This window comes from Streptomyces sp. NPDC002125, from assembly GCF_053593715.1.
Genome location: NZ_JBSFDD010000004.1, coordinates 54049 through 111719, shown reverse-complemented (window position 1 = coordinate 111719; position 57671 = coordinate 54049). Strand labels below are relative to the sequence as shown.

Annotated in this window: 46 protein-coding genes and 1 pseudogene (2 of these 47 only partly in view); 21 read left to right on the top strand and 26 right to left on the bottom strand. The window is 71.7% G+C overall.

Features of this window, described 5'->3' with window-relative positions:
• From ACWCQM_RS08815 to ACWCQM_RS08800, 4 genes are all read left to right on the top strand, one after another.
• Positions 1 to 1006, top strand: the 3' portion of a protein-coding gene (locus ACWCQM_RS08815; protein WP_450914586.1) for an iron-siderophore ABC transporter substrate-binding protein. Its footprint begins 53 nt before the window's first position; 1006 of the gene's 1059 nt are visible here — the last part of the coding sequence; its start codon lies beyond the left edge, outside the window; the stop codon is at positions 1004 to 1006.
• Between the two features lie 43 nt (positions 1007 to 1049).
• The gene (locus ACWCQM_RS08810; protein ID WP_450914585.1) at positions 1050 to 2837 is read left to right on the top strand and encodes an ABC transporter ATP-binding protein; all 1788 of its coding nucleotides are present in this window, start codon (positions 1050 to 1052) and stop codon (positions 2835 to 2837) included.
• A gap of 134 nt (positions 2838 to 2971) precedes the next feature.
• Positions 2972 to 13870, top strand: a complete 10899-nt coding sequence (locus tag ACWCQM_RS08805) for an amino acid adenylation domain-containing protein (RefSeq protein WP_450914584.1) — start codon at positions 2972 to 2974, stop codon at positions 13868 to 13870.
• Entirely contained in the window at positions 13857 to 15557 is a 1701-nt protein-coding gene (locus ACWCQM_RS08800) for an ABC transporter ATP-binding protein (protein WP_450914583.1), read from the top strand. Before ACWCQM_RS08805 ends, ACWCQM_RS08800 begins: the two co-directional genes overlap by 14 nt.
• A 1-nt stretch (position 15558) precedes the next feature.
• Here ACWCQM_RS08800 and ACWCQM_RS08795 read toward each other — a convergent pair whose 3' ends face one another.
• Entirely contained in the window at positions 15559 to 16674 is a 1116-nt protein-coding gene (locus ACWCQM_RS08795) for an alpha/beta hydrolase-fold protein (RefSeq protein WP_450914582.1), read from the bottom strand.
• Between the two features lie 255 nt (positions 16675 to 16929).
• Between ACWCQM_RS08795 and ACWCQM_RS08790 the strand changes: the two genes are divergently transcribed.
• Together ACWCQM_RS08790 and ACWCQM_RS08785 are read left to right on the top strand one after the other, a co-directional pair.
• Complete coding sequence (locus ACWCQM_RS08790; RefSeq protein WP_450914581.1) at positions 16930 to 17142, top strand: MbtH family protein; 213 nt, start codon at positions 16930 to 16932, stop codon at positions 17140 to 17142.
• A 48-nt stretch (positions 17143 to 17190) separates the two neighbouring features.
• Positions 17191 to 17712 (top strand): GNAT family N-acetyltransferase, encoded by a 522-nt coding sequence (locus ACWCQM_RS08785; protein ID WP_450914580.1) that lies wholly within the window; start codon positions 17191 to 17193, stop codon positions 17710 to 17712.
• Positions 17713 to 17813: 101 nt separating this feature from the next.
• Here the strand turns inward: ACWCQM_RS08785 and argB are convergent, their stop codons facing one another.
• The 10 genes from argB to ACWCQM_RS08735 all read right to left on the bottom strand — a co-directional run bounded on the left by argB (position 17814) and on the right by ACWCQM_RS08735 (position 28225).
• A complete protein-coding gene (gene argB, locus ACWCQM_RS08780; RefSeq protein WP_450914579.1) occupies positions 17814 to 18743 on the bottom strand; it encodes an acetylglutamate kinase in 930 nt (309 codons plus the stop codon).
• A 64-nt stretch (positions 18744 to 18807) separates the two neighbouring features.
• Entirely contained in the window at positions 18808 to 19461 is a 654-nt protein-coding gene (locus tag ACWCQM_RS08775; RefSeq protein ID WP_450914578.1) for an isochorismatase family protein, read from the bottom strand.
• A 206-nt stretch (positions 19462 to 19667) separates the two neighbouring features.
• Positions 19668 to 21134 carry a hypothetical protein gene (locus ACWCQM_RS08770; protein WP_450914577.1) on the bottom strand — a complete coding sequence of 489 codons (1467 nt, stop codon included), beginning with the start codon at positions 21132 to 21134 and terminating at the stop codon, positions 19668 to 19670.
• Positions 21135 to 21371: 237 nt separating this feature from the next.
• The gene (locus tag ACWCQM_RS08765; RefSeq protein ID WP_443333127.1) at positions 21372 to 21455 is read right to left on the bottom strand and encodes a putative leader peptide; all 84 of its coding nucleotides are present in this window, start codon (positions 21453 to 21455) and stop codon (positions 21372 to 21374) included.
• Positions 21456 to 21617: 162 nt separating this feature from the next.
• Entirely contained in the window at positions 21618 to 22475 is an 858-nt protein-coding gene (locus ACWCQM_RS08760; RefSeq protein WP_450914576.1) for a triphosphoribosyl-dephospho-CoA synthase, read from the bottom strand.
• A 266-nt stretch (positions 22476 to 22741) separates the two neighbouring features.
• Positions 22742 to 24481, bottom strand: a complete 1740-nt coding sequence (locus ACWCQM_RS08755) for an FAD-dependent oxidoreductase (RefSeq protein WP_450914575.1) — start codon at positions 24479 to 24481, stop codon at positions 22742 to 22744.
• Between the two features lie 26 nt (positions 24482 to 24507).
• Positions 24508 to 25278 (bottom strand): SDR family NAD(P)-dependent oxidoreductase, encoded by a 771-nt coding sequence (locus tag ACWCQM_RS08750; protein WP_450914574.1) that lies wholly within the window; start codon positions 25276 to 25278, stop codon positions 24508 to 24510.
• Between the two features lie 323 nt (positions 25279 to 25601).
• Complete coding sequence (locus tag ACWCQM_RS08745) at positions 25602 to 26426, bottom strand: IclR family transcriptional regulator (protein ID WP_450914573.1); 825 nt, start codon at positions 26424 to 26426, stop codon at positions 25602 to 25604.
• Between the two features lie 108 nt (positions 26427 to 26534).
• Positions 26535 to 26828: a YciI family protein gene (locus ACWCQM_RS08740; protein WP_450914572.1), complete on the bottom strand. Its 294-nt coding sequence runs from the start codon at positions 26826 to 26828 to the stop codon at positions 26535 to 26537.
• Between the two features lie 41 nt (positions 26829 to 26869).
• Positions 26870 to 28225, bottom strand: coding sequence for an MFS transporter (locus tag ACWCQM_RS08735; protein ID WP_450914571.1), 1356 nt, complete (start codon positions 28223 to 28225; stop codon positions 26870 to 26872).
• A 352-nt stretch (positions 28226 to 28577) separates the two neighbouring features.
• On the opposite strand from ACWCQM_RS08735, the gene ACWCQM_RS08730 reads away from it, so the two are divergent.
• The 8 genes and pseudogenes from ACWCQM_RS08730 (at position 28578) to ACWCQM_RS08695 (ending at position 36573) form a co-directional block, all read left to right on the top strand.
• On the top strand, positions 28578 to 29270 hold the full coding sequence (locus tag ACWCQM_RS08730; protein ID WP_450914570.1) for an SDR family NAD(P)-dependent oxidoreductase: 693 nt from the start codon (positions 28578 to 28580) through the stop codon (positions 29268 to 29270).
• Between the two features lie 122 nt (positions 29271 to 29392).
• Complete coding sequence (locus ACWCQM_RS08725; RefSeq protein WP_450914569.1) at positions 29393 to 30172, top strand: IclR family transcriptional regulator; 780 nt, start codon at positions 29393 to 29395, stop codon at positions 30170 to 30172.
• Between the two features lie 44 nt (positions 30173 to 30216).
• A complete protein-coding gene (locus ACWCQM_RS08720; RefSeq protein WP_450914568.1) occupies positions 30217 to 30354 on the top strand; it encodes a hypothetical protein in 138 nt (45 codons plus the stop codon).
• Positions 30355 to 30370: 16 nt separating this feature from the next.
• Positions 30371 to 31543, top strand: a complete 1173-nt coding sequence (locus tag ACWCQM_RS08715; RefSeq protein WP_450914567.1) for an FUSC family protein — start codon at positions 30371 to 30373, stop codon at positions 31541 to 31543.
• A gap of 130 nt (positions 31544 to 31673) precedes the next feature.
• Entirely contained in the window at positions 31674 to 32600 is a 927-nt protein-coding gene (locus ACWCQM_RS08710; protein WP_450914566.1) for an adenosine kinase, read from the top strand.
• Positions 32601 to 32679: 79 nt separating this feature from the next.
• Positions 32680 to 33317 (top strand): annotated as a pseudogene (locus ACWCQM_RS08705) (glycoside hydrolase family 11 protein).
• 205 nt (positions 33318 to 33522) lie between these two features.
• Entirely contained in the window at positions 33523 to 34413 is an 891-nt protein-coding gene (locus ACWCQM_RS08700) for an endo alpha-1,4 polygalactosaminidase (RefSeq protein ID WP_450914565.1), read from the top strand.
• Positions 34414 to 34941: 528 nt separating this feature from the next.
• Positions 34942 to 36573, top strand: coding sequence for an MFS transporter (locus ACWCQM_RS08695; RefSeq protein WP_450914564.1), 1632 nt, complete (start codon positions 34942 to 34944; stop codon positions 36571 to 36573).
• A gap of 164 nt (positions 36574 to 36737) precedes the next feature.
• Here the strand turns inward: ACWCQM_RS08695 and ACWCQM_RS08690 are convergent, their stop codons facing one another.
• The 3 genes from ACWCQM_RS08690 to ACWCQM_RS08680 all read right to left on the bottom strand — a co-directional run bounded on the left by ACWCQM_RS08690 (position 36738) and on the right by ACWCQM_RS08680 (position 41691).
• Positions 36738 to 38003, bottom strand: a complete 1266-nt coding sequence (locus ACWCQM_RS08690) for an arginine deiminase (protein WP_450914563.1) — start codon at positions 38001 to 38003, stop codon at positions 36738 to 36740.
• Between the two features lie 47 nt (positions 38004 to 38050).
• Positions 38051 to 39505 carry a basic amino acid/polyamine antiporter gene (locus tag ACWCQM_RS08685; RefSeq protein ID WP_450914562.1) on the bottom strand — a complete coding sequence of 485 codons (1455 nt, stop codon included), beginning with the start codon at positions 39503 to 39505 and terminating at the stop codon, positions 38051 to 38053.
• Between the two features lie 137 nt (positions 39506 to 39642).
• A complete protein-coding gene (locus tag ACWCQM_RS08680) occupies positions 39643 to 41691 on the bottom strand; it encodes a heavy metal translocating P-type ATPase (protein ID WP_450914561.1) in 2049 nt (682 codons plus the stop codon).
• A 97-nt stretch (positions 41692 to 41788) separates the two neighbouring features.
• Here ACWCQM_RS08680 and ACWCQM_RS08675 point away from each other — a divergent pair, with 97 nt between their 5' ends.
• The gene (locus ACWCQM_RS08675; protein ID WP_450914560.1) at positions 41789 to 42175 is read left to right on the top strand and encodes an ArsR/SmtB family transcription factor; all 387 of its coding nucleotides are present in this window, start codon (positions 41789 to 41791) and stop codon (positions 42173 to 42175) included.
• 143 nt (positions 42176 to 42318) lie between these two features.
• The gene (locus ACWCQM_RS08670) at positions 42319 to 43341 is read left to right on the top strand and encodes an MsnO8 family LLM class oxidoreductase (RefSeq protein ID WP_450914559.1); all 1023 of its coding nucleotides are present in this window, start codon (positions 42319 to 42321) and stop codon (positions 43339 to 43341) included.
• 56 nt (positions 43342 to 43397) lie between these two features.
• Here the strand turns inward: ACWCQM_RS08670 and ACWCQM_RS08665 are convergent, their stop codons facing one another.
• The 7 genes from ACWCQM_RS08665 to ACWCQM_RS08635 form a co-directional block, all read right to left on the bottom strand.
• Positions 43398 to 43787 carry a DUF2267 domain-containing protein gene (locus tag ACWCQM_RS08665; RefSeq protein WP_450914840.1) on the bottom strand — a complete coding sequence of 130 codons (390 nt, stop codon included), beginning with the start codon at positions 43785 to 43787 and terminating at the stop codon, positions 43398 to 43400.
• Between the two features lie 183 nt (positions 43788 to 43970).
• On the bottom strand, positions 43971 to 44162 hold the full coding sequence (locus ACWCQM_RS08660) for a DUF6381 family protein (RefSeq protein ID WP_073752906.1): 192 nt from the start codon (positions 44160 to 44162) through the stop codon (positions 43971 to 43973).
• 119 nt (positions 44163 to 44281) lie between these two features.
• Positions 44282 to 44902 carry an L-threonylcarbamoyladenylate synthase gene (locus tag ACWCQM_RS08655; RefSeq protein WP_267079261.1) on the bottom strand — a complete coding sequence of 207 codons (621 nt, stop codon included), beginning with the start codon at positions 44900 to 44902 and terminating at the stop codon, positions 44282 to 44284.
• A 63-nt stretch (positions 44903 to 44965) separates the two neighbouring features.
• A complete protein-coding gene (locus tag ACWCQM_RS08650) occupies positions 44966 to 45757 on the bottom strand; it encodes a MerR family transcriptional regulator (protein ID WP_450914558.1) in 792 nt (263 codons plus the stop codon).
• A gap of 15 nt (positions 45758 to 45772) precedes the next feature.
• Entirely contained in the window at positions 45773 to 46534 is a 762-nt protein-coding gene (locus tag ACWCQM_RS08645; RefSeq protein ID WP_450914557.1) for an ABC transporter permease, read from the bottom strand.
• Complete coding sequence (locus ACWCQM_RS08640) at positions 46531 to 47340, bottom strand: ABC transporter ATP-binding protein (RefSeq protein ID WP_450914556.1); 810 nt, start codon at positions 47338 to 47340, stop codon at positions 46531 to 46533. Before ACWCQM_RS08640 ends, ACWCQM_RS08645 begins: the two co-directional genes overlap by 4 nt.
• 298 nt (positions 47341 to 47638) lie before the next feature.
• Complete coding sequence (locus ACWCQM_RS08635; RefSeq protein ID WP_073752366.1) at positions 47639 to 49000, bottom strand: FAD-dependent oxidoreductase; 1362 nt, start codon at positions 48998 to 49000, stop codon at positions 47639 to 47641.
• Positions 49001 to 49323: 323 nt separating this feature from the next.
• Here ACWCQM_RS08635 and ACWCQM_RS08630 point away from each other — a divergent pair, with 323 nt between their 5' ends.
• Entirely contained in the window at positions 49324 to 49761 is a 438-nt protein-coding gene (locus ACWCQM_RS08630; protein ID WP_450914555.1) for a nitroreductase family deazaflavin-dependent oxidoreductase, read from the top strand.
• A 69-nt stretch (positions 49762 to 49830) separates the two neighbouring features.
• Here the strand turns inward: ACWCQM_RS08630 and ACWCQM_RS08625 are convergent, their stop codons facing one another.
• From ACWCQM_RS08625 to ACWCQM_RS08615, 3 genes are all read right to left on the bottom strand, one after another.
• The gene (locus tag ACWCQM_RS08625) at positions 49831 to 50760 is read right to left on the bottom strand and encodes a DUF6807 domain-containing protein (protein WP_450914554.1); all 930 of its coding nucleotides are present in this window, start codon (positions 50758 to 50760) and stop codon (positions 49831 to 49833) included.
• Positions 50757 to 51920: a Gfo/Idh/MocA family protein gene (locus tag ACWCQM_RS08620; protein ID WP_450914553.1), complete on the bottom strand. Its 1164-nt coding sequence runs from the start codon at positions 51918 to 51920 to the stop codon at positions 50757 to 50759. The genes ACWCQM_RS08625 and ACWCQM_RS08620 overlap by 4 nt, the downstream gene beginning before the upstream one ends.
• A gap of 106 nt (positions 51921 to 52026) precedes the next feature.
• Complete coding sequence (locus ACWCQM_RS08615) at positions 52027 to 53001, bottom strand: acetylxylan esterase (RefSeq protein ID WP_450914552.1); 975 nt, start codon at positions 52999 to 53001, stop codon at positions 52027 to 52029.
• Between the two features lie 250 nt (positions 53002 to 53251).
• Between ACWCQM_RS08615 and ACWCQM_RS08610 the strand changes: the two genes are divergently transcribed.
• Complete coding sequence (locus ACWCQM_RS08610) at positions 53252 to 53575, top strand: DUF2087 domain-containing protein (RefSeq protein ID WP_450914551.1); 324 nt, start codon at positions 53252 to 53254, stop codon at positions 53573 to 53575.
• Positions 53576 to 53638: 63 nt separating this feature from the next.
• On the opposite strand, the gene ACWCQM_RS08605 is transcribed toward ACWCQM_RS08610, so the two are convergent.
• On the bottom strand, positions 53639 to 54463 hold the full coding sequence (locus ACWCQM_RS08605) for an aldo/keto reductase (RefSeq protein WP_450914550.1): 825 nt from the start codon (positions 54461 to 54463) through the stop codon (positions 53639 to 53641).
• Positions 54464 to 54670: 207 nt separating this feature from the next.
• Here ACWCQM_RS08605 and ACWCQM_RS08600 point away from each other — a divergent pair, with 207 nt between their 5' ends.
• Positions 54671 to 55972 (top strand): alpha/beta fold hydrolase, encoded by a 1302-nt coding sequence (locus tag ACWCQM_RS08600; RefSeq protein WP_450914549.1) that lies wholly within the window; start codon positions 54671 to 54673, stop codon positions 55970 to 55972.
• 12 nt (positions 55973 to 55984) lie between these two features.
• Here the strand turns inward: ACWCQM_RS08600 and ACWCQM_RS08595 are convergent, their stop codons facing one another.
• Positions 55985 to 56557 (bottom strand): rhodanese-like domain-containing protein, encoded by a 573-nt coding sequence (locus tag ACWCQM_RS08595; protein WP_450914548.1) that lies wholly within the window; start codon positions 56555 to 56557, stop codon positions 55985 to 55987.
• Between the two features lie 213 nt (positions 56558 to 56770).
• On the opposite strand from ACWCQM_RS08595, the gene ACWCQM_RS08590 reads away from it, so the two are divergent.
• Together ACWCQM_RS08590 and ACWCQM_RS08585 are read left to right on the top strand one after the other, a co-directional pair.
• Positions 56771 to 57493 carry a PIG-L deacetylase family protein gene (locus ACWCQM_RS08590; RefSeq protein WP_450914547.1) on the top strand — a complete coding sequence of 241 codons (723 nt, stop codon included), beginning with the start codon at positions 56771 to 56773 and terminating at the stop codon, positions 57491 to 57493.
• 85 nt (positions 57494 to 57578) lie between these two features.
• A protein-coding gene (locus ACWCQM_RS08585; RefSeq protein WP_450914546.1) for a helix-turn-helix domain-containing protein crosses the window boundary here: on the top strand, positions 57579 to 57671 show its 5' portion. The gene runs 507 nt beyond the window's last position; the window shows 93 of its 600 coding nt (coding positions 1-93); its start codon is at positions 57579 to 57581; the stop codon falls past the right edge of the window.

The following is a 57671-nucleotide window of genomic DNA, read 5'->3' as shown; positions in this document are numbered from 1 at the left end:
GGTGTCGGCCGTGACGCTCGGCGTCGGCCTCCTCGCGGGATGCGGGTCCGACACGGCGGACGGGACGAGCGACAAGGCGACGGCGGCGGCCGGGGACGCCGGCGCCTTCCCGGTCACCGTGGAGCACGCGTTCGGATCCACCGAGGTCACCAAGGCCCCCCAGCGGGTCGTCTCCGTCGGCTACACCGACGACCAGGCCATCCTGGCGCTGGGCATCAAGCCGGTCGGCATGGTCGACCAGTACCCGAACCCCGCGGGTACGTCCCCCGACATCAACACCCAGTGGCCCTGGGTGAAGGACAAGTGGGGTGACACCAAGCCCGAGGTCGTCATGAGCAACGGCGACTCCGGCCCCAACTTCGAGAAGATCGCCTCCCTGCGGCCCGACCTGATCATCGCGGTCTACTCCGAGATCGACAAGGCCGCCTACGACAAGCTGTCGAAGATCGCCCCGACGGTGGGCCGCACCAAGACCGAGAAGGAACTCTTCAGCGCCCCCTGGCAGGAGAACGCGGTACACATCGCCAAGGCGCTCGGCAAGGAGAAGGAGGGCACCGCGCTGGTCGCGGGCATCCAGGAGAAGCTGGACGCCGCCGCCGAGGCGCACCCGGAGTTCGCGGACCAGACCGCCGTCGCGCTGTCCTGGTACGAGGACAAGGTCGCCCCCTTCACCACCACCGATGTGCGCGGACGGCTGGTGACCGGCATCGGCTTCAAGGGCAACACGAAGATCGACGAGATCGCGGACGGCAAGTTCTACACCCAGCTCTCCCCCGAGCGCATGGACCTGATCGACGTCGACCGCATCTTCGTCATCAACGACAAGGCGGACCAGGAGGCGCTGAAGAAGTTCGAGCTCTTCGCCAACCTCCCCGCCGCCAAGGAGGGCAAGGTCTCCTACCTCCTGGACAGCGAGGGCCCTGCCGTCGGCGCGGCCATGTCCCAGGGCACCCTGCTCTCCCTGCCCTACGCCATCGACGAGCTCGTCAAGTCGGTCGACCAGTGACGCGGATCCCCCCGTCCCTTCGCAGGACCGGACCGGTACCTGAGTGAGCGGCACCGACACGCGCGTCGCCCCGGCCACCCTGCACACGGCGGCCGGAGGCGAGTCCACCCGATGGGTCGCGGCCCGCTGCCGCGAAGTGCCGTGGCTGACCGCGGCCACCGTGCTCAGCACGGTGGCCGGGGCGGGGCTCCAGGTGCTCCCGGTGCTGCTCCTCGGCCGGGTGGTCGACGGGGTGGTCGACGGCGAAGGGCGTTCGGTCCTGGTCACGATCGGGATCCTGATGGGGGCCGCCGCGCTGCTCGGCGCGGCGGTCACCGCGGTGTCGACGTATCTGATCGGACGGCTGGGCGCGGATCTGCTCGCACAGCTCCGTGAAGGCGCCGTCAGGGCGGTCCTGGGGATGCCGAGCGCACGGGTCGAACAGGTCGGCCGGGGCGATGTGCTCTCCCGGGTCGGCGACGACGTGGCCGTGCTGTCACGGGGCATCCGTACGGCGATCCCCACGGTGTTCTCGGCGGGCGTGCTCGTCGCCATTGCCACGATCGGGATGTTCGGACTGGACTGGCGGCTCGGTCTGGCAGGGGCCGGCGCGCTGCCCGCGTACGCCCTGGCGCTGCGCTGGTACCTGCCCCGGTCCGCCCCGCTCTACCAGAAGCAGCGGGCCGCGCAGGCCGAGCGGGCGCAGTCGCTGATCAGCGGTCTGAACGGTATAGAGACCGTCCGGGCCTACCGGCTGGAGGACGCGTTCCGGGAGAAGGTCACCGCCAAGTCGTGGCGGGTGCGCGAGCTCGGGATCGACGTCTTCCGGATCTTCGGCCGGTTCGTCGGCAGGGAGAACCGCGCCGAGTTCATCGGGCTGGTCCTGATCCTCGTCGTGGGGTACGCCCTGCTGGAGGCCGATGCCGCCACGCTCGGCGAGGTGTCGGCGGCCCCGCTCATGTTCCACCGGCTGTTCACCCCGCTCGGCGCCATCATGTTCACCTTCGACGAGGCGCAGAAGTCGGGCGCGAGCCTCACCCGGCTCGTCGGGGTGCTGGGGGAGGAGGCGGAGGACCGGCTCGTGGGAGACGCCTCCGTGGCGCGTGCCGACGCCGTGCCCCATCCGGTGGAGGTCGAAGGGCTGACCTTCACCTATCCGGGCTCCGACGAGCCGGTCCTGCGGGACGTCAGCCTGACGATCCCGGCCGGCGGTTCGCTCGCCCTCGTCGGGGCCACCGGCGCGGGCAAGTCGACCCTGGCCGCGCTGATCGCGGGCATCGGGACCCCTCAGACCGGCTCGGTGCGCATCGGGCCGCACGAACTCTCCGCACTGGACGAGGCCGGCGCCCGGGCCCTGGTGAGCATCCTGACGCAGGAGACGCACGTGTTCTCCGGTCCGCTCGCCGACGACCTGCGTCTGGCCGCCCCGGGAGCGACCGACGCCGAACTGGCCGACGCGCTCCGCACCGTCGGCGCCGACGGCTGGGTCGAGGCACTGCCCGACGGCCTCGGCACCCTGGTCGGTGAGGGCGGCGAACGCCTGGACGTCACGAAGGTGGCCCAGATCGCCCTGGCCCGGCTGGTGCTGACCCGGGCACCGGTGGTGGTGCTCGACGAGTCGACCGCGGAGGCGGGCAGCGAGGGCGCCGCCGAACTGGAGAAGTCCGTACTGGCCGCGTGTTCCGGCAGGACCACGCTGTTCGTGGCGCACCGCCTGACCCAGGCGATGGCCGCGGACCGGATCGCTGTGCTCGACGCGGGACGCGTGGTGGAACAGGGCACGCACGACGAGCTGGTGGCTCTGGGAGGCCGGTACGCCCGGCTGTGGCGGGCCTGGCGAGAGGGCAGCTGAGCGAGCCCGGGCCCGCGTCCGAGCCGGTTCAACGGTGAACCGGTTCGGTTCCGAGCCCGGATCAAGTCCGTTGGGGCCGGGCCCGATTGGGGTCGAGCCCAGCTTTTCTACGCTGGAAGGACGATGAGTCTTCGATGACGGATCCGATTGCCCGTCCGGTGCTGCTCTCTCCCGCACACCTGGCCGACGTACGCAGGCGTGCCGGCGACTATTCCGACAGGACCATCGCCCAGGCGTGCGCCGTCGGGCTGGCGTACTGGGCGACGGGCCGCAGTCCCGACGGCATGGAGCTCGCCCCCGGCACCCTGTTCACCGACGTGCTCGGCTGGGCCGACAACGGCGGCAGCGCGCCCGAGGGCTGGGAGGCAGCCGCCGACGGATCCGCGATCACCGTCCCCGAAGGCGTCGACCGGGACGAGGCGCAGACCGCGCTGGACGACCTCACCGACTTCCCGGACCGGCCGGTCGGCACCATCGCCCCGTCCGGCGCGGCGGCGAGGATCGAGGCACTCACCCGGTGGAACGACACCGGGGCCGATCGCGTCCGCCCGACCATCGTGGAGATGTTCCGCGAACAGGCGCGCCTGAGGCCGGACGCCGTCGCCGTCGTCGACGAGAACCGCTCACTGACGTACCGTCAGGCAGCCGAGCACTCCGCCCAGCTGGCGCACGAGCTGATCGACCGGGGGCTCACCGCCGAACAGGTCGTCGGCATCTCGCTGGGCCGCTCCGCGGACATGGTGATCGGACTCCTCGGCGTGCTCCAGGCCGGGTGCGCGTTCGTGCCCCTCGACCCGCAGTGGCCCGCGGCGCGCCGCGCCGTCGTCATCCAGGACGCCCGGGTCGTGCTCCAGCTCAACGACTCGGGTGAGCACGACCCCGCCGAGCCGGTGGCCGTGGCCGTGGGCCTCGGCGACTGGCGGTTCGGTGCCCGCCCCGTCGAGGCACCCGAGGTCGCCGTCCCCGGTGACGCCCTGGCCTATGTGATCTTCACCTCCGGCTCCACCGGACGGCCCAAGGGCGCGATGATCCGCCACGAGGCGATCAGCGAACGCCTGCTCTGGCAGGTCGACGAGATCCTGGGCTTCGGCCACGACGACGCGTCCCTCTTCAAGGCACCGCTGTCCTTCGACATCTCCATCAACGAGATCTTCCTGCCGCTGGTGTGCGGCGGCAGGCTGGTGGTCCTGAGGTCCGGCGGCGAACGCGACCCGCACCACCTGCTGAGCGTGATCGCCGAGCAGCGCGTGACCTTCACGTACCTGGTGTCGTCGATGCTCGACGTACTGCTGGAGATGGCGGGCGAATCCGGCCGGCTGGACAGCCTGCGGCACGTGTGGTGCGGCGGCGAGGTCCTGACGCCGGAACTGTACGAACGCTTCCGCACCCGGCTCGACATCCCCATGTACCACGGCTACGGCCCGGCCGAGACGACGATCGGCGTCTCGCACGTCATCTACCGGGGCGAGGCGGAACGCCTGTCGACGTCGATAGGCAGGGCCAACCCCAACACCCAGCTGTACGTGCTCGACGAGGAGCTGCGCCCGGTCCCGGTCGGGGTCGGCGGCGAGCTGTACGTCGGAGGGTTCCTCCTGGGGCGCGGATACGTCAACGCACCCGGCCTGACGGCGTCCCGGTTCGTCGCGAACCCCTTCGCGGACGACGGTTCCCGGCTGTACAGGACCGGTGACCTCGCACGGTTCGCCCCGGACGGCTCGCTGGACTTCCTCGGCCGCGCCGACAACCAGATCAAGATCCGCGGCATGCGGCTGGAGATCGAGGACGTCGAGATCGGTCTCGCCGAGCACCCCCGCGTCCGCCACACCTGCGTCGTCGCGAAGAAGAACTCGGCGGGCGGCACCTACCTGGTCGGATACGTGATCCCGGCGACCGCCGACGAGGAACTGCGGGCGGACGACGTCCGGGCGTGGGCCGCGGGGCACATGGTGGAGTACATGGTGCCCGCCCACATCGTCGTACTGAAGGAGTTCCCCCTCACCGCCAACGGCAAGCTCGACCGCGGCGCGCTGCCGGACCCCCACATCGGTACGGGCACCGTCGTCGCGCCCGTCACCGAGAACGAGCGCGTGGTGTGCGCGACGGTGGCGGCCGTGCTCCAGCTCGACGAGGTCGGAGCCGACCAGGACTTCTTCCGGCTCGGCGGGGACAGCATCCTGGCGATCTCCCTGCTGAGCGCACTGCGCGAGGCGGGACTCTTCGTCACGGCACGGCAGATCTTCACCCACAGTGTCGTGGGAGCGCTGGCGGCGGTGGCCGGCCGCGAGGACGTCTCCACCGCGGAGCACGACGACGTCCCGACCGGACCCGTCGTGGGATCGCCCATCGTGCAGTGGCTCGGGGAGACGACGGACGCGATCGACGGCTTCGTGCAGTCGGTCGTCCTGAACGTCCCGGCCGAGCTGACCGCCGAGACCCTGGACCGCGTCCTCACCGCGCTCGTGGAGCGGCACGGCATGCTGCGCGCGAAGCTGGTGCGCGGCGACCGCTGGAGCTTCGACATCCCGGAGGCCGACGGCGCCGTCGCGGGGTGGCAGGAGAGCGGTCTGCCGCTCGACGCCTGCGTGGAGCTCGCCACCGAGGGCCTCGACCCCGACAGCGGAGTGATGCTGCGCGCCGTCTGGCGCCGCGCGGAACGTCAGCTGGTCGTGGCCGTCCATCACGTGGTGATCGACGGTGTGTCCTGGCGTGTCCTCATGGAGGACCTGGCCACGGCATGGCAGCAGATCTCCTCGGGTCTGCCGGTCGAACTGCCCCCGGTCGGCACCTCCTTCCGGCGCTGGACGCAGCTTCTGGAACGTACGGACTTCGCGGCGGACCGCGCCCACTACCTGCGCCCCCTCCCGGGCCCCGACCACCCCGTGGGCCGGCGTGGGCCGTCCCCGGCCGACACCGTCGCCCGGGAGCGCGTCCTCACGGTCCAGGTCGGGCCCGAGGCCACCGCCGCGCTGCTGGGGGAGATACCCGCGAAGTTCCACGCGGGCGTCAACGACGTGCTCCTGACCGGGCTGGCCGTCGCCCTCGCCCGGTGGCGCCGTGACCTCGGGCAGGACCAGACGTTCGCGCACATCGAGCTGGAGGGCCACGGCCGCGAGGGGCGGTTCGTGGCGGGCGCCGCCGGCTTCGAGCCCGAACTGTCCCGCACCGTGGGCTGGTTCACCACGCTCTTCCCCGTGGTCGTGGACCCCGGTGCGACAGACGATCCCACCGCGCCCGCGTATCTGGCCGCCGCGCTCAAGGCGGTCAAGGACGATCTCGCCCGGGTCCCGGGCAACGGCCTGTCCTACGGAGCCCTGCGGTATCTGCACGGCACCGCGTTCGAGGCACCGGCCCCGCAGGTGCTGTTCAACTACCTGGGACGTTTCGGCTCCGGTACCTCGGGGGACTGGCAGTTCGCGGGCGCCGCGGGGCAGCTGGGCGAGAAGCGCGACCCGAGGATGCGACTGCCGCGCGCCCTGGAGTTCAACGCGATCGCCGAACCCGGTCCCACCGGCGCCCACGAGCTGGTCACCACCGTCTCCTGGCCCGAGGGGATGTTCACCGACGAGGACATCGCGACCGTCGGCGCCTATCTGAGGGAGGCGCTGACCGGGATCGCCGCGCTCGACCAGGGCGGCCACTCTCCGAGCGACTTCGCCCTCGTGCCGCTCACCCAGGCCGACGTGGACGCCCTGGACGGCCCCGCACTGCTCGACATCCTGCCGCTGACCCCGCTGCAGGAGGGCCTGTACTTCCACTCGGTCTTCGACGACGACTCGCCGGGCAGCTACGTCGAACAGCAGCTGCTGACCCTGGAGGGCGAGGTGGACCCCGCCCGCCTCGCGGCGGCGGCGAACCGGCTGCTCACGCTGTACCCGAACCTGGCCGCACGCTTCACCGCCCTCGCCGACGGCCGCGTGGTGTCCGTCCTGGAGAGCGGTGTCACCGCTCCCTTCACCACCCTGGACCGCCCCGGGATCACCGAGGCGGAGATCCGCGAGCACGCCGAGCACGACCGCCGCGCCGGGTTCGGCCTGGCCACGGCGCCCCTGATGCGGTACACGCTCATCCGCGCGGGCGGCGGGCGCAACGTACTGGTGCAGACCGTGCACCACATCATCGCCGACGGCTGGTCGGTGCCGCCCATGCTCCGCGCCCTGCTCGCCGAGTACCACGCGCCGGGCAGCCTCTATCCGGCCGGAGGCTTCCCCGAGTACGTGCGGTGGCTCTCCGGACTCGACGAGGACGAGAGCGACCGGGTGTGGCACGACCAGCTCGCCGGTCTGCCCGGACCCTCGCTGGTCGCCGAAGGACACACCCCCTCCGACCGGTTCACGGACACCGCGGTGGTGCCGGCGGACGACATCGACGACGGTGTCAGGTCCGCGGGCGTGCCCTTCAGCGTCGCCGTGCACAGCGCCTGGGCGGTCGCCCTCGGCGGCATCCTGCACGGCAGCGACGTGGTGTTCGGCTCCACGGTCTCCGGGCGCGACGCCGATGTGCCCGGCATCGGGGACATGGTGGGTCTCTTCATCAACACCATCCCCGTGCGGGCCCGCTGGGACGGGCACACCACGGCGCGTGAGCTCCTCGCCTCGGTGCGGGAACACCAGAGCGCGGTGCTGCCGCACCAGCACGTCTCACTGGCGAGGATCGCCCGCCGGACGGGCGGCGCCGGCTCCCTGTTCGACACGCTGGTGGTCTTCGACGTCGCCACCGACGTAGGGGAGCTGAGGGGCCCCGGCGACGAGCTGGTCATCACCGGCATCGTCAACGAGGGCGCCCCCCACTACCCGCTCACCCTGGTCGTGGAACGCGAGCCCGACGGCCGTCCGCGCTTCAACCTGATCTACGACGGCGAGCTGCTCGGGGAGGAGAGCGCCCGGGCGATCCTGGACACCTTCACCCGGACCCTCACCGGCCTGCTCACCCGGCCGGACGCCCTGGTCGCCGAACTCGCGCCGGACGAGTCCGGGCAGCCCGCCCGGATCACCCCGACGACCCTGGACCGGCTGTTCGACGCGGCGGCGCGGCGCGGCCCCGACTCCCCGGCCGTCACGCTGTGCGGTCTCGACGGCTCGGCCACCTCGCTGACCTACCGCGAACTGGCGGATGCCAAGGACGAGCTGGCGGCGTCCCTGCGCGCCGCCGGTGCCGGTCCGGGCACGCGCGTCGCCGTCGCCGTGCCCCGCTCCCTGGAGCAGGTGGTCGCCCTGATCGCCGTCGTCAGCGCGGGCGGCGCCTACGTGCCGCTGGACCTGGCCTACCCCGACGACCGGCTGGAGTACATCCTCACCGACGCCGCACCGCAGATCGTCCTCGTCGACCCCGCGGAGCGCGACCGGTTCACCGGACTGCTGGACCGGAGCGGTGTGCCGGCCCGCGTGCTCGTGACCGGCGAGGAGACACCGCGGCAGGACGGGGCGGACCCCGCCGCGACCGGGCACGGATGGCACGACCCCGCCTATGTCATCTACACCTCCGGATCGACCGGCAGGCCCAAGGGCGTCGTCGTCCCGCACTCCAGTGTGGTGGCCCTGCTCGCGAACACACGGCCCGCGATGGACTTCGGCCCGCACGACGTGTGGGTCCAGTTCCACTCCTTCTCCTTCGACTTCGCCGTCTGGGAGCTGTGGGGCGCGCTGACGCACGGCGGTGAACTCCTCGTGCCGGACTACGGGCTGACCCGCTCCCCGGTGGACTTCCACCGGCTGGTCCGCGAGCGCGGAGTGACCGTCCTCAACCAGACCCCGTCCGCCTTCTACCGCTTCATCGAGGCCGACCGGCACGCCGGTGAGCCCCTCCCCGCCCTGCGCCGGATCATCTTCGGCGGCGAGGCGCTGGACCCGGGACGCCTGCGCGGATGGGTCGAGCGCCACGGCACCGGGACGCCGGAGCTGGTCAACATGTACGGCATCACCGAGACCACCGTCCACGTCACCCACCGGGTGCTCACCGACGAGGACTTCGGCGCCGACGTCAGCCCGATCGGCGGACCGATCCCCGGCCTGACCACCTATCTGCTCGACGACCGACTCCGGCCGGTGCCGCCGGGCCGGGAGGGCGCCATCTACGTCGCGGGCGACCAGGTCTCCCTCGGCTACCTCGGCAGGCCCGGACTGACCGCCGGCCGCTTCGTGGCCAACCCGTTCGCGGACGACGGCTCCCGCATGTACCACACGGGCGACCTCGCCCGTCGCACGCTCGACGGCGAGCTGGAGTTCACCGGCCGCGCCGACGACCAGGTACAGCTCAAGGGCTTCCGCATCGAGCTGGGCGAGGTGGAGTCCGCGATCCGCGAGCTCGACGGCGTGGTCGACGTCGCCGTCACGGTGGCGGCCGACGGCGACCACCTGGTCGCCCACCTCGTGGGCCGGGTGCCCGGAGACCTGACCGCCCTCCTGTCCGCGAAGCTTCCCGCACACATGGTCCCCGGCCGCGTGCTCCCGGCCGGGGCCCTGCCGCTGACCGTCAACGGCAAGCTGGACCGGAAGGCGCTGGCCGAGCGAGCCGCACAGGACGACACCCCGGCCGCGGCCGGGAGCGATTCCGCGCTGGACGCGCTGACCGGCATCTTCGCCGAGACCCTGCCCGGTGCCGCCGCCGTGGACGGTGACACCGACTTCTTCATGGCCGGGGGCGACAGCATCGTCGCCATCACGGTGATCAACCGCGCCCGGGCACTCGGACTGCCGATCGCGCCCCGGGACGTGTTCCTCCTCAGGACACCGCGCGCGCTCGCCGGACACCTGGCGACGGACGCGCCCCCGGCCCCGGCACCCGGACCCGTCGTCTCCGAGGACGGCCCGCTGACACCGACACCGATCATCCTGCGCCAGCGCGAACTGGGCGCCTCTCTGGCCCGGTTCGCCCAGGCCAGGACAGTGGCGGCAGCCGAGGACACCGGGTTCGCCGACGCCGTGCGCGCCGCGAACGCCGTCGTGGCCGCGCATCCGGCACTCCGGCTGGAGCTGCGCGTCGAGCACGGGGTGTGGGCGCTGCGCACCGGGCCCGCCCGCGAGGTCACCGTGGTCAGGACGGACACGGCCGACGCGACGGCCGCCGCGAACGAAGCCGCCGGGCGCCTCGACCCGGAGACCGGGGACGTCATCGCGTTCACCTGGCTGGAGCCCAGCAGGACCCTGGTGGTGACCGTGCACCACCTCGCGGTCGACGCGGTCTCCTGGCTGATCCTGCTGGACGACCTCGCCGCCGCGATGCGCGGTGCGGCGCTGCCGGCGCCGACCACGTCCTACGCCGCGTACGCCGAGGCCCTGCGCTCCGGGGCCGCCCACGCCACCGCGAGCCTCGGGCACTGGATCACCACGCTTCAGGCGCCCCCGCTCCTGCCCTCGGCCGGGGGCGGCCTGCGCACGGTCACGTCCGTGCTCGCCCCCGAGGTGAGCGACCGGCTGACGCGCACCGCGCCCGCCGCGCTCGGGACCGGGCTGACCGAGCTCCTGTGCGGGGCGCTGCGCACCGCGCTGACGCACGTCCAGTCCTCGCCCACCGATCTGGCGGTCGAGCTGGAGCGGCACGGCCGTGTCCCGGTGCTGGAGGACCACGACTACACCCGCACCGTCGGCTGGTTCACCTCCATCGCCCCCGTGCGCCTCACCGCGCACACCGACCCGCTCGCGGCCGCACGCGAGGTCGCGGAGCGCCAGCCGGACGAGCGCGGGCACCTGGCCTACGGGCAGCTCAGATACCTCGACCCGCAGACCGCGCCGCTGCTGGGCACCCGCCCGCAGGTGCTGTTCAACTACCTCGGCCGGGGCGGCGAGTCCCAGGCGCCGCGCATCACGGGCGGCGACCAGCGCAGCCCGTACGCCGTCGAGGTCAACGCCTGGACCGACGGGGCCACCGGAAGCCTGCACGCGGAGTTCACCCTCGCCGACGGCATTCCCGACGAGGTGACGGAGCACTGGAGCGCCGCACTCGAACGCCTCGCGGAGGCCTCCACGACGGCCGAACGCACGGCGCCCGTCACCCCGCTCCAGCGAGGCCTGTTCTTCCAGGCGCAGATGGCCGGCTCGGCCGGACACTACGTCGCGCAGAGCTGGTTCGCCTTCGACCGGCGCCTGGACACCGACGCGCTGGCCGAGGCGATGGCGTACGTCATCGCACGGCACCCCGTCGTGGGCGCGGGCTTCACCACCGACGACCAGGGCAACCCCGTACAGGTCCTCAAGGCGGGCCGCCGGGTCGCCGTCCGTACGGTCGAGCTCCCGGCGGACGAGGCCGTGGACGCCCTGCGGGCCCGGGACCGCGACACCGGCTTCGACCCGGGCGAGCCGCCGCTGGTCCGGCTGACCGTCCTGCGGCTGCCCGGCGGGCGCGACGGCCTGCTGCTCAGCTACCACCTGCTGCTGTGGGACGGCTGGTCCCGCGAGATCCTGCTCCGGGACCTGTTCGACGCCTACGAGACGGTCCTCGCTGGCGGTGCACTCGACCCGTCCCCGGCGACGCCCGGCTTCGAGGAGTACGCCAGGGCGCTCGACGCCAGGGACGCCGCGGTCTCGGAGCGTTTCTGGGCGGAGCATCTGGCCGGCATCGAGGGTCCGACGCTGCTGGCCGGACCGCGGCCGTCCTTCCCGGACGAGCTGCCGCGCGCTCTCGTGCACCAGTTGTCCGCCGCGCAGTCGGAACTGCTGCGGGACGCGGCCAGGACGCACGGCGTCACACTGAACACGGTGCTGACCGGAGCCTTCGGCCTTCTGCTGGGCGCGCACACCGGCCGCTCCGACGCCGTCTTCGGCGTGACCGTCTCCGGCCGCGAGGGCGAGGGACTGTCCGACATCGTCGGAGTGCTGCTCAACACTGTGCCCATGTGGACGTCGGCCCGGCCCGGCGACACGGTCCGTGCCTACCTCTCGGCCGTCCAGTCGGCCAGGGTCGAGGCGATGGAGCACGAGCACCTGGGGCTCGGCGAGATCCAGCGGGCCGGCGGCCACGAGAGCCTCTTCGACAACCTGTTCGTCCTCCAGAACTTCCTGGACATGGACGCCTTCGCCGAGATGAACGCCAGGCACGGCATCACGGAGGTGAAGGCGGACGACTCGACGCACTATCCGTTCACCTGGGTCGTCACCCCCGGAGACCGGCTCACGGTCAAGCTGGAGTACCGCGACGGCGACGGCGGGAGGGCCCGCCGGCTCGTCGACGACTACGTGCGGGTGCTGGAGGACCTGGCCCGTTCGGCCGGGCCGGTCGGCGCCCTGCGCGGACTCGGGTCCGCACCCGAGCCGGCCGCCCGCACGGACATCGGCACGGACACGGTCGTCGACCGGTTCGACCTGGCGGCCGACCGCGACCCGGGGCGGACCGCCCTCGTCTCCCACGGCTCGGCCATGACCTTCGCCGAGCTCCGTGACCGGAGCAGGGCGGTGGCCGGGGTCCTCGCCCGGCGCGGCATCGGCCCCGAGCGGACCGTGGCCCTCGCGATCCCGCGCTCCCTCGACTCGATCGTGGCGCTCTTCGCCGTACTCCGCGTCGGCGCAGCCTATGTGCCGCTGGAGCTGGACCACCCGGACGAGCGGATCGCCTCGATCGTGGACAGCGCCCGTCCGGACGTGATCCTCACCGTGAGCGGGGTGTCGCACCGGCTGACCGGCGAGCTCATGGAGCTCGACCGCCCGCTGCCGGACGCCGAGCCCTTCGTGACGTTCGCCCCGGACGACCCGGACCGGCTGAGGCACCCCGCGTACACGATCTACACCTCCGGATCGACCGGGAAGCCCAAGGGTGTGGTCACCGAGTACGCCGGGCTCACCAACATGCTGATCAACCATCAGCGCCGCATCTTCGAACCGGTGCTGGCGGACCACGGACACCGCGTCTTCAGGATCGCGCACACCGTGTCGTTCGCGTTCGACATGTCGTGGGAGGAGCTGCTGTGGCTCGCCGACGGCCACGAGGTGCACATCTGCGACGAGGAACTGCGCCGCGACGCTCCCCGACTGGTCGACTACTGCGCCGAACACGGGATCGACGTCATCAATGTGACGCCGACCTACGCGCAGCAGCTGGTCGCCGAGGGGCTGCTCGACGACCCCGAACGGCGCCCCGCGCTCGTGCTGCTGGGCGGGGAGGCCGTCACCCCGCAGCTGTGGCAGCGGCTCGCCGAGACCCCGGGCACGGCCGGCTACAACCTGTACGGGCCCACCGAGTACACCATCAACACCCTCGGCGTCGGCACCTTCGAGTGCCAGGACCCGGTGGTGGGCGTGGCGATCGACAACACCGAGGTGTACGTGCTCGATCCGTGGCTCAGGCCCCTGCCGGACGGGGTTCCCGGTGAGCTCTACGTGTCGGGCGTCGGCATCGCACGCGGCTACCTCGGGCAGCCCGCCCAGACCGCGCACCGCTTCGTCGCGTGCCCGTTCGGCGAACCCGGCGAGCGGATGTACCGCACGGGGGACCTGGCGGTCCGGCGGCCCGACGGCAATATGATGTACCTCGGCCGTACCGATCAGCAGGTCAAGATCCGGGGCCACCGGGTCGAACCGGGCGAGGTCGAGGCAGTGTTCGCCGCCCACCCGGCCGTACGGTTCGCCGCCGCGGTCGCCCAGCCCGACCCGGGGGTCGACGGAGCGTACCGGCTGGCCGCCTACCTCGTGCTGGACGGCTCCGACCTCGCCACGGTCGCCGCGGAAGTGGGCGCGGGGCTGCCGGACTTCCTGCGCCCGACGCACTACGCCCAGGTCGACAGCATCCCGCTCACCGTCAACGGGAAGGCCGACACCAAGGCGCTGCCGGAGGCGAAGCCCCTCGGCGTGCTGACCATGGTGGAGGAGCGCGCCCCGGAGACCGAAACCGAGATCCTGGTCTGCGAGTTCTTCGCCGAGGCACTCGACCTGGACGACGACGAGGTGAGCGCGGTCAGCGACTTCGCCTCCCTCGGAGGACACTCCATGCTGGCGGTGCGCCTGATCGGGCTGCTCCGCCGGGAGTACGGTCCTGTGATCACGATCCGTGATCTGCTCACCCTTCGAACCCCGGAAGCGATTGCCCGCCATCTTGATGACAACTCCTGACCCCAAGGGCCCCCGGCAGGGGGCCGGCATCCTCCGGACCGCCCTGCGCCGCAACGCCGGCGCGGTGGTCCGGGGCACCGTCCTCATGGGCCTCTACCAGGCCGGCGAGACGGCCTTCCCGATCGCGCTGGGCCTGATCGTCGAGCACACGATGCAGGACCGCAGCCTCGGCTCGCTCGGGCTGTCGATCGGCGCGCTGGCGGTGATCATCACCACCGTGTCGCTGTCATGGCGGTTCGGGATGCGCGTCCTGCAGAAGGCCAACACGACCGAGGCGCACCGCTGGCGGGTGAAGGTTGCCGCCTGCGGACTCCAGCCGGTGGCCAGGGACGTCGGCCTGAAGTCGGGGGAGGTGCTGACCATCGCCACCGAGGACGCCGACCAGACCGCCGACATCGTCGAGGTCGTGCCGCTCCTGATCAGCTCGCTGGTCGCGGTGGTGGTCGCGTCGGTCGCCCTGGGCCTGGCGGACATCCGGCTCGGCCTGCTGGTGATCGTGGGAACGGTCGCCATCCTGTCGATCCTCAGCGTGATGTCCCGGCGGATCGGTTCGAGCACCCGCGAACAGCAGGCCCGGGTCGCCCGGGCCGGTGCCAAGGTCGCGGACCTGATCACCGGTCTGCGCCCGCTGCACGGCTTCGGCGGCAACCAGGCCGCCTTCCTCTCCTACCGGAAGGTCAGTACGGAGGCGAAGCAGCAGGCGGTCACCGTCGCCCGGGTGAACGGCGTGTACGCGGGCACCGCCCTGGCCCTCAACGCGGTGCTCGCCGCCGCCGTGACCCTGATGGCCGGCTGGCTGGCGTACGGGGGCCGGATCAACATCGGGGAGCTCGTCATGGCCGTGGGCCTGGCGCAGTTCATCATGGAACCCCTGAAGATGTTCTCGGAGATGCCCAAGTACGTGATGATGGCGCGCGCCTCGGCCGAGCGGATGGCCCTGGTGCTCGCCGCCCCACCGCTGACGGAGCCGGGCGCGGAGAGCCCGGCCGGGGACGGGGAACTGGAGATCGACGGTGTGCGGTACGGGGCACTGCGCGAGCTGAAGTTCCAGGTGCGCGCGGGCGAGTTCGTGGCGATCGCCGCCTACCAGCCCCGCGCGGCGGCCGACCTGGCGTCGATCCTGGCCGTGAACGTCCCGCCGGGGGCCTACGAGGGCGTGGTGCGGGTCGGCGGCCGGGAGATCACGGACCTCTCGATCGAGGCGCTGCGCGAACACATGCTGGTGAACCCGTACGACGGGGAGATCTTCGCGGGAAGTCTCCGCACCAACATCGATCCGTCGGGCACCAGCCGCATCCTCCCCGAGGCGGTGGAGGCCTCACTGCTGACCGATGTCGTGGCCCTCCACCGCGAGGGGCTCGACCACGCCGTGCGCGACCGGGGCGCGAACCTCTCCGGGGGCCAGCGCCAACGGCTGTCGCTGGCCCGGGCCCTCGCGGCCGACTCCGGCATCCTCGTCCTGCGCGACCCGACGACGGCGGTCGACGCGGTCACCGAACAGCTCATCGCGCGCAACCTCGCGAAGCTCCGCCGGGGCCGCACCACCGTCGTGCTCACCAGCAGCCCGGCCCTCCTGGACGCGGCGGACCGGGTCCTCGTGCTGGACGACGGCGTCATCACCGCCGAGGACACCCATCGCAACCTCCTGGCCACCGACGAGAACTACTGCCTGGCGGTGGCCAGATGACCTACTGATCCAGCGCCCAGGCGACATCCCTGAGCAGGGCGTGCCGCCAGCCGGCCCGGTCGTGCCCGGACGGCGACCGGGAGACCCGCACGGTCGCACCGGCCTCCCGGGCCAGGGCCTCGGCCGCCTCGCAGTGGGGCAGCATCCGCGCTTCGTGTTCCCCCACGTCGCACGCGATCCGGAGCCCGGTCACGTCGGGGCGTTCGCGCAGACGCGCGGCGAGGGCGCCGCCGGCCGGACCGCCCAGGGGGTCGGGCCGGCCCGGTGCCCCGGGCTCCCACCACAGCGAGGGCGACTGGAGGGCGACTCGGGACACCAGGTCCGGGAACTCCAGCGCGGCGTACAGCGCGCTCAGCCCGCCGAGGCTCTGCCCGGCGACCACCAGCCGGCCCCAGTCGGCGTGGACTCCGGACTCCGCGACCAGCGGCGGCAGTTCGTCCCGGACCGCCTCCCAGAGCTCGGGCCTGCACGCGAACTCGGCCTCCCTGTCCTTGGCCGGGAGGAAGACGAGGGTGACCGGGGGCAGATCGCCGGCGGCGACGGCCGAGTCGAACGCGGCCATGGCCGGATGGAGATACAACCAGTCGTCCCCGTCGAGAAGCAGGATTACCGGCCCGCCGCCGCCCGCCGGGTGCACCCGCACGGTGCGCCGCCCGCCGAGCCGCTCGCTCGCCCAGCGGACCCGGGTGCGGGGCAGGGGCAGCACGTCGTCGGGACCGACCACCGGCCAGTGCGGCTGCGGCGGGGCGTCCGGCGTCGCCGCCAGGGAGCGGTCACCGCCCGCACCCGCCGGGTTGAAGGGGTCGGCGTACGCGGCGCCCCCCGCTCCGTCGTCCTCGATGAACTGATAGGTCACCCGCAGCCGCGCGGGCATGGGCACCTCGGCGTACCAGCAGTCCGTGACGCCCCACCGGCGCAGGGGCACGGGGTCCGACCAGCTCTCGAAGCCGATGCTCGCGGGTGACCCGCGCCGCAGGAACAGCGTCACCCAGCCGCCGCCCTCGACGGGCCGCGACACGGGTGTCCGCACCCCCGCCCAGAACGCGTCGGTGCCGGGCGCACCGGACAGTCCGAACGCCTCGAAGGCGTGCTCCACGTCCGCGGAGCGCGCGGTCACGGCCGGCCGCCGGCGCTCCGGAAGGACCTGCCGGAAGGCACGCCCAAGCTGTCCGCGTCGCGGACCTGATCCAACACCCGGCGCATGAACATCTCCTTGTGAGCGGCAAGTTGAGAGGCTAAGCTCGCGTCGATTAGGCGAGCCTAACCTAATCACGTCTCGTGCTTCCATACCGGCCGAACGCCCGCCCGAAGACGTGGCGCCCACCCTCGACGGCGCCGCCCCGGCCCGTCGGACCCGAGGAGGAACTGCGGAATGAGCACCAACCCCTTCGACGACCCCGAAGGCCGCTTCCTGGTCCTGGTGAACGACGAGGGCCAGCACTCGCTCTGGCCGTCCTTCGCCGAGGTGCCCGGAGGGTGGAGGACCGCCTTCGAGGAGAACACCCGGGACGCCTGCCTGGACTACGTCGAGACCCACTGGACCGATCTGCGCCCCCGGTCCCTCGCCGGGCAGTCGGAGGCATGACCTCCCCGGCGTGTCGATGTCGGCAGCGGAACCTGAAGAGGACACGTCTTGATCACGGTCACGCGGGGCCCTGCCCCGGTACGGCACGGGCGACTCGCGCCGGCACTCCTGCTCCGCCCGGCCCGTGAGTCGGACGCCGCCGCGCTCGCCGGCCTGGCGCGGCCCTTCGTACGCTCCGGGGCCCTGCGGGAGAGGCCCGTCTCGCTGTACACCCTCCACGTGGCCGACTTCCTCGTGGCGCAGGCGCCCGACGGCGCGCTCGAAGGGTGCGTGGGCCTGCGGACGTATCCGGCGGGGACGGCTGACCGCGCGGGCTCCCCGGGCGTCCTGTACAACTTCTGTGTGGCGGGCCACAGGCAGGGGCGCGGCGTGGGAGCCGGGCTCCTGCGTACCGCGCTGGCCATGGCCCGCGCTCAGGCGCTCACCGGCCTGTTCACGGCCACGACCGGGGACGGCGCACTGTTCCTGCGCCATGGATTCACGCCAGCGCACGCGGGGTCGGCGCCCCCTTCCTGGGCCGGGTCCCTGGACCCGCGCCGCAACGCACGGGTGCTCGCGCTGAGGCTGTGAGCACCGGCCGCCCGGAGCCCCTGGACTCCCGGGGGCGCTGGTTGCCCCGAGCCCTCGGACTCCCGGGCCGGCCGGATTCGTCGGTCTGCGGACCGCGTACGTCAGCCGCGGCCCGCGGCGGGTGCGAGGCGCGCGGCCCCGGTCCCCTGGTCCTCGCTGCGGTCCGGCACCACAGTGGTGCCGGGGCTGACCTCGTCGAGAACGCCGCGCAGCACCGCGTGCGGCACGCGGCCGTCGAGCACGTGGGCCCGGCGGACACCTCCCCTGACGGCCCGTAGGCAGCCCTCCATCTTGGGCAGCATCCCGCTCGCCAGCCCCGGCAGGAGCGTATCCAGCGCGTCGGCGGTCAGCCGCTCGATCACCTCGGTGCTGCGAGGCCAGTCCGCGTACAGCCCTGCCACATCGGTGAGCATCACGAGCCGCTCGGCACGGAGCGCCACGGCCAGGGCGGACGCGGCGAGATCGGCGTTGACGTTGTAGACCTGCCCGTCCTCGCCGCGTGCCACGGGGGAGACCACGGGGATGTGCCCCTGCTCCAGGAGCGTGAGCAGCATGCCCGGGTTCACGTCCACGACGTCGCCGACGAGGCCGATGTCCACGGGCCGTCCGTCCACCCAGGCCGGCCGTCGCACCGCCGTCATCGTGTGCGCGTCCTCGCCCGTCATCCCCACCGCGTACGGGCCGTGCCTGTTGATGTGGCCGACGAGTTCACGCTGGACCCCGCCCGTCAGCACCATGCGAACCACCTGCATGGTCTCCGGGGTGGTTACTCGCAGACCCGCCTCGAAGCGGCTCTCCAGGCTCAGGCGGTCGAGCATCGTGTTGATCTGGGGCCCGCCGCCGTGCACCACGACGGGGCGCAGGCCCGTGCGCCACAGGTCTACGACGTCCTGGGCGAAGGTCCGTTGGAGGGCCGCGTCCACCATGGCGTTGCCGCCGAACTTGACGACGACCGTGGCGCCGCGCGGGGCGGGCGGCCCGGCGGAGGGATCGGCGTCCTCGCGTTCCGTGACGAGCGGTCTCGGTCTCATCTCTCTCCATCCCGTTCGCGCGTCGTGAGTGCCGGCGTGTCCGCCTCGTGCCGTCCGCGTAAGGTCACGTGTTCTTCGTCCTGTCGCGCGTGCGGAGTTCCCGCGCCAGGGAGTCCGTCAGCCGGACCGTGCCGCTGCGCGCGACCCAGCGAAGGGCCATGGCGTGGTCCTCGGCGGAGAGGTCGGCCACCGCGTCCGCGACGACGAACGGCTGTATGTCGTGCATGAAGGCGTCCGCGGCGGTGAGCAGGACCCCCAGGTGAGCGTGGACCCCGCAGATGATCAGCTGGTCGCGGTTGCCCGAACGCAGCAGAGTGCCGAGATGGCTGCCGAGGGAGGCGTTGTGACGGGTGCTCGGCAGCAGATGCTCGCCGGGGCGGGGTGTGAGGGGCGCGATGATCGCGGCGGCCGGCCCGTCCTCGATGCCGGGTCCCCACACGTCGGCGACGAGCCCGCGCCGGTGCGGTGTCTGCCCGGCGGGCTCCGCGGTGAAGACGACGGGGATGCCGAGGGTCCGGGCGGTGTGCCGCAGCGCCGTGATGTTGTCGACGAGCTCGGTGACGGGGGAGGGCCCCCGCCGGAACGCGCCGACGAAGTGGTTCTGCATGGTGTGGACCAGCAGCACGGCACGGGCGGGATCGGCGGTCCAGCTGACCTGCGTCCGGGGGAGGGCGGCGCGGTCGGGCATCGGACAGGAACCGAGGGAGGGCATGTTCATGGGCCGGCTTCCTCCCCCGGGGCGGCGCACACCACTGGGCACCTGCGGTCGTTGTTAGGTTACCCTAACCTAAATGACGGCCGCGGTGGTAGAGGGCGGCGAAGGGCCCCGGTGGTGGCCGGCGTGTGCTCAACCGGCCACCCTCCGGGGCGTGTTGCAGAAATGCTGGCCGTGGCGGGCAGGCCGGCCCCGCCCGCCACGGGGGCTCACTCCGCGGTGATGCGCAGAACGCCCGTCACGGTGCCCTGGAGATAGGCCCCGTCCCGTGTGATCGTGCCCGCCATCTGCAGGCTGTCGTACAGCGATCCCACCCCGACCTGCGCCGAGCGCTTGATCTTCCCGTCCGCCGGATCGATCTGCACGTAGCGGTACGGGTCCAGCAGGCTCGTCCCCTTGGTGCCCGGGATCAGCGGGTCGCGCACCACCGTGTGCAGGAGTCCGTCGGCCGTCGACAGCTTCGGGACGGCGGCCGAACGCAGGGCGTTGTCCCACACCAGCGAGCAGCCCGTGCCGTCCGCGCGAACGTCCACCCGGGACAGGCCACCCGCGAAGTCGGCCGAGGCGGGCACACTGGTGCCCGCCCCCTCCGGCACGGCCGGGTACGGGTAGCCGTACGTTCCGGCCACGAAGACGCTGCGGCCGATGCCCACCGGGGAGTTCTCGCTGCCGGGACCGGCCGCGGCCTTGAGCACCGGGACCGAGCAGACGTCCGAACCGTCGGATGTGCGGTAGACCTTGAGGTTCGCCGAGGCGTCGGCGTTGTCGACGATGGCGACGTACTCCGTACCGCTGCCCGGACCGAAGAACGTCGGGGTCGATCCGCTGCCCCAGCTCAGCAGACCCGGCTTGCGGGCGGTGCCCCTGTCGTAGGCCTTGCGCCAGACGATCTTCGGGGTGCCGTCGGCGGCGGAGGTCAGGAGGTAGGTGGCGTGGGTGGTGGTGACCGCCGTGCCCTCGGGGGCCGTGGAGATGCTGTTGGCGACCCGCTCTCCCGCCGGCAGGGCGAGGGTCTTCACCGTGCCGGTGGTGTCGTCCGCCGTGCCGACCACACCACCGCCCGTGGCGAACCAGACGCGTCCCTGCCAGTCGGGTGACAGCCCGGTGACCGCGTCGTCCGCCGGAATCGCGGAGGCCAGGGAGAGGCTCCGGTCGACCGTCAGACTCCAGTCGCCGTCGCTGTCCTTGTGGTGTCCGACGCGGAGCAGGCTGCGGCTGCCGTCCGCGACGACCAGCCGGTCCTGGTGGTCGATATACGCGTACACGCCGCCCAGCAGCGAGCCCTTGGTCAGCTTCAGCGTGGTCAGGGAGGAGCCGTCGGCCGGGTCGAGGAGATGGACGGTGGGCACCTGGCCGAAGATGGGGGTGCACAGCGCCACCGGATAGCCGTCCGCCCCGACCAGCACGGTCGGGCACGCCGACGCGAGCGCGGCACGCGAGGAGTCCAGCGTGCCCGCGCCGGGACCGGCCAGCGGTGTGGTGTCGGAGGAACCGGTGTCCCCGTGCATCGTCGCGGTGCCGTCAGGGCCCGCGTAGGGGTTGTGCGGAGGTGTCGGGCCGAAGGACCCGGCCGTGACCGCCGAGGCGGAGCCGGCGCAGGCGAAAACGAGGGCCGCGAGCAGAGCGCCGACGGGCTTCCATGGAACGGCTCGGCGGAGGCCGGGGGAAAGAGACACGGTGGGAGGGTCCTCTCTGGGGCACAGGGATGCCTGGATGGCAGGAGTACGCACGCCGACCGCGCGGTGGGGCAGGGCGGATCGGCCGGCCGGGGACCGCGACGCGAGCACGGCGGGGACCGCTCGCGGAGCGGGGAACCGTCTCAAGGGCGGCACACGGCAGCGCATCCGCGGCAGAAGCGCGGATGCGAGGACGCGGGGATGCGGAGGCGGGCGCGAAGGGGCCGCCTCGTACGGTCAGCCCGCGTGGAGACAGAGCGCGCCTGCGGTACGCACGAGATCGACGTGACGTCGTCGCGTGAGACTCTGGCAGCGCTTCATGTGCATGATCAAAGCAGTACGGCTGACACCTGGTCAAGGCCGCGTGTGCTGAGCGCGGACACGGCGGTGCGCGCCGGTCCCGCGCGGCGGCCCGAGCGCCGGTGTGCTTCCCCTGCCTGCCTGCCTGCCTGCCGACGGCCGGCAACCGACGGCCGGCGGCGCCTACGACCCGAGGAGCCGAGCCGTCCGCGCGGGGCGTCCGGCGCGTACCGGCAGCGCGTCCGCGAACAGCGCCCCGGCGAGCAGCCCGGCACTGCCCCTCGGAGTCCATCCGCGCACGCGGAGATCGGCGTCGAGAGCCGCCAGAGCCGTCGCCCCCGCGTCCGTCGCCGAGCCGCCCGCTTCCAGGACGCCACGGGCCCCCGCCTGGACGTGGCGCAGTCCCAGGGGGCCCGCACTGTGGAACAGTTCGGTGTCCTGGAGCGTGGACATCACCGTCAGAAGGGCGTCCAGTTGGGCCCGGTCCTCCGTGGCACCCGCCGTGCGGGCGGTGGCGAGCGCGGTCAGCGCGCGGCGCACGTGAGGGAATCCGGCCCTGCCCTCGCCCCTCGCCCCGGCGGCGCCGTACGTCGCCGAGACGGAGGCGCCGCGCGACGGCCTGCGGGGCGCGCCCCGGTCGGGGTGCGCCACGATCCGCCGGGTCAGGACCGCCACATCGGCTGCCGGTGCGTCCGGCTCCAGGGCCGCCGCCGCGACCAGGAGGCCTAGCGTCCAGAGCGCGCCGCGGTGGCCGCCGCCCGCGAGGTCCACCGAGTGCTCGGTGGACCGTCCGATCGCGCCCAGCTCCGCCCGGAGTCCGGGCGTGGGCGCACCCGCGCGGCGGGCAGCGGCCGCCATCGCGGCGAGACCCGGTTCGAGCGCCCTGGCCGACCAGCGCACCGCACGGTGATCCCGGTGGGCCGCTCCCGCACCGAGGTCCCGGGGGTCGGGCAGGCCCGGCTTGGGACACAGGGCGACCTGCCGGGTGAGGGCCTCCACGGCCGTTCGTGCGAGCACGAGGTCCTCGCGGCCGTTGTTCATGACCCTGCCAAGCCGCGATGCCCAGGACGTGGAGGCGGCGGACGGAGAGGCAGTGCCGCTCGGGGTGGCCGCCGTGCCACCGGAGAGGGCGATGGCAGGGCTCCGGCTGATCCGCTCGCCTCTTGGTGTCCGCTCATGGTCCGACGGTAGGTGGGCAGTCTGTCAGAGAAGGGGGAGGCACCTGTGAGAGCGCTGTGACTCCTCCGCCCGTGAGCCTGCGGCCCCGCCCCGGTGGTTCTGCTGCTCCGCTACTCGCTCCGCGCGTATCAGCGCTCGCCGTTCCGGCTCGCGGCCGGCTGGAGCCCTCCCGCGCGCTCGGCGGCGTGCGCCGCGATGTCCCGGCCGACCTGGTAGCCGAAGACCATGGCCGGTCCGATGTTCGCGCCGTATCCCGGGTATCCGCCGCCGAAGACACTGACGGCGGCCGTACCGACGGCGTACAGACCGGGTACGCCCTCGCCGGTGGAGGAGACGACTTCGCTCCGGCCGTTCACGGAGAGTCCCGCGTAGGTGCCGAGATCGCCCATCTGGATCTTCACGGCGTAGTAGGGAGCCTTGTCGATGGGCGCGAGGTTGGGGTTGGGCTTGTGCTCCATGTCGCCCTTGAAGTGGTGGAACCAGTTCGAGCCGCGCTTGAACTTCACGTCCCGCCCCAGGGCGGCGTCCGCGTTGAACTCCTCCAGGGTTTCCCTCAGTGCCGTGGCAGGAACATCGATCTTCGCGGCGAGCTCCGCCACCGACGCGCCCTCGACCAGGTAACCGACCTTCTTGTAGTACCAGGCGGGCAGCGGCCAGGGCTTGGCGTACCCGATGCCGTAGGTGTGCATCGCCTTCCTGTCGGCGACGATCCATCCGAACGTGTCCCGCTCGCCCGCGTCCTCCTTGATCATCTCCACCCCGAAGTCGTGGTACGAGTACGACTCGTTGGCGAACCGCTCGCCCTTGCGGTTGACCGCGATCAGCCCGGGCAGGCCGAACGCGCGCAGATGCGGGAAGATCCGGTCCTGGCCGCGCAGGTTCTTCCAGACGGTGACGGGCCCCCAGGAGGCGGGCTGGTGCGGCCGGGTGTCGAGCACACCGCCGTGCGGCTCGGCCAGGAAGTAGCTGTCCCCCTGGTGGCCGATGGTCGGTGTGAAGTGGTTGTCGCCACGCGGGTCGTGCCCGAAGGCCTGGGTGCGCAGCCTGGCGTTTCCCGAGAAGCCGCCGGCCGCTATCACGACGCCGTACCTCGCGCGGACGGTGCCCGACCGCGGGCCGGTGATCACCGCGCCGTTCACCACGCCGTCCTCGTCCTTGAGGACCTCGGTGACCTTGGTGTCGGTCCACATCGGGATGTCCATCGCTCCCGCGCTCGCCAGCATGCGCGTCATGAGTGCGTTGCCGTTGGTACGGGTGAACGCGCGCCGGAACAGGCCGCGTTCGGCCCAGGTCCTGACCAGGCGCTTCGTGACGTACAGGAACGCCCTGGCGGACCGGTTGGCCTTGATGAACGTCGCGATGTCCGGGCCGATCTCGGGCATGTAGCCGAACACGGTGTATGTGTAGAGGTACGGCTGGACGCGCAGCCGGTTCTTCTTCAGCATCCGGCCGTCGGCCTTCTTCACCGTCAGGGCCCGGCCGGACTTGCGGGCGCCCGGGGTGTCCATCTGGTAGTCGGGTGCCGTCTCCGGGTAGTGGAACTCGACACCGGCGTCGTTCTCGAAGAAGTCGAGCGCCTCGGGCACCAGGTCGAGGAACGAGCCGACCGCGTCCTGATCGTAGGACTCACCGGCGAGGGCCTTGATGTAGGTCTCGGCCTCCTCGCGGGTGTCTCCCTCGGCGACGCCCTGCTTGTTGCCCGGCACCCAGAGCCAGCCGCCGGAGACGGCCGTCGTACCGCCCAGATACGGTTCCTTGTCGACGACCAGGACGTCCAGGCCCTGTTGCTTCGCCTTGAGGGCGGCCGAGATCCCGGCGGCGCCGGAACCGATGACGAGGACGTCGTACTCGTAGGTCTTGTCACTCATGATGTCCAACTTTCGCGGCTCGGAACTCAGTGGGCGGTGTAGCCGCCGTCGATGACGAGCTCGGTGCCCGTCGTGAACGACGACTCGTCGGATGCCAGGTAGAGCACGCCGTACGCGATCTCGTCCGGCTCGCCCTGGCGTGCGATCGGGTTGCCCTCGACCAGCTGGCGGTAGTACTCGTCGGCGCCGAGCGGGCTGCGCTCGGCCGAGGAACGGCTCATCCGTGTGCGCATGGAGCCGGGGTGGACGGAGTTCACCCGGATTCCGTGCGGGCCGTACACCACGGCGTCCGACTTGCTCAGCAGCCGTACCGCGCCCTTGGACGCGTGGTAGAGCGGCACGTTGCCGCCGCCCGTCAGGCCGTGGATCGAGGAGAAGTTGACGATGCTGCCGCGCCCCCGCTCGATCATGTGCGGCACGACGTACTTGGTGAGCAGCCAGGTGCCCTTGAGGTTGACCCCGATGACGGCGTCGAAATCCTCCTCCGTCGACTCGTGCGAAGGGGCCGGCCGCCCCAGGATGCCCGCGCCGTTGACCAGGATGTCCGGGGGGCCGAACCGGTCCGTCACCTGGCGCACGGTGTCCTCGACCTGTGCCGCGTCGGTGATGTCGAGGGTCCAGTCGGCCACCGACCCGCTCTCCCAGGGGACAGCTGGCGGGGTCCGGTCGAGGTTCGCGACCTGGGCGCCGTGCGCGCTGAGCATGCGGACGACCGCGGCTCCGAGGTCGCCGCTGCCACCGGTGACGACGGCGACCTTGCCGGCAACGCGTCCCGTGTGCTGCCGATCAGTGTTCATACGGATACCTCTCGTTCGGTCCTCGCGGGTCACGGGGTGCGTGCCGCGGTGAGCCGGAGCGCCTCGGCGACGCCCCACTTCGGGTTGGTGAAAGGATTCCGGCCCGCCCGTCCTGGCGTGAGTGGTGCGCGGGCGAATGCGTTCGCGGGAGCCCGCCGAAACCCCGTCCGTGCGGTGGAGGAGCCGGTCACCAGGTCCCCGGGGCATCGCGCGGGGCCGTTGACCCGCCCACGCGCTCCGCTCGCCGGACCCGGTGCGGGTGGCCGTGGAGCGGTGCGATCAGCGTGCTGTGCGGCGGGGGAGACCCACAACACACATTCCGCTCAATGGGAAAGGCGCTGCCTGCCGTCGCCCGGAAGCCGGGGGCCGTGGCTGCGGAGTACGTCCTCGTCGACGGAAGGAGCGCCCATGGCGCGCGAGATCCCGCGGCCCGCCGCCTGCAACGCCGGTACGGGTGCCCGGGGATGGGGGTCGGCGGCCGGGATGACGACGGGGAGCGCCGCGACCACCTCGCCCTCCTCGCCCCGCACCGGGACGGCCACGCCCGTACCGGCCTGACTGATCATCTGGGCGGCCACGACGAAACCCTCGCGGCGCACCTGTGCCAGCAGTGAGCGCAGCTGCGCCGGATCGGTGACGGTCCGGGGCGTGTAGCGGTGCAGCGGCCTGGAGAGCACCTCCTCCTGGAGCTCCAGGGGGCTGTGCGCGAGGAGCACGAGTCCGGCCGACGTGGCGTGGATCGGCAGCCTGCCGGCGATCGTGGTGATGTTCTGCACGGCGCCCCTGGCCGACAGCCGTTCCAGATACAGCACATCGGTGCCTTCCAGCACACCGATCTGGGTGTGCTGGCGCACCACTGTCTGGAGGTCCTCCATGAACGGCATGGCGACCTCGCGCAGATCGAGGGCGCGGGACGAGCGGGAGGCGAGCTCCCAGAGCTGGTACCCCATGCGCACCTGTCTGCCCTCGACGCGGTCGAGCGCGCCGAGCTCGACCAGCTCGTTGACGAGGCGGTGGGCGGTCGCCACCGGGAGACCGGCCCGGCGGGCGATCTCCGACACGGTGAGCGTGGGCGAACCGGACGTGAAAAGCCGCAGGATGCGCATCGCGCGGCTGAGTACCGACTCACCGGCGTTCGACCTGGCCATGAACGGTCACCTTCTGTTCCAGACTGGCACACTTCACGGCAGTCCGGTCACCGCGAGCCCTGGGCCCGCGGTGACCGGCGTCCTTGGTGCGGGACGGTGCGGCCGTTCTCAGAGCTGTGAGGCCAGCTGCCCCAGCACGGGGGTCCACTCCCGTGCGGTGACCTCGCTGACCAGGCCGTGGCGCCGGAACGGGTCGTCGTCGGTGAGTCCGAGCGCCTCGTCCTTGGAGCCGGCGCGGAGCAGGAGGAGCGCACCGGGGGCCTCCTCCGGGCCGAACGGCCCCGAGCAGAGGTTGATGCCACGGTCACCGAGACCCCCCAGGTACTCCCTGTGCGCGGGGCGGTGCTCGTCGCGCCCCGCGGTGTCGTCGGTGTAGGTGTAGATGACGGCGAAGACCGGCATGCCGGTTCCTTCCTCTCGTACGGGCGGGCCCGCCGGCCCGCTCAGCGGCGGGGGAGTGGCTTGCCCAGCTCGGCCAGCGGCACCTTGTGGGTCTCCCGTGCGGTGAGCACCGCGACCGCGGAGACCAGACCGCATGCCGCGGCGAAGACCGCGACGGGGATCCAGCCGGTGACGCCGTCCCCCATGATCGCGAATCCGATGGCCGGGGCGAACCCCGCGAGCAGAAAACCGAACTGGCTGCCGGTCGCGAAGCCGGAGTAGCGCACGCGGGCGGCGAACAGCTCCGAGAAGTACGCGGGCCAGAGGCCGTTCATCCCCGAGTAGGCGAAGCCGTTGAGCAGGACGGCCGCCACGACGATCAGGGAAATGCTCTCCGTGGACACCGCCCAGAAGTAGACACAGACCAGCACCGCGCAGCTCAGTGCGGACGTGATCCACACCGGCCTGCGGCCCACCCGGTCGGAGAGCGCGGCCGACGCGGGCACGGCCACCACCGCGACCGCGTTCGCGGCCACGGACACCCAGAGCATGGTCGACCGTTCGAGACCGACGGCGTCGGACGTGGCGTAGGCCAGGCCGAACACCATGAAGACCGTCTGGAACACGGCGAAGAGCGAGGCGAACATGACCTTGACGACATCGGCCCACTGGGTGCGGAAGAGATGGGCCAGCGGCAGCGGCTGCAGCTCCTCGGCGTCCGCCTCGGCCACGAAGACCGGAGTCTCGTCCAGCCGCCTGCGCACCACGTAGGCGAGCACGATCATGGCGATGGAGAGCCAGAAGGGGACCCGCCAGCCCCAGGACATCAACTGGTCCTCGGGGAGGGCGGCCACGGGGATGAACACGAAGTTGGCCAGCAGGATGCCCGCCATAGTGCCGGACATCGCGAAGCTGGTGAAGAAGCCCCTGCGTCCCTCGGGCGAATGCTCCAGGGTCAGGGTGCTGGCCCCCGCCGCCTCGCCGCCGGCCGAGATGCCCTGGCCGAGACGGGCGATCACCAGCAGGACCGGGGCGATGATCCCCACCTGCTCGTAGGTGGGCAACAGGCCGACGACCAGGCTCGACACGCCCATCATCAGGAGCGTGAAGACCATGACCTTCTTGCGGCCGACCTTGTCTCCGAAGTGGCCGAGGATGATGCCGCCGAGCGGGCGCGCGGCGTAACCGACGCCGAAGGTGGCGAGGGCCGAGATGGTGCCCACCGCCGGGTTCCCCGAGGAGAAGAAGAGGGTCGGGAAGACCAGGGCGGCGGCAGATCCGTAGATGAAGAAGTCGTAGTACTCGAGCATGCTGCCGAGGAACGCGGCGAGTGCGGCCTTTCTGGGCTGTGCTCGAGGCGGTGCGGAACGGCCGCCCGGTGGACGGGTGGCGGTCGGGGTGGGGGTGTGCGCGGACATGGATCCTCCGAACGCGGCTCGCGGAGAGAGTTCCTGTGTGGTTCGCATGCGATGGCCGGATGAGCGTGTCCGCCGTCACACGGGCCGCGATACAGCCATTCCGTCCAATGGGAAACTTTCCGATCCCCCGGGCGCCCCGCCCGCCGCAGGGCGTGGCAGATGTTCACCCGCTGATTGTCCCGCTCAGCAGGACAGACGTCAGCGAGCCTTCACTCCCCGATTGGTAGGTGTATCGTGCATTAAAAAGGTGTTCGAAGGCAGCGATGTGAGGCCCTTCGGTTTCCCGCTCCAGTCTTGTCCCTCAGGGAGGGACGGTGGGTGGGTGTCAAGGGTACGGTGAGGAGCAGAGAACATGGCAGACGGACGGGTGCAGGGCAAGATCGCCGTCATCACCGGTGGCGCGCGGGGCATCGGAGCGGAGATCGGGAAGATCCTCACCGCCGAGGGCGCCACCGTCGTGGCGGCCGACCTCGCTCCCGCCGACGGCGTGCCCACCGCCGCCGAGGGCGGTCCGGCCGCCTACCGGCGGATGGACGTCACCGACGAGGCATCGGTGCGCGCGGCGTTCGACGACATAGCCGCCACCTACGGCCGGATCGACATCCTGGTCAACAACGCCGGCGTGCCGGGGCCGATCAAGCCCTCGCACGAGGTCGAGGAGAAGGAGTTCGACCTCCTCTTCGACGTCGACGTCAAGGGCGTCTGGCTGTGCACCAAGCACGCGGTGCGCCACATGCTGGAACGGCGTTCCGGCAGCATCGTCAACATGTCGTCGATCTACGGGCTGGTCGGCGGCGCCCGTATCCCGCTCTACCACGCGGCCAAGGGTGCGGTCCGGCTGATGACCAAGGCGGACGCCGCCACCTACGCCACGTCGAACATCCGGGTGAACTCCGTGCACCCGGGCTCGATCGAGACCGAGTTGAGCAAGTCGCTCTCCGCCGACCCGTCGCCCGAGGCCGCCGCCTACGCGCAGCGGATGCTGGACAACACCCCGGTCGGCCACCGCGGCACGCCCGAGGACATCGCCTACGGGGTGCTCTAACTGGCCTCGGACGAGTCGCGCTTCGTCACCGGCACCGAGCTCGTGGTGGACGGCGGTTACTCCGCGGTCTGACCGGCCCGGAATCATGGGTACCGGGCGCCGCACCACGAACACGGCACCCCATGAACTACCGAGAGGATCCCGTGGCCGACGCCAAGAGCTACATCATCGAGTCATTGGACACCGGACTGCGCCTCATGCGGCTCTTCCTCACCCATGACACCCTGTCGGTCACCGACGCCGCCCGGGAGCTCGACGTGGCCCGGTCCACCGCGCACCGGGTGCTCAGCACCCTTGAGGCGCGCGGCTTCGCCACCCGCGACGCCCCGGGCCGGGGCTACTCCGCGGGACCCGAACTCGTCACGCTGGGGCGCCCGGCCGGATACGGGCCCGAGATCAGGGCACGCCTCCAGCCGGTGCTGGACGCGGCGGCCGCCGCCACCGGGGAGACCGTCAGCACCGCCGCGCTCATCGGCGACCAGGTGATCATCACGGACGGCAGGGAATCGCCCCACCCGGTGCGCGCCGTCCTGGAGACCGGCCGCGCCCACCCCGCGCACGCCACATCGGCGGGCAAGGCGCTGCTCGCCCAGCTCACCACCGAACAGGTCTGCGCCCTCTATCCGGACGAGCGGCTGCCCGGTGTCACCGGCCGGACCCTCACCTCCCGGACCGAGCTGCTCGCCGAGCTGGCCCGCATCCGCACGCTCGGGCGCGCCGACAGCGCCGGCGAGTCGGTCCGGGGGATGAACGCCGTCGCGGTGCCACTCGCCGGCAACAGCTGGCGCGACCGGCTCGCCCTGATGGCGTCCATGCCGGCCGACCGGGGCGGCGAACCCGAACTGGCCCAGCACGCCGTGGAACTGCGCAGGGCCGCGCTCCGGCTGCCGCCGCCCGCCTGAACCCGCGTGATCGGTCTGCGGGCGGGGCGGCGCCCCTCATCGCAATGAAGGAGAACGCTCCCCACCTGATCCGCCGCCCGCACCATCCCGAGCGGAGCGCGGTGGCCGCCGCCCGCCGGGCCGTCCGCCTCTACGCGGACCTGCCCCCGCACTCCGGGGTGGCGGCGCTGCACCGCGCGTGACGAAGCCGGCCGCGCGGTGCGTGCCGCCTGGAGCGTCCTCCGCTCCGCACGAGGACGCGGTGCCGGGACCGCCGTACACCGCGCGCTCGGGGAGGAACTGCTGCGCACCGAGTCCGTGTTGGCCCGCACCCTCGTGGCCGACCGCTTCCCGGGCGTCACCGCGCGGCACTGCGGGGCGCGCGGCAGCCATGTCGACCCGCCTCCGGAACAGCTGCCGAGGCGCGCCCTGGAACGGCGCCTCATCGGCGTACTGGTGGTGGCCGCGGTTCGGAGGCTGGAGCCCTCCAGGCCGCAGCAACTGGCTCTCCAGCTCGTGGCGGTGTTCGGCATGAACCTCCTGCTGAGCAGGCAGTACACGCTGGCCGCGGTCTCCGTGACGGTGATGGCGATGATGGCGAACACCGCGTCCTCGCCCGGACTCGTGGTCGCGGACCTGTTCGCCGACCGTGTCGTCGAGACCCTGCTCGGCTGCTCGGTGGCGGTGGCCCTCCTGTGGACCACCGGACGGCGCGGACCGAGGCTGGCCCAGACCCGCCAGTACCACCGGACGGTGAGCGCCGTCGCCCGGCTGCTGGACTGCGTCGACCGGGGCGAACAGGCGTCCCGCGAGGCAGGTGTGGCCGGGCGCGATGTCGCCCACGAGCTCGAACGGCACACCGCGATGCTCACCCGCGCGATCGACGACGACCCGGCGCTGTCCGCCTGGCTGCCCGTCGACCGGGCGCTGGGCCATCTCTCCCACGACGCTCTCGCCGCCGTCCGGCACCCTCGCGCGGCCACCGCACTGTCGGCCGGCACCGCCCGGGACGCGCTCCTGCGCATGCGCCGGGACCAGGACCCTCGGGCCACGGATCCGGCGGACGCGGCCCGTTCGGAGGACGGTGTGGACCAGGCCCGCCGGGCTCTCATGGCGGTCCCTCCCGCCGGCCCGGACCCTCCCGCACCACTTCCTCCGGGCAGGAGGGCGGACTTCAAGATCTTGCGCAAGGAACTGAAAGACCTTGCAGAAATCCTTGACGGCAGCACGCGGGGAGCGGCAGGCTCCGACACGTTCCCCCCACGGCAGCCTGGCGCGTGGCTGTCTTCGAGGGCACCGCTGTGCCCTGTCGTCGAAGACGACGGGACCTTCCGTACGACCCTGCCGGCCCGTGGGGCGCTGGCCCTGCACGCCGGAGCCCGGACGGACTGACCGCCCGGACCAGGCACACCGCCGGTGCGCGGGGCGGAGTCACCTCCGTCCCGCGCACCGGCGGCGGTCACGGCCACCGGGCCGAGGACCATGACGCACGTTCACCGACCCGAGAGGCCCGACCAACTCCATGCGCAAGCAGACCGATGTCCTCGTCCTGGGCGGCGCGGGCGTGGACACGATCGTCCATGTCCCCGAACTCCCGCTCCCCTTCGCCGACAGCCACATGATCAGGCCGGGCATCGAGACCCGCGCGGGGCAGAGCGGGGACTTCGTCTCGGTCGGGCTGCACGCCCTCGGCCTGAGGACCCATCACCTCGACATGCTCGGGGACGACCACGAAGGGGAGCTGGTTCGCGCCCTCCACCTCGACCGGGGCATCCCGCTCACCGCCGTACACCTCCCGGCCGGAACCAAGCGCGCGGTGAACCTCGTCGGCCCGGACGGGCGGCGGCTGTCCCTCTACGACGCCACCCGTACGCCCGACACGGAACGCTTCGACGAGTCCACGGTCCGCGCACTCGCCACCGACGCCCGCCACGCACACGTCGTGATCACCCAGCCGTGCGATCTGGCTCTGCCGACGCTCCGCGAGGCCGGCGTGACCGTCTCCACCGATCTGCACGACTGGGACGGCGCCAACCCCTACCACGAGAGCTACGCCCTCCAGGCGGACACCGTATTCCTGTCGACCACTGCCCTGGCCGACCCGGAGCGCACCATGCGTGACATCGAGGCCCGGGGCAGGGCCCGGATCGTCGTCGCCACCGCCGGCGCCGAGGGTTCGTACCTGCTGTACGACGGCGAGCTGACGCACACACCGGCCGTCACCCCGCACGCCTCGGTGGTCGACTCCAACGGCGCGGGCGACGCCTTCGCCGCGGGTTTCCTCCTCGGCCTGCTGAACGGCGAACACCCGCGGCGCGCCGCGTTGTTCGGAGCGGTGGCCGGCGCCTACGCCTGCACCGTGCCCTCCACGCGCACCGATTCCATCGGGCGCGACGCGCTCCTCGCCCGGGTCGAGGAGCTGTCGCCCGAGGAACTGATGTTCAAGTAGACCTCGAAAGTATTTCGAAACTTTCGACCCCCTCGTTCGAAACCTGATCCCGGAACTATGCACTCGGAGCGGGGCATTCATCGGCCGGGCCGGTGCCCTGGCGCTGGCGACGTCCGGGCTGATGCTGCCGAGCACCGCGCACGCCGACACCGTCATCACCACCAACCAGACGGGCACCAACAACGGCTACTACTACTCGTTCTGGACCGACGGCGGCGGCTCGGTCTCCATGAACCTGGCGTCCGGCGGGAGTTACGGCACCTCGTGGACCAACTGCGGCAACTTCGTCGCGGGGAAGGGCTGGGCCAACGGCGCCCGCAGGACCGTCAACTACTCCGGCAGCTTCAACCCGTCGGGCAACGCGTACCTCACGCTCCACGGGTGGACGGCCAACCCGCTCGTCGAGTACTACATCGTCGACAACTGGGGCACCTGCCGGCCCACCGGAACGTACAAGGCACGGTCACCAGTGACGGTGGTACGTACGACGTCTACCAGACGACAAGGGTCAACGCCCCCTCCGTCGAGGGTACGAAGACGTTCAACCAGTACTGGAGCGTCCGGCAGTCGAAGCGGACGGGGGGCAGCATCACGGCGGGCAACCACTTCGACGCGTGGGCCCGTTACGGGATGCCGCTGGGCAGCTTCAACTACTACATGATCATGGCGACCGAGGGCTGTCAGAGCAGCGGGAGTTCCAGCATCTCGGTGAGCTGACGCGCTGTTGGAAACCACGGCGGCGCGGCGGCCCCAGGTCGCCGCGCCGCACGCGGATGCCCTGAGCCTGTTCGGGCTGGGGCCTTCCATGACCGTAGGAGGGCTGACGGACCTCCTGGCCCGACCCGTGTTCCGGTACCCGGCAGACCGGGCCCGGAGGTGATGACGGAGGATGGACAGATCCTCTTCGACATCTGGAGCACGTGTGGCCGCCCGCGATCTTCCCCCGCTTCCTGGCCGCAGGCGCACGGCGGGCGGTGTGGCCGCACTCGTCACGGCCGTGCTGGGGGCGAGCGTGCTGTCCGGCTGCGCGGCCGAGGACGGCCCCTCCCGCGATGCCGCCGCCGAGAAGACCCCGGCGTCCGTGGACGTGCTGCTGCCGGCGGCTGGTATGGCGTTCGACTACCAGATCGGCGGCCGCTACCCGCCTGCCGACGGGGTGCGCGCGGTGTCCCGCGACCGTGAGGACGAACCGGCCCCCGGCCTCTACAACGTCTGCTACGTCAACGCCTTCCAGACGCAGCCCGGGGCCCTGGACTGGTGGCAGGACGACCATCCCGACCTCCTTCTCACCGACGACGACGGGGAACCGGTCATCGACGAGGGCTGGGACGAAGTACTCCTGGACACCTCCACGGCCGCGAAGCGCGAGCAACTGGCGGAGATCGTCGGGGAATGGATCGACGGCTGCGCCGAGAGCGGCTTCCAGGCGGTGGAGCCGGACAACCTCGACTCCTTCGAGCGCTCCGGCGGCAGGCTGACGAAGGCGCACAACGAGGCGTTCGCCAGGACACTCGCCGAGCGGGCGCACGGCGACGGCCTCGCGATCGGACAGAAGAACACCACCGACCTGCTCGACCGGCACTCCGCGATCGGCTTCGACTTCGCGGTGACGGAGGAGTGCGCCCAGTTCGACGAGTGCGACGCGTACGCCGACGCGTACGACGGCCGGGTCTTCGCCATCGAGTACGAGGGCGAGGGCGACGTCGGCTTCGACGAGAGCTGCTCCGCCTGGGGCGACAGGATCTCCCTCGTCCTGCGCGACCTCGATGTGCTCCCCGAGGGCGAGAAGGGCTACGTGTTCCGTCTCTGCTGAGCACCGCGCGGCTCCGTCGCCCCAGTCGCGGGGGACGCCGCGCTGCTCCCCGGTGACCTGCTCCGGCCAGGTGGTCCCGGGCCGGTCGCCGACCGTTCCCTCCCGGGGCGCGGCGCGTCCGTCACCAAGTGAAGCGTCTATACGTTCTGAAACTTTCCTTGACAGCCCATAAAGCTTATGACAATTTCACTCCTCAATCGGCTGGTGAAGCCGGTCGCAGGGTGCCGCGCTGCCGGTGCGGCTCCTGCCCACCTCTGGAGGGGCCACGTGGCGTGTTCACCCGCTCCCGGTGCCGACGGCCCGGTGCCCCCTTCGTTACGGCCACCGCGACCCAGGGCCGCCACTCTCGCCCTCCTGAGCTGAGTTCCGGCCCGCACCGCCCGGCCCTGCCGTCGCCCCACCCGGGGACCTCGCCCTGTCGCGTGGTCGTACCGGCATGCCGCGATCCGGACGCCCCGGTGTGCCGGAGCCGACCGGCCGGTGCGGCGCGCCACGGCCATCTCCCGCACGGAACAAAGGAGTTCACGCATGAGCCATGTCAGCGAGCCGTACAGAACCGCGGCCGAGGAGGCCGCGCCCCCCGAGTGCCCCGCTCCGGCCGTCCGTTCCCCGCGCTACCGGGCCACCCTCGTGGCCGGCTTCGTCGCCGTCCTGGTCGCCCAGCTGGCCAACGCGCTGCCCGGTGCGCTCAACGGCACCTTCCAGCAGGAGTTCCAGACCGCCGGTACCCAGCTGACCTGGATCACCGCCGCCTTCTCGATCCCGCTGGTCGTCTTCGAGCTCACCTTCGGTGTCCTGGGCGATCTCTGGAGCCGCCGCAAGCTGCTCTTCGGCGGCGCCGTGCTCACGGCGATCGGCGCGCTGGTCTGCGCCACCGCACCCTCCGTACAGGCGATGTGGGTGGGACAGGCGATCGGCGGTCTCGGCGCGGGCGTCCTGTTCCCCATCTCGCTCGCCCTCATCGCCGCCGTCACCCCGACCCAGCACGCCCGGTCAAGAGCGATCGCGGTCTGGGCCGGATTCCTCTCGGCAGGCGCGGCGATCTCGCCCCTGCTGGCCGGTCTCTTCGCCGAGTACGGCTCGTGGCGCGGCTCCTACATCGTCGTGGCCGCACTGGGCCTGGTGACCTTCGGGCTCACCTTCGGCGCCGCCGACTCCTGTGCCCCCGAGGGCCGGAAGCTGGACATCCCGGGCCAGGTGACCCTCGCCGTCGGTCTGATCGCGGTCATGTACGCCGCGGTGCAGGGCTCGGAGGTCGGCTGGAGCCGTCCCGAGATCATCGGGGCCTCCACGGTGGGCGCCCTGCTGCTCATCGCGTTCGTCGTCATCGAGGTGCGCACCGACCCGCCTCTGCTGGAGCTGGCCCTGTTCAGGAACCGGGCGTTCACGATCTCGTCGCTCGTCGCGGTGATCGGCATGTTCAGCTTCCTGGGCATCTGCTTCGCGACGAGCATGTGGGTCGGAGCGGTGCAGCACCAGAGCCCGCTCAAGCTGGGCTTCCTTTTCCTCTTCATCCAGGGCCCGGCGTTCGTCCTCATCCCGGTGATCTCGCACCTGATCAGAAACGTGTCACCCCGGTGGGTACTCACCTCCGGGTTCGTCCTCGTCGCGCTCGGCGGCTTCATGTGCGCGCGCTTCGACGTACGGGACATGGAATGGACCCAGTTCATCGTGCCGCAACTCTGCGTCGGTGTGGGATTCGCACTGACCGTCGGGTCGATCACCGCCGTCGCCATCAACTCGGTGCCGATCGCCTACGCGGGCATGGCGAGCGCGACGACGAACCTGCTGCGCGACCTAGGCTTCGCCCTCGGGCCGGTCGTCGTGGGCGCGGTGGCGCTGAGCAGCGCGGGCGACGCCTTCATGTCGGCCCTGCCGGGCGCCGGACTCCCGCCCGAGGAGCTGGGGGCCGCCATGGGTATCGGGCAGGAAGCGGGCCCGCTCGCGGTCAACAGCCTCCCGCCGGGCACCCCGGGGGCCGCGGCGCAGTCGCTCGCACTGGACGCACTGGGTGACGCGCTCTCGCTGTCCTTCCTGGTCTGCGCCGTCGCCGCGCTCGCCGCAGCCGCCCTGACCCTCTTCGGCCTCATCGGATCGGGCGGGTCCCAGGGCCTCGACACCGCCGACGAGGCTCACCGGGCGGCCCCGGCGCCCGCGTAGAGCCGACCCGCCGGAGGCGGTTCCGGCACCGCACGCCGTCCCGCGATCGCGACCGTGGGACGGCACCGGCGTACCCGGCCGGGCGCCCGGCTCGGTGAGTGCTGGGGCCCGCCTCCCCTCGCCGGAGGACAGTGAGTGACGAGGCCTCAGGGCCGCGCGCCCGCTCAGAACTCCACCGGCTCGCGGATGAGCGGGCACGTCATGCAGTGCCCCCCGCCCCGGCCGCGCCCGAGCTCCGCGCCGACGATCGTGATGACCTCCACGCCCGCCGCGCGCAGCAGATCATTGGTCTGGGTGTTGCGGTCGTAGGTGAACACGACCCCGGGTTCGAGGGCGACGGCGTTGTTCCCGCTGTCCCACTGCTGGCGCTCGGAGGCGTACACATCGCCGCCCGTCTCGATCACCCGCAGGGAGGACAGCCCCAGGCTCCCCGCCACGACGTCGGTGAAGGCCCGGGACCCCTCGTCGGTCACCTCCACCCCGGGGGACCTGTCGCTCGGACGGAGGGAGAACGTGTGGACCGCGTCCATGATCGTCGGGTAGACGGTGACGATGTCGCGGTCGGCGAAGGTGAAGACCGTGTCCAGGTGCATGGCTGCCCGCAGTTTGGGCATCGCCGCGACGACGACGTGCTCGGCGGCGCCGTGTGCGAACAGCGACGCCGCGACCTGGGTGATGGCCTGCCGGGAGGTGCGCTCACTCATCCCCATGAGGACGACACCGTTGCCGACCGGCATGATGTCGCCGCCCTCGAAGGTGGCCTGGCCCCACTCCTGCTCGGGGTCGCCCCACCAGACCTTGGCTCCGGTGAAGTCCGGGTGGAAGAGGTAGACCGCCTTCATCAGCAGTGTCTCGTCGTGACGCGCGGGCCAGTAGAGGGGGTTGAGCGTCACCCCTCCGTACAGCCAGCAGGTGGTGTCGCGGGTGTAGAGCGTGTTGGGCAGGGGCGGCATCAGATATTCGCGCGCCCCCGTGGACTCGCGCGCCAGGGCGAGATAGCCGGACCGGTAGTCGTCGGGCAGGTCGGCGGTGGCCAGCCCGCCGATCAGATACTCGGTGAGCTCACGCGGTTCCAGCGACTCCAGGTAGGCGCGGGTCGCGTCGATGAGCCCCAGGCCCACCTCATTGGCGGTGATCTTGCGGTCCAGGAGCCACGACCTGGCCGCGGGATCGGCGACCGTTCGCGCCAGTACGTCGTGCAGCTCCACGACCTCGACGCCGCCCTGCTGGAGCTTGCCGACGAAGTCGGCGTGGTCGCGCTGGGCGTTCTCCACCCACATCACGTCGTCGAAGAGCAGGTCGCCGGCGTTGCCCGGGGTGAGCCGCCGGTGGGCGAGGCCCGGTGCGCAGACGAGCACCTTGCGCAGCTTGCCGACCTCGGAGTGGACGCCGTGCACGGCAGGCGCGCCGGAGGCGGAGGTGTTGGTCATGAAGGGCTGCCTTTCGGCCGGGAAGCGGACACGGGGAGTACGGACTGTCAGAGGCTGATCCACCCCGCCGCCAGGGCGATCACCCCGACCACGGCCCCCGCGACGGAGACCGCGCAGATGAGGAGTTCGACGGGGGAGAAGACCCGGCGTCCCTGTTCCTTGCGGGCCATGGCGAACAGGATCGTGGCGGGGGCGTAGATGATGAAGGAGACCAGGACGAATTTCAGCCCGGCGGCGAACAGCAGGAACGCCGTGTAGAGCGTCGCCACGACGCCGACGGTCAGGTCGCGCCGCTTCGCCGTTCCCTTGGTCAGTTCGTCGGGACGGACCATGATCTTGACGGCGAACGCGGCGGCGAGCAGGAACGGGATCAGGGACAGCGCACTGGTCAGATCGAGGGCGAAGTTGAACGCGTCGTCGGAGAAGAGCGTGATCACCAGGACGACCTGGGACAGCAGCGTCGTCATCAGCAGGGCGGGCACCGGCACGTCGGCGCGGTTGGCGCGGCGCAGGAAGCGCGGCATGTCGTTGTCCTTGGCGGCGACGAAGAGCACCTCGGCGGCCATCAGGGTCCAGGCGAGATAGGCGCCCAGCACGGACACGATCAGCCCCACGCTCACGAAGACCTGGCCCCAGGTACCGACCGCCTCCTCCAGCACCGCTGCCATGGAGGGCTGGCGGAGGTCGGCGATCTCGGCCATCGGCATGATGCCGTACGAGACGATCGTGACCGAGGCGAAGACGGCGAAGACGCTGAGGAAGCCGAGGACGGTGGCGCGCCCGATGTCCTCGCGTCGCTTGGCGTGGCGCGAGTAGACGCTGGCGCCCTCCACGCCCAGGAAGACGAACACCGTGGCCAGCATGGTGCCGCGCACCTGGTTGAACAGGGAGCCGGCGTAGTCCGCGCCGCCGAAGTTGTCCGCGAACACCTTCGCGTCGAAGTAGAACAGGGCCAGGATCACGAACACGATGATCGGGACCACCTTGGCGACGGTGACCACCCTGTTGATGGCCGCCGCCTCCTTCACGCCCCGGCGGATGAGGAAGTAGAAGGCCCAGAGCCCGGCCGTGGACACGACGACGGCCACCAGCGTGTCGCCGTCGCCGAGGGCCGGCCAGACGGCCCCGACCGTCGACGTGATCAGCACCCAGTACGTCACATTGCCGACGCAGGCGCTGGCCCAGTAGCCGAACGCGGAGAAGAAGCCGAGATACTCGCCGAATCCGGCCTTGGCGTAGGCGTAGACACCGGCGTCGAGATCCGGCCGGCGCACCGCGAGCGTCTGGAAGACGAAGGCGAGCATCAGCATGCCCGTCCCGGCGATCGCCCAGGCGATCAGCGCCCCTGCCACGCCCGTCTCCTGGGCGAAGCGCGACGGCAGGGAGAAGACTCCGGCGCCCACCATCGAACCGACCACCATCATGGTCAGTGTCAGCAGCGACATCTTGACCGGGTTGGCCGGTCCCTCGGAGACATCGGTCCCGGTGCGGGAGCTGGTCATCGGGTCCCCCTCGTGCGGCGCGGATACGAGGGGGACTTTAGTTGCAAATAAGACATAGCGCCCAATGGGCGGCCATGGTGGCGGCGGGTCGCGCGGTGCGGGGCGGGGCCCCGGGGGCCTCCCGCGCTGACGGAACCTCAGCCGGTGGCCGCCTCCGAGGGCGTGGGTGACGGCTTCGTGGCGACGCCCTGGCCGGCCGCGCGCCGCCATGCCGATTCGCGCAGCAGCCGGAGGCCGTTGAGACCCACGATCACGGTGGAGCCCTCGTGGCCCAGGACGCCGAGCGGGAGCGGAAGATGGCCGACGAGGTCCCAGACCACGAGGACGGAGATGAACACCCCCGCGATGACCAGGTTCTGCACGACCAGCCGGCGCGTTGCCCTGGACAGGGCCACCACGGCGGGCACGGTGGCCAGTTCGTCGCGGATGATGACGGCGTCCGCCGTCTCCAGTGCCAGGTCGGAGCCGGCCCTGCCCATCGCGATGCCGGTGTGCGCGGCGGCCAGCGCGGGCGCGTCGTTGACGCCGTCGCCCACCACCAGGACCTTGCGCCCCGCCTGTTCCTGCTCGTGTACGGCAGCCGCCTTGTCCTGGGGGAGCAGCCCCGCGCGAACGTCGGTGATGCCGGCCTCGGCGGCCAGCCGGGCGGCGGCGCGCGGGTTGTCACCCGTCAGCAGCATCGGCGAACCGCCGGTCAGACGGGCCAGCGAAGCGACGGTCCGCGCGGCGTCCCGCCGCATGCGGTCGGCGATTCCCAGCACCCCGGCCGGCACGCCGTCCCGCAGGACGAGCACGGCGGTGCGCCCGCCCTCCTCCAGCTCCTCGGCGGCGGAGGCGGCGGGGTCGAAGCCGCCGGCAGCCGTGGCGGGCGTACGGGTGGAGACCTCGCGCAGCAGTCGCGCGGGCGAGCCGACCGCGATCCGGTGACCGTCGACGGTGGCCGTGACCCCCGTGCCGGGCGCCGACGTGAAGTCCCGGGCGGGGGCGAGGGGCAGGCGCCGCTCCTGGGCGGCGTTCACGACAGCGCGGGCCAGCGGGTGCTCACTGGCGTGCTCGGCGGCGGCCGCCAGGGCGAGCAGCGCCTCCTCGGTCAGCCCGGAACCGGTCAGCGGGCGGATGTCGGTGACGCGCGGGGTGCCCTCCGTCAGGGTGCCGGTCTTGTCCAGCGCCACGGCGTCGGCCTGCCCGAGGCGCTCCATCACGACGGCGGACTTGACGAGGACACCATGGCGCCCGGCGTTGGCCATGGCGGAGAGCAGCGGCGGCATGGTCGCCAGGACCACCGCGCAGGGGGAGGCCACGATCATGAAGGTCATCGCGCGCAGCAGGCTGTCCTTCACGTCCTCGCCGAAGCCCAGCGGTACGAGGAAGACGGCCAGGGTGGCGGCGACCATGCCCAGCGAGTAGCGCTGCTCGACCTTCTCGATGAACAGCTGGGTGGGCGCCTTGGTCCGGGAGGCCTCCTCCGTCATCGCCACGATCCGGGCGATCACGGACTCCGAGGCGTCGCGCTCGACAGCCACCCGCAGCGTTCCCGTGCCGTTCAGCGTTCCTGCGAACACCTCGTCCCCGTGCTCCTTCGCCACCGGCAGCGGTTCGCCGGTGATGGTGGCCTGGTCGACCTCGCTCGCGCCGTCCAGGACCCTCCCGTCGGCGCCCACCCGCTCTCCCGGGCGGATGCGGATGACATCACCGACCACGAGGTCCTCGGTGGCGACGCTCTCCTCGCCGCCGTCGGGCATGATCCGGGACGCGGTGTCCGGGGCCAGGTCGAGGAGTCCGCGCACGGCGTCCTGGGTCCGGGCGGTCGCCAGCGCCTCCAGCGCTCCCGAGGTCGCGAAGATGACGATCAGCAGCGCCCCGTCCATCACCTGTCCGATCGAGGCCGCGCCGAGCGCCGCCACGATCATCAGCAGGTCCACGTCCAGGACCTTCTCCCGCAGCTCCCGCAGTCCCGACAGGGCGGGCTCCCAGCCTCCGGCGACGTACACCAGGGCGTACAGCGGCCCCCAGGCCCAGGCGGGAGCGCCTGCGAGCTGGAGCGGCAGCGCCAGCAGGAACAGTGCCAGTGAGGCGCCCGCCCAGCGGGCCTCCGTCAGCGCGAGGACGCGGGTCCGGCGCCGGGGGACCTCGCCGGAACCGGCGGTCGGGGTGCGCGAGGGGCGCGGGATGACGGCAGCGGGCATGGCGGAGGAACCCCTCACGGGCGGCGGGAACGGCGACGCCTCCACCGTACAGGAACATATGAACAGGTCTTCATGTGTCATCCGTAGAATGAGGGCCATGGGCCACGGACGCGACGAGCAGAACACCGCAACCACCCGCGAGCGTCTGGACGCCGTGGGGGCCGCGGGCGTCGCCGAAACCCTCCAGGCGCTGGCCACCCCGTCCCGGCTTCGGATCCTGGCACGGCTCCAGGAGGGCCCCTGCGCGGTCGGCGACCTCGCCGAAGCGGTCGAGATGGAACCTTCCGCCTGCTCCCACCAGTTGCGGCTGCTGCGGAATCTCGGACTCGTCGCGGGCGAGAGGCAGGGGCGCTCGATCGTCTACGCCCTGTACGACCACCACGTCGCCGAACTCCTGGACCAGGCCCTCTACCACGTGGAACATCTGCGCCTGGGACTCCGCGACGCACCCGCCGAAACCGCCGCCGCGACAGCCCGGCGGTGACGGCGCGCCCCACCGGGCGATGACCGCGAGCCGCTCCGGAATGACTCCCGGCGCCGGCCGCGTGCCTCGCCGGCCTCCGGCCGTTGCCGCGTGTCGCGCCAGGGGTACGGGAATCCCGGCGCGCCCCCGGTGTTGAACCATGAGTGAGCCCACTCATCGGATCGACCCGCCTCTCCTTCCTCGACCGCTCCCGCACCCGCGAGGGACACGACGGCCCGCAGGCGCTGCGGGACACCGTCGCGCTCGCGGGAACGGCCGAGGACCTCGGCTACCACCGCTTCTGGGTGTCCGAACACCACAGCGTGCCCGGTGTGGCCGGCTCGGCGCCGACGGTGCTCGCTGCTGCCGTGGCCGCCGCGACATCCACCATCAGGGTGGGAACCGGCGGGGTCATGCTCCCGAACCATCAGCCCTTCGTCGTGGCCGAGCAGTTCGGGGTCCTCGCCTCGCTCTTCCCCGGCCGGATCGACATGGGCCTGGGCCGCTCCGTCGGCTTCACCGACGGGATCCGCAGGGCTCTCGGCCGGGACAAGGGGGATGCCGCCGCCTTCGCCGGGCAGCTGACCGAGCTCCTGGGATGGCTGGACGGTACGCAGCGGGCCCACCCCCAGGTGCACGCCCGTCCCGCCGAAGGGCTGCGCGTTCCGCCGTTCGTCCTGGCGACCGGCGGCGGCGCGGCGATCGCCGCCGCGGCCGGTCTGCCGCTCGTCGTCGGTGACCTCAGGGGCCGCGAGAGGCTCCTACGCGCGGTCGAGGAGTACCGCGCCGGATTCCGCCCCTCTCCATGGGCTCCCGAGCCGTACGTGATCGTGGCGGGCACCGTCGCCGTCGCGGGCACGGCCCAGGAGGCGCGGCGGCTGCTGATCCCCGAAGCGTGGTCCATGGCGTACTCGCGCACCCACGGCTCGTTCCCGCCGCTGGCACCGGCCGGGCGGATCGAGGCGCTGGCCATGACGGACAAGGAGCGCGGGCTGTTCGAGGACGGACTGCGAGGGCATCTCGCGGGCACCGAGGACACGGTCGCCGCCGGACTGGAGCTGGTGATCGAGGAGACCGGTGCCGACGAGGTGCTGGTCACGACGAGCACCTACGACCGCGAGGCGCTCGTGGACTCCATGCGGCGGCTCGCCCGTCTCGCGGGCCTGCGTGCTGCCGCCGTGAGCTGAACCCCGGATGCCGGCACGGGCGCCTCGGCGGCACCGGGCAGCGCCCGCGTCCGACCTCAGATGCCCGCGGGGTGGCCGAACAAGAGGTCGTAGCCCGGGGGCAGTTGCAGCAGCATCCGCTCCAGGAGATCCTCGCCCGCGGCGTCGGCCGCCACACTGAGCACCGCGCTGGTGTCCCAGGCGGCCGTCTGCTCGGTCGCGCCCTCGATCCAGGCGGCCGCCGCGCGCACGAATCTCTCCGGGCTCAGCGGCTCGGCTGCCTGCAGTGGATTGAGGAGGATCAGCGCGAAGGTCTCGGGCAGCCGGGCCGCCAGATCGTTGCGCTCCTCACCCACCAGGTGCGCGCCGAGCAGCGCCAGCACCACACGTGACGCGCGCTCCGCCTCCAGGCCCGATGGATAGTCGCCCCGTTCCTGGACGGCCTCCAGGAACGCCTGCCATCTCATGTACGTCACCGGTTCCCCTTCGCGGAGCGCGAGCGGAGAGCGGGGCGGGGGAGGGGAGCCCGTGCCCCGCCCTCCGCGTATTCACCGCAAGCCACCTCACGTTCGTACTAACACGGCTGCACGAAAGCGGCAAACGCGCGGCGGCTCGTCCGCCGACGGGTGGCACGACGCCGCAAGGCCGGCCTACTCCATGGGATAGATGTCCCCGCTCGCCATGCCGCTGACCTGCACGCTCTGGTCCTCGAGCCGGTGCGCCTTCTCCTGAAGACGCTTGCGTTCCGCGGGGTCGGTGGACTTCTCCGCCGCCGCTTCGAGGTCCTTCGCCTTGTCGCGCATCTCCTGCGCGCGGCCCCGGAGGTCTTCCTGCTCGCTCATGATCACTCCCTGGCGCTGTACGGAGCGGACACCTCCACCGAACCAGGCACCAGGGGGTACGCGCATCTCAGCGGAGCCCGCGGAAGCGCGGAGTGACCGCTCGGCGAGCCGGGCGCGCTCTACTCGAAACGCGTCGGATCGCCCGCCCCGCGGCGTACGATCTCCGGATCGCCGCCCGAGAAGTCGATCACGGTGGTCGGTTCGGTGCCGCAGTCGCCGGAGTCGAGCACCACGTCCACGACGTGATCGAGGCGCTCCTTGATCTCCCAGCCCTGCGTCAGCGGCTCCTCCTCGTCCGGCAGGAGCAGCGTGCTGGACAGCAGCGGCTCGCCGAGCTCGGCCAGCAGGGCCTGCGTCACCGTGTGATCGGGGATCCGGACCCCGACGGTCTTCTTCTTGGGATGCAGCAGCTGGCGCGGTACCTCCTTGGTGGCGGGGAGGATGAAGGTGTAACTGCCGGGCGTCGCTGCCTTGATCGCGCGGAAGACGTCGTTGTCGACCTGCACGAACTGGCCGAGCTGAGCGAAGTTCTGGCACACCAGGGTGAAGTGGTGGCGGTCGTCGAGATTCCGGATGGACCGGATGCGGTCGATGCCGTCACGGCTGCCCAGCTGGCATCCCAGCGCGTAGCAGGAGTCGGTCGGATACGCGACGAGCGCGCCCGACCGGATGCTCTCGGCCACGCCGGTGATGGTGCGGCGCTGTGGATTGTCGGGATGCACGTCGAAGTACTTGGCCATCCGGCGAGTCTACGGCCTCCGGACCACGTCGTTCCGCCTTCGGAGTGCCTGTCCTTGGTGCCTTCAAGAGGGCGGCAGTTCAGTGGTGAGCCTGCCGGCAGGCACTCGTTCGATGCGGGTCCAGCCCTTCCAGCCGCGCTCCTTGAGGATCGCCAGCACCAGTTCGGCGCCCGGTGCGGCCTCGAGCATGGACGAGTCCATCAGGGCGACGAACTGGTCGTCGAAGCCATCGGTCCCCACCTCGCCGGCCTCCACCGCGCGGATCATCAGCCGCTCCAGGACGTCGGCGACCTCGACGATCCGCGGGTCGCCGACGCGCCAGTCGGGCTCCCCGGTGAAGAAGCCGTAGAGCTTCACCATGTCGGGGTTGTCCAGCTCCTCGTGCTTCTTGGCGATCACGGCGTCGATCAGGTCGGGCACCTGCGCGGCGATCATGATCCAGGCATCCCGCTCCAGTTCGAGATACCGCTCCCCGACGCCGAGACCGCGCAGCCGGTCGAGATAGTCCACGACGCAGCCCGGAAGCGCCAGGTGCTCTCCGGCGGCGAGCCGGGCGAGCCGGCGGCGGGTGTCCTGCAGCCGCCGGATCTCGGCGCGCAGAGCCTTGTCGATCTCCTCGACACCACCGGTGAACTCCGCCGGGCCGGCGTCGAGGAGTTCCTGCACCCTGGCCAGCGGCACGCCGGCATCGGCCAGGGTGCGGATCCGGATCAGCCGCACGACCGCTGCGGCGTCGTAGGTCCGGTACCCGGAGTGGTCGCGCCCGGGCTCGGGCAGCAGACCGATCTTGTGGTAGTGGCGTACCGCCCGCACTGTCACTCCGGCGTACCCCGCCAGCTGGCTGATGGTGAGCATGGGTGTCAGCCTGCCTCAGGCGATCTTCCGGCGGTAGGCGGTCATCGCGAAGACGTACGCCACGACGAGGATGCCGACACACCACACGAGCGCGATCCAGATGTCGTCGCCGACCGGCTGCTCCGTGAACAGGGCACGGATCGTGTTGACGATCGACGTCACCGGCTGGTGCTCGGCGAACCAGCGCACCGGGCCCGGCATCGTCCCTGTGGGCACGAACGCCGAGCTGACGAACGGCAGGAAGATGAGCGGGTAGGCGAACGCGCCCGCTCCCTCGACCGACGACGCGGAGAGCCCGGGGATCACGGCGAGCCAGGTCAGCGCCAGGGTGAACAGGAGCAGGATGCCGGCGACCGCCAGCCATGCCGACACCCCCGCCCCCGAGCGGAAGCCCATGAGCACGCCGACGCCCACGACGAGCACGAGCGCGATCAGATTGGCGACCAGAGAGGTGACGACGTGGGCCCACAGCACACCCGACCGTGCGATCGGCATAGACTGGAACCGCTCGAAGATCCCGCTCTGCACATCGGTGAACAGCCGGTACGCGGTGTAGGAGATGCCCGAAGCGATGGTCATGAGCAGGATGCCGGGCAGCATGTAGTTCACGTACGGAACCGACCCGGTATCGATGGCGCCACCGAAGACGTAGACGAACATCAGCATCATGGCGACCGGCGTGAGGGCGGTCGTGATGATGGTGTCCATGCTGCGAGTGACATGGCGCAGGGTCCGCCCCGTGAGCGCGGCGGTGTCGCTGAAGAAGTACCCGGTCATTCCTGTCCCCCCGTTGCTGTGCCGGTGACGGCGTTCCTGTCGCTTCCGCCGACGACCGCGAGGAAGATCTCCTCCAGAGTCGGCTGCTTCTCGACGTACTCCACCTTGGCGGGCGGGAAGAGCTGCTTGAGCTCGGCGAGCGTGCCGTTCACGATAATCCGTCCCTGGTGGAGGATCGCGATCCGGTCGGCCAACTGCTCGGCCTCGTCCAGATACTGCGTGGTGAGCAGCACTGTCGTGCCGTGACCGGCGAGCTCCTTGACCGCGTCCCATACCTCGATGCGCGCCTCCGGGTCGAGTCCGGCCGTCGGCTCGTCCAGGAAGATCACCGGCGAATCCCCGATGAGGCTCATCGCGATGTCCAGCCGGCGGCGCATCCCGCCCGAATAGGTGGACACCTTCCGCGCGCCCGCCTCGGTCAGCGAGAAGCGCCTCAGCAGGTCGTCCGCGATCGTGCCCGGGTCCTCAAGGTGACGCAGCCTGGCCACGAGCACGAGGTTCTCCCGGCCGGTGAGGATCCCGTCGACGGCCGCGAACTGTCCGGTGAGACTGATGGACTCCCGCACGCCCGCCGGCTGCGCGGCGACGTCCAGGCCGTTGACGCTCGCCGTCCCCGCGTCGGCCTTGAGCAGAGTGGCGAGAATCCTGACCGTCGTGGTCTTGCCCGCCCCGTTGGAGCCGAGCAGGGCGAAGATACTGCCCCGCGTCACGTCGAAGTCCACACCGCGCAGCACTTCGACCGTCCCGTACGACTTCTCCAGACCCCGCACGCTCAGTGCCGGGCCGGCGATCGACTGGGCCGTCATGGTCATCCGCCTCCTTCGCGGAGCTGTTCCAGGCAAGGGCTGCGAGGAAGCTCCTGCCGGAAGGATGGAGGGTTGACCCGGCGTCAAGGTCAAGCCCGCTCCGGCCACGGCATCCGGATCGCCTGCGCCGAGGCGGGACGTCCGAGCTGCCGCACCCGGCTCATGGCATTCGACGGCGCCCCCGCGCGGCATGTCCTGGTGGCCGTGGGCCCGGCCCCGGAATGCGCCCGGACAGCACGGCGCCCCCGGAGCCTCCTTCGCGGGAGGCCCGGGGGCGCGTACGGCTCGGCGGGGCCGGTCAGGCCCCGGAGGCGTCCAGCATGGCGGTGCGCTCGACGACCTTGATGCGCTCACGGCCCTGCTCGGCGCCGAGCGCCTGCTCGTGGGCGTCCAGCCGGTGCCAGCCCTCCTTGGTGGTGTAGCGGACTCCGCGCTGCTCCAGGTAGTCGACGACCGCGTCGGGCTCGGGCTGCGTGGGGGCGGGCAGCCGGCCGGCGGAGTGGTCCTCCAGCAGGCACGCCACGGTCTCGTTGGCGTCGCCCTTCGTGTGCCCGATCAGGCCGATCGGACCGCGCTTGATCCAGCCCGTGACGTACACCGACGTCATCGGCTCGCCACCGGTGAGCACCCGGCCCGCCTCGTGCGGGACGGTGCCGGAGGCCACGTCGAAGGGCAGCTTCGGGAGCTCCTCCGAGTAGTAGCCCACCGCGCGGTAGACGCTCTGCACGTCCCAGTCCGTGAACCGGCCGGTGCCCTTGACGTTGCCCGTGCCGTCCAGCTCCGTGCGCTCCGTGCGCAGGGCGACGACGCTGCCGTCCTCGCCGACGACCTCGACCGGGGACTCGAAGAAGTGCAGGAACAGCTTGTGAGGACGGTCGCCGATGTCCCGGATCGCCCAGTTCTCCAGCGTGGAGGCGACCATGTTGGCCTGCTTGTTCTCCCGGCGGGTGGCGATCGAGCCCTCGTCGTAGTCGATGTCCTCGGGGTTGACGATCACCTCGATGTTCGGCGAGTGGTCCAGCTCGCGCAGCTCCATGGGGCTGAACTTCGCCTGGGCCGGCCCACGCCGCCCGAAGACGTGCACCTCGAGCGCCTTGTTCGCCTTGAGGCCGTCGTAGACGTTCGCCGGGATCTCGGTCGGCAGCAGCTCGTCCGCGGTCTTGGCGAGAATGCGTGCGACGTCCAGGGCCACGTTGCCCACACCGAGCACGGCGACCTTCTCGGCCTCCAGCGGCCAGGTGCGCGGAACCTCGGGGTGGCCGTCGTACCAGGCGACGAAGTCGGCGGCGCCGTAGGAGCCGTCGAGCTCGATCCCGGGTATGTCCAGGGCGCGGTCGGCGTCGGCACCGGTGGAGAAGATCACGGCGTCGTAGAAGGACCGCAGGTCGTCCAGGCCGATGTCGTTCGGGTAGTCGACGTTGCCGAACAGCCGCAGCTGGGGCTTGTCCAGGACCTGGTGCAGCGCCTTGACGATGCCCTTGATCCGCGGGTGGTCGGGAGCCACGCCGTAACGGATCAGGCCGAAGGGGGCGGGCATGCGCTCGAAGAGGTCGATCGATACGCCCGGGTCCTGGGCGGCCTCGGACTTGAGAAGCGCGTCCGCTGCGTAGATTCCGGCGGGACCGGCTCCGACGATGGCGACGCGGACGGGGCGTGTCATGGAGTGTTGTTCCTTAGGGCGGACGACCACGGGCAAAGTGCGGCGGGGTAAGGCTTGGCTTACTCCGCTGCCCCCACGGTACGTCCTGCGGCCGGGAGTCCCTGGAGCGGGGCGTGGGGATATTTCGGAAATAAAGGTACACAGATGCCTAAATGGTCTCGGTTTCTGTGAGTGGATTCTTCCCTGGCCGTCTCACGAGGTTCCAGAGAATGAGACGGCGTACGCCGGGCAGGCTGTACGCCGGTGTCCCCGCGCGCTCCTCGCGGCTGCCGGAGCCATGATGGGGCACAGCACCGCAACACTCCGACGAGAGGACATGTGCCATGCCGATCGAGGGCGAGTACGAGCCGAGCCCCACGACGTGGGTCCGTGAGCAGGTCGAGCTCATCGAGAGCTCCGGGGGCACGCAGGGGACCACAATGCGCGGGATGCCCGTCATCCTCCTCACGACGCGCGGCGCGAAGAGCGGCAAGCTCCGCAAGACCCCGCTCATGAGGGTCGAGCACGGCGGGGAGTACGCCGTGGTCGCCTCCCTCGGCGGCGCCCCCAAGCACCCCGTCTGGTACTACAACGTCCAGGCCGACCCCCACGTGGAGCTGCGGGACGGCACCGTGCGGCAGGACATGGTCGCCCGCGAGGTCACAGGGGAGGAGAAGGCCCTGTGGTGGGGCCGCGCCGTGGAGGCGTTCCCCGACTACGCCGACTACCAGACCAAGACGGACCGCGAGATCCCGGTGTTCGTCCTCACCGCTGCCGGCTGAGCCGCGGCGCCGGAAGGCCCGGCCCGGGCGCGCACGCCCGGACCCGGCCGGCGCCGGTGAGCCGGACGGCTACCAGCGCAGGCCGCCGACCGCCGCGGCGATCCGGTCCCGGTCCCAGGCGCCGTCCGCGACCAGGACGCGGTAGCGGCGGGTGAGGGTCGCACCCGGGTCCAGCACCAGCTCCTCGTGGAAGGCGAACGACGGGGCGACCGCCGCGAAGGGGGTGTTGCGTACGAACCAGTGCGCCGGGTGCTGCCCCTCCGAACCGCTGTGGCCGTTCTCGGGGGAGTGGACGAACACGAGGGTCGCGTGCCCGTCGGACTCGTCGTGCTCACCGCTGTACGCCAGCCACGGGGCCTGCTTCCCCATCATGTCCGGGCCCTCCGCGTCCGGCGCGACGATCCGGCCGTCCCGGAAGGCCCGCGGCCCCCGCCAGAACAGCCCCGTGTAGCCCGCGTCAGGGCGCCCGTGCGTCGTCGGGCTGCCGAAACGCAGTGGCTCCTCGCGCCGGTTGGTGATCGCCGAGGACCAGGTCAGCGCCCAGCTGCCGGTCACCGCGTCGACGTCGTGCACCTCGATACGGCGCGTCTCGTCGGCCCAGAGCCCGCCGCCGCGCGGATGCCAGGTCAGCCGCTCCGCGAAACGCACCGAGTCGTCGTCGGCCGAGACCTCGTCGAAGCCGGCGTGCGTCATGGAACCCACACGCTCCGGCAGGGCGAGGTACCCCTCGCCGTGCACGTAACTGTTGCCGCCCCACAGGTTCGCCCCCGACAGATGCGAGGCGGTCATCTGGAGACCCTTGTGCCAGCGGTGGTCGTTGGGACGGTAACCGGTCACCACCCGGCCGGACAGTGTGCGCAAGGGGTGGATGTACGGCTTCGGAGCCTCCCAGGCGTCCTCGGCGCGGTAGACGTAGCGCAGCAGCTCCACCCCGCTCTCCGCCGCGGTGACCGCGAGGTGCTCGCCGTGCCGGTGGACGAGTTCCAGGGCCTTCGTCATGCCGGCACCCCCGCGCGCGGTTCCCGGGACTCGGGCGCCCAGCCGGGAGCGCCGCCGTGCAGTGCGGCGTAGTACGGATCGCCGGGACCGATGTCGCCCGCCCGTACGGTGGCCCCGGTGAAGGCCGCCTTGTAGAGCGCGGTGACCAGTTCGAGGGTCTTCCGGCCGTCCGCGCCGCTGCTTCGCGGTCTGCGCCCCGCGCGGAGGTCCTCCAGCAGGCCCGACAGCTGCGCATGGTGCGAGCTGTGCACATCGGGCCCGAAGTCACGCCAGGCGTCGGCCTCTTCGGAGGGGACCCCGGGGGCCGGGGTGATCCGCCAGTCCGCGTTGCGATGTCCGTACAGGTGGGTGAGCTCGACCGTCGCGCGCTCGCAGTCGATGCGTATCCGGCTCACCTCGTCCGGGCTGAGCACGCTGTTCACCACGGTGGCCATCGCGCCGTTCTCGAAGCGGACGAGCGCGGTGGAGACGTCCTCCGTCTCCACGTCGTGCACCAGCCGGCCCGCCATCGCGCGGATCTCCGACCAGGGACCCAGCAGATCGAGCAGCAGGTCCATCTGATGGATGCCGTGCCCCATCGAGGGGCCGCCGCCCTCACTGCTCCACGTGCCCCGCCAGGGGACGGCGTAGTAGGCGTCGTCGCGGTACCAGGTGGTCTGGCAGTGGGCCACCAGCGGGCGGCCCATCGCCTGTCCGGCCAGCAGCTCCCGGACGTGCCCCGAGCCCGAGCCGAAGCGGTGCTGGAAGACGATCGCCGCGAACGGCCCCTCGCCCTCCGGGCCCTCCGCCGCCTCGATCGCGTCGAAGTCCTCGAGCGAGGGGCAGGGCGGCTTCTCGCACCACACCCACGCCCCGGCTCGCAGCGCGGCCACGGTCTGGTCGCGGTGGAACCGGGGCGGGGTGGCGAGAGTGACCAGGTCCGGACGCTGTTCGGCGAGCATCCGGTCGAGGTCGGTGTACGCGTGGGCGATCCCCGCGTCGGCGCAGAACGCCTCTGCCGACGCAGCGTCGACGTCGACCGCCGCGACGACCTCCAGCGGCTGCCCGGCGGCGAGCGCGGTCAGCGCGGGCAGATGGCTGCCGCGCGCGATCGCGCCCGTGCCGATGATCGCGACCCGCAGCGGGGCCTGGTGCGAAGGATGGCTGGTCGTGACAAACACCCCTTGGAGCCTAGATATGGGCACTCGCCGGACAGCAAGCGCTTTCTCTCCCGGAAACCTAGGCTCCGCGCGCGAGGCGGGTCAAGGGGTTCCTGCCTCGTGCTCGTCAGGCCTTCAGCAGCCTGGGCAGCCAGGCCAGTTGCGCGGCGTGCTGGAACGGGCCGCCGCCCTCGTGGTCGTTGAAGTCGTAGATCTCGATCTGCTTGTCGGCGTGCGCGTACGCGTTGAACGCGCCGAACACCGTCGACGGCGGGCAGGTCAGGTCCTCCAGGGCGACGGAGAACAGGGCGGGAGCCGATCCCCGCGCGGCGAAGTGGACCCCGTCGAAGTACGAGAGAGTCCTGTCGGCCTGCTCGGCCCGGCCCCTGTGCGTCTTGAGGTAGTCACCGATCTCGCGGTACGGTTTCCGGTCGGTCATCCGGGTCGCCCGGGGGAAGTCGCAGAGGAACGGCACGTCCGGCGCCACCGCTGCCAGGTCCGGCACCAGTCCGCCGGCCGCGAGGGCCAGGCCGCCGCCCTGGCTCGCGCCGACCACCGCGGTGCGCGACGCGTCGGCCAGCGGGTGCGAGCGGGCCGCCTCCACCGCGCGTACCGCGTCGGTGATCACCCGTCGGTAGTAGTACGTCTCCGGGCTCTCTATGCCCCGGGTCATGAAACCGGCCAGCGACGGCCCCGAGCCCACGGGGTCGGCGGTGTCTCCCGGCGCCCAGCCGCTGCCCTGGCCCCGGGTGTCCATCACGAAGTGCGCCAGGCCGGCCGATGCCCAGAGCAGATGGGTGTGCGGGAGGTTGCGTCCGCCGCCGTACCCGATGAACTCCACGACCACCGGCAGGGGTTCCGTCGTGCCGGCCGGTATGACGAACCAGCCCTTGACCGGGTGCCCGCCGAATCCGGCGAACGTCACGTCGTACACGTCGACCGTGGTGAGGCCGACGTCGGTGCGCTGCTCGAAGCGGGCGTCCAGATCGTGGGCTGCGGCCTCCGCGAGCGTGGCCGACCAGAAGGTGTCGAAGTCCTCGGGCTCCACCGAACTGCTGCGATAGGTGCGCAGTTCTTCGAGGGGGAGATCGAACAGGGCCATTGCGGGACCACCTTCAACCGAAAGAGTGAATGAATGGTCACACCGTACGACGGTCGGCCCGAAGGTCAAGATGCTGTCCATTTCGCCGGGCGTGCACCTTACGTGTGTCGCCGCGGATCGGGCGGACGGCGACGATGCCCTGTCCGGCGGGGTCGTCGGGCTCCCGGTCGAGGTACCTGGTGCCGGGGAGCCGCTGTCCGGCGGGAGAAAACGCGTTGTCCCGCCGTCCGCCGGATGCGAGGCTTCCGGCATGTCCGATACCGACACCCTCGCCGCGCGCCAGGTGGCCGCCCTCTTCTCTCACGGGCGCCTGACGGCGATCCCCCGTAAGCCCGCTCGGCGTGCGCAGTTGCTGGAGCACCTCGCGCGCACGCTGTTCGAGCACGGCCGGGTGTACACCGAGCGCGAGGTCAACGACGCGCTGCGCACCGTGCACGAGGACTGCTCGGCGCTGCGGCGCTACATGGTGATCGCCGGCCTGCTGGAACGGCCGAGGGACGGCAGCAGCTACCGGCGGGGGAGCGGGTCCGGGGACGTTCCAGCAGGCCCCGCCGCGGTGCCGACGGGCGCGTGAAAGGAGCCGCCGGCCGGCATGTGGGTGCCGGCCGGCCGGCGGGCCAGGGGCCCTCGGGGCTGCTCAGTTGAGGGTGTCGGGGTCCGGGCCGATGCGCATGCCGCGGTCCAGTCCGGCGATCGCGTCCATGTCGGCGTCCGGGAGTTCGAAGCCGAAGACGTCGATGTTCTGCCGGATGCGCGCGGGCGTGACCGACTTCGGGATCACGATGTTGCCGAGCTGGAGGTGCCAGCGGAGCACCACCTGGGCCGGAGTCGTCCCATGGCGCTCGGCGATGGAGAGCAGCGCGGGGTCCTCCAGCAGCGTGCCCTGGGCCAGCGGGCTCCACGCCTCGGTGGCGATGCCGTACTCCGCGTGCACGGCGCGCAGCTCGCTCTGCTGGAGCCCGGGGTGCAGCTCGATCTGGTTGACGGCGGGGACGAGCGAGCTCTCCTCCCGGAGGCGGCGCAGGTGGGCGGGCTGGAAGTTGGAGACGCCGGCGGCCCTGATCCGGCCGTCGGCCAGCAGCTTCTCCAGCGCCCGCCAGGTGTCGACGTACAGGTCGCGCTCGGGTGTGGGCCAGTGGATGAGGTAGAGGTCCACGTGGTCCAGGCCGAGCTTGGCGAGGCTGGCGTCGAAGGCCGTCAGGGTGGCGTCGTACCCCTGGTCCGCGTTCCAGAGCTTCGTCGTGATGAACAGTTCCTCGCGGGCGAGCCCGGACTCGGCGAGCGCGCGGCCCACGCCCGCCTCGTTCCCGTACACGGCGGCGGTGTCGATGGAGCGGTAGCCCGCGTCGAGGGCGCTGGAGACCGCTGCCGCCGTCTCGTCGTCGGGGACCTGGAAGACGCCGAAGCCGAGCTGCGGGATCGCGACGCCGTTGTTGAGCGTGACGGTGGGGACCGTGGACATGATGGGGCCTCTCATGGGTGCGGCTGAACCGATCTGCGTACGATGGTTACTGGCGTAAACAATAATTGCATGCGCGGGTTAATGGCAAACGCGGATGAAGGGTCGCGATGCTCCGTGAGCCGCCGCGAGGCGCGTGCGCGGGCCGGGCCCGAGCGTGTCACGGTGATGTGCTGAACTGTCCGGGAAACACCGATACAGGAGCTCTTCTTGAACAGCTATCGCCAGCCCGGCACCGTCCTCACCGACCATCGCTTCACGGTCCCGCTCGACCACGGCGATCCGGGTGGCGAGACCATCGAGATCTTCGGCCGCGAGGTCGTGGCGAGTGCGAAGGCGGGAGAGGATCTCCCCTGGCTGCTGTATCTGGAGGGCGGCCCCGGCTTCGGCGCCCGTCGCTTCAGCGGTACGGAAGCCTGGCTCGGCAGGGCGGTGCGGGAATTCCGTGTGCTGCTGCTCGATCAGCGCGGCACCGGGCTCTCCACCCCGGCCAACCGCCAGACCCTGCCCCTGCGCGGCGGACCGAGCGAGCAGGCCGGCTATCTGGCCCACTTCCGTGCCGACAGCATCGTCCGCGACTGCGAACTGATCCGCCCGCGGCTCACCGGAGGTGCCCCCTGGACAGTGCTGGGGCAGTCCTTCGGAGGCTTCTGCGCCGTACGTTATCTGTCGGCCGCCCCGGAGGGGCTCCGAAGCGTCCTGATCACCGGCGGCCTGCCCTCCCTGGACGCGCACGCCGACGACGTCTACCGGGCCGCCTACCCGCGCGTCGAGCGCAAGGTCGCGGCCCACTACGCCCGCTACCCGCAGGACGTCGCCCGCGCCCGCGCGATCGCGGCGTACCTCGCCGAGCACCGCCCCGAGAGCGGCGGCCACCGGCTGACTCCCGAGGGGTTCCAGTCCCTGGGCATCATGCTGGGCACCGGGAGCGGCAGCCACCGGCTGCACTACCTCCTGGAGAACGCGTTCGTGGAGGGTGAGCGCGGAGCCGAGCTCTCCGACGCCTTCCAGGAGGCCATGCGCGCGGCCACCTCGTTCGCCGGCCACCCGCTGTACGCCCTCATGCACGAGGCGATCTACGGCCAGGGCGGGCGGCCCACCGACTGGGCCGCCGAGCGCGTACGCGCCGAGTTCCCGCAGTTCGACGCGGCCGGCGCGCTCGCCGGCGACGGCCCCCTGCTCTTCACCGGCGAGAGCATCCACCCCTGGCACTTCGACGTCGATCCCGCGCTGCGCCCACTGCGCGAGACGGCCGGGCTGCTCGCCGCCCGCACCGACTGGCCGGTCCTGTACGACGCCGAGCGGCTCGCGGCCAACGAGGTCCCGGTGGCCGCCGCCGTCTACCACGACGACATGTACGTCGACACCGGCCACGCACTGGGCACGGCGTCCGCGATCCGCGGTCTGCGTACGTGGGTGACCAGCGAGTACGAGCACGACGGCGTGCGCGCCGGCGGCCCCCGGGTGCTGGACCGGCTGCTCGCTCTCGTACGGGACGAGAGCGAGCGTTAGGAGCCGGGTCCGTCAGCCCTGGAGGGCGTCCAGGGTGGCGTCCAGGCTGGTCGCCGAGTGGGGGGCGCGGTTGTACGGCAGCTTCGAGAGGGCGGCCGCCATGCCGCAGGTGTTGCTCACCGCGGAGTACACGAGACCCGTGCCGATGCCCGCCGACAGCCAGCGCGCCGCCGGGAAGCGACGCCCGGCGATCAGGCCGGCGACCACCAGCGAGCCGGCGGCGAGCCGCACCTGCCGCTCCATCGGCCACGTGGTGCGGGCGCCCTCCGCGCGGTCCAGACCGTGACCGTCGCCCTCCCACGCCGAGGTGCCGCCGGTCAGGGTGGCGGCCTCGATGTCGGCATCGGCGAGGATCTCGCACGCCCGGGTCGAGCGGACGCCGGAGGCGCACACCACCAGCAGGGAGCCGCGCGCCGAGGCCGACTTCAGGGCGGGCACCGCCTCGCCGAGCCGGTCGAGGGGGATGTTCAGGGCGCCGGGCACATGCCCTGACGCGTACTCCCCGGGAGCCCGTACGTCGATGACGGTGAACTCCTCCAGGCGGGCTGCGGCCTGGGCGGGGGAGAGGGAGGCGGGGCTGATCACGAGCGGGTTTCCTTTCGGTCGCCGGGGCGGGGCGGGCCGGGGTCCTGCTCACCCCGGCGGCCCCGGACGTTCATCATACCCCTAGGGGTATAAAACCCCGGTCGGGCGCGGCTCGCCCGCGGTGTTCCCGGCCGGAGCAACTCCTTCCCCCCTGCCCCGAACCGCTTCCGGAATGCACGTGTCCGTCCCCCTTCCGTGGATAGCCTGCCGGGTATGACAGAGCAGCTGGAACCCATGCCCACCGACTGGCAGCGGGCGCTGGCGGTGGTCGCCCACCCCGACGACCTGGAGTACGGCTGTGCGGCGGCCGTGGCCGGATGGACCGACGCGGGACGTGAGGTCACCTACCTCCTGGCGAGCCGGGGCGAGGCGGGGATCGACACGGTCGCGCCACAGGAGTGCGCCCCGCTGCGGGAGCGGGAGCAGCGGGCGAGCGCCGCGGCCGTGGGCGTCTCGGCCGTGGAGTTCCTCGACCACCGCGACGGTGTGATCGAGTACGGCACGGCGCTGCGCCGTGACATCGCCGCCGCGATCCGCCGGCACCGTCCCGAGCTGGTCATCACCCTCAACCATCGCGACACCTGGGGCGGCGTGGCCTGGAACACCCCCGACCACCGCGCCGTCGGCCGGGCCGTCCTGGACGCGGCGGGCGACGCGGGCAACCGCTGGATCTTCCCGGAGCTCGGCCTCGAACCCTGGGACGGAGTGCGCTGGGTCGCCGTGGCGGGAACCGACCGGCCCACCCACGCGGTCGACGCGACACCGGGGTTCGAGCGCGCGGTCCGCTCGCTGCTGGCCCACCGCACCTATATCGAGGTGCTGACGGACGAGGACCCGGAGGCGTACTGCCGTACGTTCCTGACGGGGGCCACCGGGTCGGCGGCCGAACGCTTCGGAGGCCGCCCGGCCGTCGCTTTCGAGGTGTTTCCCCGCTGACGGGGGAAGGCGGCGCCGCGCCTTCCGAGGTGTCGCGACCGGGTCCGGATTGACACATCGGTTTGCTGATTCTGCAATGGGCCCCATGAAGGAACAGAAACAGGACGACCCCGAGCTCGACGCCGTACTGACCGGCGTCGGGCCCCGGCTGCGGCGGCTGCGCAAGGACCGGGGGGTG

Excerpts from the sequence above, each read along its gene's own strand:
- ACWCQM_RS08805 (WP_450914584.1), top strand. The coding sequence starts at position 2,972 with ATGACGGATCCGATTGCCCGTCCGGTGCTGCTCTCTCCCGCACACCTG.
- ACWCQM_RS08800 (WP_450914583.1), top strand. The coding sequence starts at position 13,857 with ATGACAACTCCTGACCCCAAGGGCCCCCGGCAGGGGGCCGGCATCCTC.
- ACWCQM_RS08790 (WP_450914581.1), top strand. The coding sequence starts at position 16,930 with ATGAGCACCAACCCCTTCGACGACCCCGAAGGCCGCTTCCTGGTCCTG.
- argB (WP_450914579.1), bottom strand. The coding sequence starts at position 18,743 with ATGAGACCGAGACCGCTCGTCACGGAACGCGAGGACGCCGATCCCTCC.
- ACWCQM_RS08775 (WP_450914578.1), bottom strand. The coding sequence starts at position 19,461 with ATGAACATGCCCTCCCTCGGTTCCTGTCCGATGCCCGACCGCGCCGCC.
- ACWCQM_RS08765 (WP_443333127.1), bottom strand. The coding sequence starts at position 21,455 with ATGAAGCGCTGCCAGAGTCTCACGCGACGACGTCACGTCGATCTCGTG.
- ACWCQM_RS08760 (WP_450914576.1), bottom strand. The coding sequence starts at position 22,475 with ATGAACAACGGCCGCGAGGACCTCGTGCTCGCACGAACGGCCGTGGAG.
- ACWCQM_RS08755 (WP_450914575.1), bottom strand. The coding sequence starts at position 24,481 with ATGAGTGACAAGACCTACGAGTACGACGTCCTCGTCATCGGTTCCGGC.
- ACWCQM_RS08750 (WP_450914574.1), bottom strand. The coding sequence starts at position 25,278 with ATGAACACTGATCGGCAGCACACGGGACGCGTTGCCGGCAAGGTCGCC.
- ACWCQM_RS08745 (WP_450914573.1), bottom strand. The coding sequence starts at position 26,426 with ATGGCCAGGTCGAACGCCGGTGAGTCGGTACTCAGCCGCGCGATGCGC.
- ACWCQM_RS08740 (WP_450914572.1), bottom strand. The coding sequence starts at position 26,828 with ATGCCGGTCTTCGCCGTCATCTACACCTACACCGACGACACCGCGGGG.
- ACWCQM_RS08735 (WP_450914571.1), bottom strand. The coding sequence starts at position 28,225 with ATGTCCGCGCACACCCCCACCCCGACCGCCACCCGTCCACCGGGCGGC.
- ACWCQM_RS08730 (WP_450914570.1), top strand. The coding sequence starts at position 28,578 with ATGGCAGACGGACGGGTGCAGGGCAAGATCGCCGTCATCACCGGTGGC.
- ACWCQM_RS08725 (WP_450914569.1), top strand. The coding sequence starts at position 29,393 with ATGAACTACCGAGAGGATCCCGTGGCCGACGCCAAGAGCTACATCATC.
- ACWCQM_RS08720 (WP_450914568.1), top strand. The coding sequence starts at position 30,217 with ATGAAGGAGAACGCTCCCCACCTGATCCGCCGCCCGCACCATCCCGAG.
- ACWCQM_RS08710 (WP_450914566.1), top strand. The coding sequence starts at position 31,674 with ATGCGCAAGCAGACCGATGTCCTCGTCCTGGGCGGCGCGGGCGTGGAC.
- ACWCQM_RS08695 (WP_450914564.1), top strand. The coding sequence starts at position 34,942 with ATGAGCCATGTCAGCGAGCCGTACAGAACCGCGGCCGAGGAGGCCGCG.
- ACWCQM_RS08690 (WP_450914563.1), bottom strand. The coding sequence starts at position 38,003 with ATGACCAACACCTCCGCCTCCGGCGCGCCTGCCGTGCACGGCGTCCAC.
- ACWCQM_RS08685 (WP_450914562.1), bottom strand. The coding sequence starts at position 39,505 with ATGACCAGCTCCCGCACCGGGACCGATGTCTCCGAGGGACCGGCCAAC.
- ACWCQM_RS08680 (WP_450914561.1), bottom strand. The coding sequence starts at position 41,691 with ATGCCCGCTGCCGTCATCCCGCGCCCCTCGCGCACCCCGACCGCCGGT.
- ACWCQM_RS08675 (WP_450914560.1), top strand. The coding sequence starts at position 41,789 with ATGGGCCACGGACGCGACGAGCAGAACACCGCAACCACCCGCGAGCGT.
- ACWCQM_RS08665 (WP_450914840.1), bottom strand. The coding sequence starts at position 43,787 with ATGAGATGGCAGGCGTTCCTGGAGGCCGTCCAGGAACGGGGCGACTAT.
- ACWCQM_RS08660 (WP_073752906.1), bottom strand. The coding sequence starts at position 44,162 with ATGAGCGAGCAGGAAGACCTCCGGGGCCGCGCGCAGGAGATGCGCGAC.
- ACWCQM_RS08655 (WP_267079261.1), bottom strand. The coding sequence starts at position 44,902 with ATGGCCAAGTACTTCGACGTGCATCCCGACAATCCACAGCGCCGCACC.
- ACWCQM_RS08650 (WP_450914558.1), bottom strand. The coding sequence starts at position 45,757 with ATGCTCACCATCAGCCAGCTGGCGGGGTACGCCGGAGTGACAGTGCGG.
- ACWCQM_RS08645 (WP_450914557.1), bottom strand. The coding sequence starts at position 46,534 with ATGACCGGGTACTTCTTCAGCGACACCGCCGCGCTCACGGGGCGGACC.
- ACWCQM_RS08640 (WP_450914556.1), bottom strand. The coding sequence starts at position 47,340 with ATGACGGCCCAGTCGATCGCCGGCCCGGCACTGAGCGTGCGGGGTCTG.
- ACWCQM_RS08635 (WP_073752366.1), bottom strand. The coding sequence starts at position 49,000 with ATGACACGCCCCGTCCGCGTCGCCATCGTCGGAGCCGGTCCCGCCGGA.
- ACWCQM_RS08630 (WP_450914555.1), top strand. The coding sequence starts at position 49,324 with ATGCCGATCGAGGGCGAGTACGAGCCGAGCCCCACGACGTGGGTCCGT.
- ACWCQM_RS08625 (WP_450914554.1), bottom strand. The coding sequence starts at position 50,760 with ATGACGAAGGCCCTGGAACTCGTCCACCGGCACGGCGAGCACCTCGCG.
- ACWCQM_RS08615 (WP_450914552.1), bottom strand. The coding sequence starts at position 53,001 with ATGGCCCTGTTCGATCTCCCCCTCGAAGAACTGCGCACCTATCGCAGC.
- ACWCQM_RS08610 (WP_450914551.1), top strand. The coding sequence starts at position 53,252 with ATGTCCGATACCGACACCCTCGCCGCGCGCCAGGTGGCCGCCCTCTTC.
- ACWCQM_RS08605 (WP_450914550.1), bottom strand. The coding sequence starts at position 54,463 with ATGTCCACGGTCCCCACCGTCACGCTCAACAACGGCGTCGCGATCCCG.
- ACWCQM_RS08590 (WP_450914547.1), top strand. The coding sequence starts at position 56,771 with ATGACAGAGCAGCTGGAACCCATGCCCACCGACTGGCAGCGGGCGCTG.